The sequence below is a fragment of the Pedobacter insulae genome (assembly GCF_900113525.1).
In the GTDB taxonomy this organism is placed as follows: domain Bacteria; phylum Bacteroidota; class Bacteroidia; order Sphingobacteriales; family Sphingobacteriaceae; genus Pedobacter; species Pedobacter insulae.
In genome coordinates, this window is record NZ_FOPP01000005.1 from 288357 (window position 1) to 346027 (window position 57671).

The 57671-nt window shown below is 37.3% G+C and carries 55 protein-coding genes (1 of these 55 only partly in view); 29 read left to right on the top strand and 26 right to left on the bottom strand.

Going from position 1 to position 57671, the window contains the following annotated elements:
• Positions 1 to 1947, top strand: the 3' portion of a protein-coding gene (locus tag BM207_RS10715) for an outer membrane beta-barrel family protein (protein WP_090993794.1). 498 nt of this gene lie to the left of the window's left edge; only the last 1947 of its 2445 coding nucleotides appear in the window; its start codon lies beyond the left edge, outside the window; the stop codon is at positions 1945 to 1947.
• On the opposite strand, the gene BM207_RS10720 is transcribed toward BM207_RS10715, so the two are convergent.
• The 8 genes from BM207_RS10720 to gltX form a co-directional block, all read right to left on the bottom strand.
• On the bottom strand, positions 1944 to 2312 hold the full coding sequence (locus BM207_RS10720) for a response regulator (protein ID WP_090993796.1): 369 nt from the start codon (positions 2310 to 2312) through the stop codon (positions 1944 to 1946). The two genes, BM207_RS10715 and BM207_RS10720, sit on opposite strands and share 4 nt — an antisense overlap.
• Positions 2309 to 2890, bottom strand: a complete 582-nt coding sequence (locus BM207_RS10725) for a chemotaxis protein CheB (RefSeq protein ID WP_090993798.1) — start codon at positions 2888 to 2890, stop codon at positions 2309 to 2311. The genes BM207_RS10720 and BM207_RS10725 overlap by 4 nt, the downstream gene beginning before the upstream one ends.
• Positions 2877 to 3710 (bottom strand): CheR family methyltransferase, encoded by an 834-nt coding sequence (locus BM207_RS10730; RefSeq protein ID WP_090993800.1) that lies wholly within the window; start codon positions 3708 to 3710, stop codon positions 2877 to 2879. The genes BM207_RS10725 and BM207_RS10730 overlap by 14 nt, the downstream gene beginning before the upstream one ends.
• Position 3711: 1 nt before the next feature.
• A complete protein-coding gene (locus BM207_RS10735) occupies positions 3712 to 4086 on the bottom strand; it encodes a response regulator (RefSeq protein WP_090993802.1) in 375 nt (124 codons plus the stop codon).
• 17 nt (positions 4087 to 4103) lie between these two features.
• The gene (locus BM207_RS10740) at positions 4104 to 7688 is read right to left on the bottom strand and encodes a response regulator (protein ID WP_090993804.1); all 3585 of its coding nucleotides are present in this window, start codon (positions 7686 to 7688) and stop codon (positions 4104 to 4106) included.
• Between the two features lie 10 nt (positions 7689 to 7698).
• The gene (locus BM207_RS10745) at positions 7699 to 8829 is read right to left on the bottom strand and encodes an ATP-binding response regulator (protein ID WP_090993806.1); all 1131 of its coding nucleotides are present in this window, start codon (positions 8827 to 8829) and stop codon (positions 7699 to 7701) included.
• A gap of 93 nt (positions 8830 to 8922) precedes the next feature.
• Positions 8923 to 9753: a KPN_02809 family neutral zinc metallopeptidase gene (gene ypfJ, locus BM207_RS10750; RefSeq protein ID WP_090993807.1), complete on the bottom strand. Its 831-nt coding sequence runs from the start codon at positions 9751 to 9753 to the stop codon at positions 8923 to 8925.
• Between the two features lie 180 nt (positions 9754 to 9933).
• Positions 9934 to 11442 (bottom strand): glutamate--tRNA ligase, encoded by a 1509-nt coding sequence (gene gltX / locus BM207_RS10755; protein ID WP_090993810.1) that lies wholly within the window; start codon positions 11440 to 11442, stop codon positions 9934 to 9936.
• A gap of 118 nt (positions 11443 to 11560) precedes the next feature.
• On the opposite strand from gltX, the gene BM207_RS10760 reads away from it, so the two are divergent.
• From BM207_RS10760 to BM207_RS10770, 3 genes are read left to right on the top strand one after another with little or no spacing between them, the layout of a single operon-like run.
• Positions 11561 to 12766 carry a sensor histidine kinase gene (locus tag BM207_RS10760; protein WP_090993812.1) on the top strand — a complete coding sequence of 402 codons (1206 nt, stop codon included), beginning with the start codon at positions 11561 to 11563 and terminating at the stop codon, positions 12764 to 12766.
• On the top strand, positions 12747 to 13250 hold the full coding sequence (locus tag BM207_RS10765) for a DinB family protein (protein WP_090993815.1): 504 nt from the start codon (positions 12747 to 12749) through the stop codon (positions 13248 to 13250). Before BM207_RS10760 ends, BM207_RS10765 begins: the two co-directional genes overlap by 20 nt.
• Positions 13247 to 13672 (top strand): hotdog fold thioesterase, encoded by a 426-nt coding sequence (locus BM207_RS10770; protein WP_090993817.1) that lies wholly within the window; start codon positions 13247 to 13249, stop codon positions 13670 to 13672. Before BM207_RS10765 ends, BM207_RS10770 begins: the two co-directional genes overlap by 4 nt.
• Here the strand turns inward: BM207_RS10770 and BM207_RS10775 are convergent.
• Together BM207_RS10775 and BM207_RS10780 are read right to left on the bottom strand one after the other, a co-directional pair.
• Positions 13655 to 14743 carry a serine hydrolase domain-containing protein gene (locus tag BM207_RS10775; protein WP_090993819.1) on the bottom strand — a complete coding sequence of 363 codons (1089 nt, stop codon included), beginning with the start codon at positions 14741 to 14743 and terminating at the stop codon, positions 13655 to 13657. The genes BM207_RS10770 and BM207_RS10775 overlap by 18 nt on opposite strands.
• Positions 14744 to 14758: 15 nt before the next feature.
• Positions 14759 to 15118 carry a DUF6249 domain-containing protein gene (locus BM207_RS10780; RefSeq protein ID WP_090993821.1) on the bottom strand — a complete coding sequence of 120 codons (360 nt, stop codon included), beginning with the start codon at positions 15116 to 15118 and terminating at the stop codon, positions 14759 to 14761.
• Between the two features lie 218 nt (positions 15119 to 15336).
• Between BM207_RS10780 and BM207_RS10785 the strand changes: the two genes are divergently transcribed.
• Together BM207_RS10785 and BM207_RS10790 are read left to right on the top strand one after the other, a co-directional pair.
• Entirely contained in the window at positions 15337 to 15918 is a 582-nt protein-coding gene (locus tag BM207_RS10785) for an RNA polymerase sigma factor (protein WP_090993823.1), read from the top strand.
• The gene (locus BM207_RS10790; RefSeq protein WP_090993825.1) at positions 15915 to 16406 is read left to right on the top strand and encodes an anti-sigma factor; all 492 of its coding nucleotides are present in this window, start codon (positions 15915 to 15917) and stop codon (positions 16404 to 16406) included. Before BM207_RS10785 ends, BM207_RS10790 begins: the two co-directional genes overlap by 4 nt.
• An 11-nt stretch (positions 16407 to 16417) precedes the next feature.
• Here the strand turns inward: BM207_RS10790 and BM207_RS10795 are convergent, their stop codons facing one another.
• Genes BM207_RS10795 through BM207_RS10805 form a run of 3 tightly spaced genes read right to left on the bottom strand, consistent with a single transcriptional unit; the run spans position 16418 to position 19748 of the window.
• Positions 16418 to 16987: a DUF2911 domain-containing protein gene (locus BM207_RS10795; protein ID WP_090993827.1), complete on the bottom strand. Its 570-nt coding sequence runs from the start codon at positions 16985 to 16987 to the stop codon at positions 16418 to 16420.
• Positions 16988 to 16998: 11 nt separating this feature from the next.
• On the bottom strand, positions 16999 to 17178 hold the full coding sequence (locus BM207_RS10800; RefSeq protein WP_090993829.1) for a hypothetical protein: 180 nt from the start codon (positions 17176 to 17178) through the stop codon (positions 16999 to 17001).
• Between the two features lie 35 nt (positions 17179 to 17213).
• The gene (locus tag BM207_RS10805) at positions 17214 to 19748 is read right to left on the bottom strand and encodes a bifunctional glycoside hydrolase family 9 protein/polysaccharide deacetylase (protein ID WP_090993969.1); all 2535 of its coding nucleotides are present in this window, start codon (positions 19746 to 19748) and stop codon (positions 17214 to 17216) included.
• A gap of 121 nt (positions 19749 to 19869) precedes the next feature.
• Between BM207_RS10805 and BM207_RS10810 the strand changes: the two genes are divergently transcribed.
• The 6 genes from BM207_RS10810 (at position 19870) to BM207_RS10835 (ending at position 27680) form a co-directional block, all read left to right on the top strand.
• Positions 19870 to 20511 carry a TetR/AcrR family transcriptional regulator gene (locus BM207_RS10810; protein WP_090993831.1) on the top strand — a complete coding sequence of 214 codons (642 nt, stop codon included), beginning with the start codon at positions 19870 to 19872 and terminating at the stop codon, positions 20509 to 20511.
• Positions 20490 to 21803, top strand: coding sequence for a TolC family protein (locus tag BM207_RS10815; protein ID WP_090993833.1), 1314 nt, complete (start codon positions 20490 to 20492; stop codon positions 21801 to 21803). The genes BM207_RS10810 and BM207_RS10815 overlap by 22 nt, the downstream gene beginning before the upstream one ends.
• An 8-nt stretch (positions 21804 to 21811) precedes the next feature.
• Positions 21812 to 22849 carry an HlyD family secretion protein gene (locus BM207_RS10820; protein WP_090993835.1) on the top strand — a complete coding sequence of 346 codons (1038 nt, stop codon included), beginning with the start codon at positions 21812 to 21814 and terminating at the stop codon, positions 22847 to 22849.
• 11 nt (positions 22850 to 22860) lie between these two features.
• On the top strand, positions 22861 to 24408 hold the full coding sequence (locus BM207_RS10825) for a DHA2 family efflux MFS transporter permease subunit (protein WP_090993836.1): 1548 nt from the start codon (positions 22861 to 22863) through the stop codon (positions 24406 to 24408).
• Between the two features lie 229 nt (positions 24409 to 24637).
• Complete coding sequence (locus BM207_RS10830; protein WP_090993837.1) at positions 24638 to 27223, top strand: phosphoenolpyruvate carboxylase; 2586 nt, start codon at positions 24638 to 24640, stop codon at positions 27221 to 27223.
• Positions 27224 to 27230: 7 nt separating this feature from the next.
• The gene (locus BM207_RS10835) at positions 27231 to 27680 is read left to right on the top strand and encodes a GNAT family N-acetyltransferase (protein WP_090993840.1); all 450 of its coding nucleotides are present in this window, start codon (positions 27231 to 27233) and stop codon (positions 27678 to 27680) included.
• Between the two features lie 11 nt (positions 27681 to 27691).
• Here the strand turns inward: BM207_RS10835 and BM207_RS10840 are convergent, their stop codons facing one another.
• The gene (locus tag BM207_RS10840) at positions 27692 to 28777 is read right to left on the bottom strand and encodes a DUF4407 domain-containing protein (RefSeq protein ID WP_090993843.1); all 1086 of its coding nucleotides are present in this window, start codon (positions 28775 to 28777) and stop codon (positions 27692 to 27694) included.
• A gap of 240 nt (positions 28778 to 29017) precedes the next feature.
• Between BM207_RS10840 and BM207_RS10845 the strand changes: the two genes are divergently transcribed.
• The 5 genes from BM207_RS10845 to BM207_RS19265 all read left to right on the top strand — a co-directional run bounded on the left by BM207_RS10845 (position 29018) and on the right by BM207_RS19265 (position 33234).
• Positions 29018 to 29344, top strand: a complete 327-nt coding sequence (locus BM207_RS10845; RefSeq protein WP_090993845.1) for a hypothetical protein — start codon at positions 29018 to 29020, stop codon at positions 29342 to 29344.
• A 15-nt stretch (positions 29345 to 29359) separates the two neighbouring features.
• Complete coding sequence (locus BM207_RS10850) at positions 29360 to 31090, top strand: outer membrane protein assembly factor BamB family protein (RefSeq protein WP_090993847.1); 1731 nt, start codon at positions 29360 to 29362, stop codon at positions 31088 to 31090.
• A 148-nt stretch (positions 31091 to 31238) separates the two neighbouring features.
• Positions 31239 to 32675 (top strand): TolB-like translocation protein, encoded by a 1437-nt coding sequence (locus BM207_RS10855; RefSeq protein WP_090993849.1) that lies wholly within the window; start codon positions 31239 to 31241, stop codon positions 32673 to 32675.
• A 59-nt stretch (positions 32676 to 32734) separates the two neighbouring features.
• Entirely contained in the window at positions 32735 to 33052 is a 318-nt protein-coding gene (locus BM207_RS10860) for a rhodanese-like domain-containing protein (protein WP_090993851.1), read from the top strand.
• Positions 33053 to 33054: 2 nt separating this feature from the next.
• Positions 33055 to 33234 (top strand): DUF6358 family protein, encoded by a 180-nt coding sequence (locus BM207_RS19265; RefSeq protein WP_090993853.1) that lies wholly within the window; start codon positions 33055 to 33057, stop codon positions 33232 to 33234.
• A gap of 22 nt (positions 33235 to 33256) precedes the next feature.
• Here the strand turns inward: BM207_RS19265 and BM207_RS10870 are convergent, their stop codons facing one another.
• A complete protein-coding gene (locus BM207_RS10870) occupies positions 33257 to 34285 on the bottom strand; it encodes a dipeptide epimerase (protein ID WP_090993855.1) in 1029 nt (342 codons plus the stop codon).
• 54 nt (positions 34286 to 34339) lie between these two features.
• Here BM207_RS10870 and BM207_RS10875 point away from each other — a divergent pair, with 54 nt between their 5' ends.
• Together BM207_RS10875 and BM207_RS10880 are read left to right on the top strand one after the other, a co-directional pair.
• Positions 34340 to 35473, top strand: coding sequence for a hypothetical protein (locus BM207_RS10875; protein WP_090993857.1), 1134 nt, complete (start codon positions 34340 to 34342; stop codon positions 35471 to 35473).
• Between the two features lie 207 nt (positions 35474 to 35680).
• On the top strand, positions 35681 to 36661 hold the full coding sequence (locus BM207_RS10880; protein WP_090993859.1) for a hypothetical protein: 981 nt from the start codon (positions 35681 to 35683) through the stop codon (positions 36659 to 36661).
• Here the strand turns inward: BM207_RS10880 and BM207_RS10885 are convergent.
• From BM207_RS10885 to BM207_RS10895, 3 genes are read right to left on the bottom strand one after another with little or no spacing between them, the layout of a single operon-like run.
• Positions 36609 to 37235, bottom strand: coding sequence for a rhomboid family intramembrane serine protease (locus tag BM207_RS10885; RefSeq protein WP_090993971.1), 627 nt, complete (start codon positions 37233 to 37235; stop codon positions 36609 to 36611). The genes BM207_RS10880 and BM207_RS10885 overlap by 53 nt on opposite strands.
• 4 nt (positions 37236 to 37239) lie before the next feature.
• On the bottom strand, positions 37240 to 38982 hold the full coding sequence (locus tag BM207_RS10890; protein ID WP_090993861.1) for a M14 family metallopeptidase: 1743 nt from the start codon (positions 38980 to 38982) through the stop codon (positions 37240 to 37242).
• A gap of 60 nt (positions 38983 to 39042) precedes the next feature.
• The gene (locus tag BM207_RS10895; RefSeq protein WP_090993863.1) at positions 39043 to 39711 is read right to left on the bottom strand and encodes an outer membrane beta-barrel protein; all 669 of its coding nucleotides are present in this window, start codon (positions 39709 to 39711) and stop codon (positions 39043 to 39045) included.
• Between the two features lie 77 nt (positions 39712 to 39788).
• Between BM207_RS10895 and pepT the strand changes: the two genes are divergently transcribed.
• Positions 39789 to 41045 (top strand): peptidase T, encoded by a 1257-nt coding sequence (gene pepT / locus BM207_RS10900; RefSeq protein WP_090993864.1) that lies wholly within the window; start codon positions 39789 to 39791, stop codon positions 41043 to 41045.
• Here pepT and BM207_RS10905 read toward each other — a convergent pair.
• Genes BM207_RS10905 through BM207_RS10915 form a run of 3 tightly spaced genes read right to left on the bottom strand, consistent with a single transcriptional unit; the run spans position 41042 to position 43062 of the window.
• The gene (locus BM207_RS10905; RefSeq protein WP_090993866.1) at positions 41042 to 41722 is read right to left on the bottom strand and encodes a class I SAM-dependent methyltransferase; all 681 of its coding nucleotides are present in this window, start codon (positions 41720 to 41722) and stop codon (positions 41042 to 41044) included. The genes pepT and BM207_RS10905 overlap by 4 nt on opposite strands.
• A gap of 12 nt (positions 41723 to 41734) precedes the next feature.
• Positions 41735 to 42832 (bottom strand): mechanosensitive ion channel family protein, encoded by a 1098-nt coding sequence (locus BM207_RS10910; RefSeq protein WP_090993868.1) that lies wholly within the window; start codon positions 42830 to 42832, stop codon positions 41735 to 41737.
• A 23-nt stretch (positions 42833 to 42855) separates the two neighbouring features.
• Positions 42856 to 43062, bottom strand: coding sequence for a hypothetical protein (locus tag BM207_RS10915; protein ID WP_090993870.1), 207 nt, complete (start codon positions 43060 to 43062; stop codon positions 42856 to 42858).
• Positions 43063 to 43521: 459 nt separating this feature from the next.
• Between BM207_RS10915 and BM207_RS10925 the strand changes: the two genes are divergently transcribed.
• The 9 genes from BM207_RS10925 to BM207_RS10965 all read left to right on the top strand — a co-directional run bounded on the left by BM207_RS10925 (position 43522) and on the right by BM207_RS10965 (position 51314).
• Positions 43522 to 44145 carry a DUF1579 domain-containing protein gene (locus tag BM207_RS10925; RefSeq protein ID WP_090993874.1) on the top strand — a complete coding sequence of 208 codons (624 nt, stop codon included), beginning with the start codon at positions 43522 to 43524 and terminating at the stop codon, positions 44143 to 44145.
• Positions 44146 to 44278: 133 nt separating this feature from the next.
• A complete protein-coding gene (gene rplM, locus BM207_RS10930; RefSeq protein WP_090993876.1) occupies positions 44279 to 44722 on the top strand; it encodes a 50S ribosomal protein L13 in 444 nt (147 codons plus the stop codon).
• 16 nt (positions 44723 to 44738) lie between these two features.
• Complete coding sequence (gene rpsI / locus BM207_RS10935; RefSeq protein ID WP_090993878.1) at positions 44739 to 45125, top strand: 30S ribosomal protein S9; 387 nt, start codon at positions 44739 to 44741, stop codon at positions 45123 to 45125.
• Between the two features lie 20 nt (positions 45126 to 45145).
• A complete protein-coding gene (gene rpsB / locus BM207_RS10940) occupies positions 45146 to 45994 on the top strand; it encodes a 30S ribosomal protein S2 (protein WP_090993880.1) in 849 nt (282 codons plus the stop codon).
• Positions 45995 to 46020: 26 nt separating this feature from the next.
• On the top strand, positions 46021 to 46866 hold the full coding sequence (gene tsf, locus BM207_RS10945) for a translation elongation factor Ts (RefSeq protein WP_090993882.1): 846 nt from the start codon (positions 46021 to 46023) through the stop codon (positions 46864 to 46866).
• Between the two features lie 117 nt (positions 46867 to 46983).
• Positions 46984 to 48081 (top strand): N-acetylglucosamine-6-phosphate deacetylase, encoded by a 1098-nt coding sequence (gene nagA / locus BM207_RS10950; protein ID WP_090993884.1) that lies wholly within the window; start codon positions 46984 to 46986, stop codon positions 48079 to 48081.
• Positions 48082 to 48145: 64 nt separating this feature from the next.
• Complete coding sequence (gene pyrH / locus BM207_RS10955; protein WP_090993885.1) at positions 48146 to 48853, top strand: UMP kinase; 708 nt, start codon at positions 48146 to 48148, stop codon at positions 48851 to 48853.
• 42 nt (positions 48854 to 48895) lie between these two features.
• Positions 48896 to 49459, top strand: coding sequence for a ribosome recycling factor (gene frr / locus BM207_RS10960; RefSeq protein WP_090993887.1), 564 nt, complete (start codon positions 48896 to 48898; stop codon positions 49457 to 49459).
• Positions 49460 to 49562: 103 nt separating this feature from the next.
• Entirely contained in the window at positions 49563 to 51314 is a 1752-nt protein-coding gene (locus BM207_RS10965) for an ABC transporter ATP-binding protein (protein ID WP_090993889.1), read from the top strand.
• Here the strand turns inward: BM207_RS10965 and BM207_RS10970 are convergent.
• The 5 genes from BM207_RS10970 to BM207_RS10990 all read right to left on the bottom strand — a co-directional run bounded on the left by BM207_RS10970 (position 51311) and on the right by BM207_RS10990 (position 57519).
• On the bottom strand, positions 51311 to 52603 hold the full coding sequence (locus BM207_RS10970; protein ID WP_090993891.1) for an MFS transporter: 1293 nt from the start codon (positions 52601 to 52603) through the stop codon (positions 51311 to 51313). The two genes, BM207_RS10965 and BM207_RS10970, sit on opposite strands and share 4 nt — an antisense overlap.
• Positions 52604 to 52667: 64 nt before the next feature.
• Entirely contained in the window at positions 52668 to 53060 is a 393-nt protein-coding gene (locus BM207_RS10975; protein WP_090993893.1) for a group III truncated hemoglobin, read from the bottom strand.
• Between the two features lie 35 nt (positions 53061 to 53095).
• Positions 53096 to 54373, bottom strand: a complete 1278-nt coding sequence (locus tag BM207_RS10980; protein ID WP_090993895.1) for a hypothetical protein — start codon at positions 54371 to 54373, stop codon at positions 53096 to 53098.
• 46 nt (positions 54374 to 54419) lie between these two features.
• Complete coding sequence (locus BM207_RS10985) at positions 54420 to 55052, bottom strand: thiamine phosphate synthase (RefSeq protein ID WP_090993897.1); 633 nt, start codon at positions 55050 to 55052, stop codon at positions 54420 to 54422.
• A 19-nt stretch (positions 55053 to 55071) separates the two neighbouring features.
• Entirely contained in the window at positions 55072 to 57519 is a 2448-nt protein-coding gene (locus tag BM207_RS10990; protein WP_317040305.1) for a TonB-dependent receptor, read from the bottom strand.
• Positions 57520 to 57671: the final 152 nt, after the last annotated feature.

A 57671-nucleotide genomic window follows, 5' to 3' on the forward strand; every position in this document is an offset into this window, starting at 1 on the left:
GATCAGGATGATAAAATTTCAATGCAGGGAAAACAAGGCGTATTGATTATGTTAGACGGTAAGCAAACGTACATGAGCAGTGCTGATGTGGCCAACTTGTTAAGAAACATGCAAAGCGAACAAATTGAAAGCATTGAGTTAATAACTAATCCATCTGCTAAATATGACGCTGCTGGTAACTCTGGAATTATCAATATCAAGACTAAAAAGAATAAAAATGGCGGAACCAATGGCAGCGTAAATGCAGGAATGGGTTATGGAAAAAATTTAAAGGCCAATGGTGGAATTAACTTAAACAATAGGACGGAGTACGTTAATATTTTTGGTAATTATAACTATGGTAATAATAGAAGGGGCAATCATATGACCATCGATCGGATAGCCAATGGGAATAAGGACACCTATTTTATGCAATTAACGGACAATATTCGCCACGGTAAGAATAATAATTTTAAAGCAGGCATCGACGTTTCTTTGAATAAAAATAATACCATTGGGTTTTTGGTGAATGGATATTTGAACCGCTCTATTGAAGATGCGGATAATTCAACATTGATAGGTTCGTCGTTTACCAAAGTAGATTCTTCACTTGTTGCTAAGAATATCATCTCCAACCGCTACAATAACATAGCCTATAATCTTAATTATAAATCGGTTTTGGATACAGCGGGACAGGAAATATCGGCAGATTTAGACTATTCACGATTTAGTGGTAATGATGGAGGAAACTATATCAATAATTATTTAAATGCGAGTGGAGGTTCAGCAAGACCAACAAGCCACATCAGGAATACAACACCCAGTATTATCAATATTAAAGCTTTCAAGGTAGACTATAGTCTTTCAATTAACAAAACAATGAAGTTTGAGGCTGGCTTGAAAAGTAGCTGGGTTAGAACGGATAACAACCTGATTGCAGAAGAAAATATAAATAATGTTTGGCAAAATGACGTGCGAAGGAGCAACCAATTTGTATACGATGAAAATGTAAACGCTGCCTATACCAATTTGAATAAGCAGTTTAAGCATACAAGTATTCAATTGGGACTACGAATGGAGCAAACACACTCTAAAGGAAATTTAATCACAACCAACGATGTTGTTGATCGAACCTATTTTGATTTCTTTCCAAGCATTTTTATCAATCAAAAGCTTAATAAAAATAATCAATTAGGAATTTCTTATAGTCGCAGGATCGACCGACCTAGTTATGATGATTTAAACCCTTTTATTTATTATCTTGATCAATATACCTATGGTAAGGGAAATCCGTTTTTGAATCCACAATACACCCATAATTTCGAATTGTCTTATACCTTATTGCAAAAGTATTTACTGAGCTTCAATTATAGTAGGGTTAACGATGTAATTACCCAAGTTATATTGCCTGATAATTCCCAAAAAGCATTGTACCAAACAAATGCTAATATTGCGAAAAACATAAGCTATGGTGCGAACTTAAATATTCCTATTAAGTTTGCCAAATGGTGGGAGATGAATAATAACTTAAATGTATTTTATCTAAGTTTCGAAGCACCTGATTTAGCAGGAAGTGCATTAAAGACAGGGAAAACTTCATTTCAGTACAAGGTCCAGAATACTTTTACCATTGTTAAAGGTTTTACTGCAGAGCTGATGGGTAGTTATGAATCGCCATTAGAATACGGAACACTAAGTATTGGCGCTAGGTATGGGATTGATATGGGCCTTACCAAATCTCTGCTTAATAAAAAGGCAAGTTTAAAGCTAGCCTTAAATGATGTGTTCAATACACAAGCTTCAAACTTATCAAGCACTTATCCTGGCTTAAAGTACACGCTTTACCAAAAAAATGAAACACAAGTTGGTAGAATCAGTTTCACCTACCGATTTGGTAAAAATGAGATTAAACCCGCTCGTCGCCGTGCTACCGGAACTGAAGCAGAGCAAGGAAGGATGAAAAATTAGGCATCCTGTATTAAACTTGATTTTACAATTTCTTCGAAGGCTTGAATATCAAAAGGTTTGGCCAAATAGTTATCAGCGCCCGCTTTTTCAGCGAGCGCTTTTACGTCATTATTAGCCGAAAAATAAATTACTGGAATATGTTTTAATAAAGGGTCGCTTTTAAGTTCCTGAGTTGCTTCAACGCCACCAACATCAGGCAACCAATTATCCATAAAGATCAAGTCGGGCATATAGGCCGAAACCTGGTTGGTGATATCGTTAGAGGTAGCAGAAGTTTTGATTTCGTAACCAGCATCCTCTAGAATTAAGGTGCATAATTCCAGGATGTCTGTGTTGTCGTCAAAAATGAATACTTTCTTGTTCATTGTACAGTAAGCGGTTGGTTTAATGAATTAATATAACTTGCCATATCTTCGGGTTTAAGAATATGCGCTATCTTTACTTTTAAAATCGCCTGTTCGGGCATATAGCTTACGGAGGCAGTGCTTGGATCTTGCGCTAGAGCTACGCCTTTATAATGTGTTACAGTTTCTAATCCATTCACACCATCAGCGTTTGAACCCGACAACAATAGGCAAGCTAGTTTGTTTGTGTATACTTCGGCGGCAGACTGAAAAGTTACATCGATAGAAGGCCTGCTGTAATTTACTTTTTCTGAGTAGTCTAAAGAAAATGTATGCTCTTTTTCGATAAGTAGATGATAATCTGAAGGAGCTATGTAAATTGTTTTAGGCATAATTTCTTCCTTTTCTTCAACTTCTTTAACTTTTAATTTGGTCCTGGCCGATAATAAGTCAGCCAAAAGAAAGTCAGCGCCCTGTTTTCTATGTACAACAATGATAATCGGAAAGCTCATATCTGTTCTTAAGTCGGGAAGAACCTTTAAAAGAACTTCTAAACTTCCGGCAGAGCCCGCAATAATCAATGCTTTACACTCTTTCACCCTGTTTCCTCCAAATTTTTTCTGTATTTAACCGTTTATATTTTTTTGTAATGGGTGAAAAATCAATAGTTTCTTTAGTACCTAGTGCTAGGTAACCCAAATTTTCCAAGCTTTGATCAAAAAGCTGTAATACATTAAATTGCAGGCTTCTATCAAAATAGATTAAAACATTTCTACATAGAATTAATTGAAACTCATTAAAAGAGTGATCGGATACTAAATTGTGCGTCGAGAAAATGATTTTAGACTTTAATTCGTCGCCAAACTTAGCTAACGAATAATTAGCGCTGTAATATGACGAGAAATCTTTAATTCCCCCTGAAGAAATGTAGTTTTCGGAATACTGTTTCATCTGACTCATTGGAAACATAGCTTGTGATGCTTTTTCTAAAACTATTGGATTAATGTCTGTAGCGTAAATTAGTGATTTATTTAATAAATTTAGTTCTTTTAATACAATTGCAATAGAATAGGCTTCTTCTCCGGTAGAACATCCGGCAAGCCAAATTCGAATAAAAGGATAAGTTCCAAAATGTGGGAGTACCAGATTTCTCAATGTTTTATAGAAGGCAGGATCACGGAACATTTCGGTCACATTTACGGTAATCTGTTCTACAAAGCGCTTAAAATAACTTTTATCGTTAATAATTTTATACCGAAATTCTGCAAAGCTTACTTGCTTATCAAGGCCAAATACCCGATGTATTCTACGCCTTAACGAGGCTCTGGAATAACCCGTAAAATCATAACCATACCAGGCTAACACATCTGCAAGCAAAAATTCAATTTGTTCGTCGCTTATAGTGATTTGATTAGACACGTTACAGATGCTTATTGATTTGATTTACTAGTTCCTCGATATTAATTGGTTTCGAAATATACCCAACGGCGCCCGCTTCCAAACACCTTTCTTTATCGCCTACCATAGCCTGTGCGGTAACTGCAATTACGGGTATATGTTTTAATTTCGGTAATTCTTTCATTTTGGACATTGCTTGATAACCATCCATATCGGGCATCATCATATCCATTAGCACAACGGCAATGTCTTCATCATTTTCGATCAAGCTAAAACCTTTTTTGGCGCTGCTAGCTGATAGGCAAGCATATTTTTTTGCTTTAAGGACAGCTGTTAATGCGAATATATTTCTGCTGTCGTCGTCTATTATTAGGATTTTTTTTGTTTTAACTTCCATAAATTTTTAAAACAATTTTAAACTTTATCATATAACCAAACTCGTAACAATGAAATCAGCTGGTCTATATCTACTGGTTTAGAGATATAGTCTGATGCTCCAGCTGCGATGCATTTTTCGCGATCTCCCATCATTGCCTTTGCAGTAACAGCTAAGATGGGTAATTGTTTATACTTTGGCATTTCTCTTATTGTACTGGTGGTTTGGTAACCATCTAATTCTGGCATCATCATATCCATTAGCACAACGTCAACTTTTGGATTTTCCTCTAGTACACGTAATGCTTCTTTGCCATCCGTGGCCGATAGTACACGCATATTATGTTGCTCAAGCGCCTTGGTAAGTGAAAATATATTGCGTACATCATCATCAGCTACTAAGACCGTTTTATTTTTTAGCACCTGGTGGAGACCGCCTAGATGCTCTGGAATCTCTTTGCTTTGTTTGCCTTTCTCTTCAATTAAATGCAGGAATAAGCCAGCTTCGTCCAAAATTCGCTGATAAGAGTGAGCAGTTTTTATTACAATGGAATCTGCATATTGTTTAATTCTACTTTCCTCCCCCTTAGATAAGCTTTTTCCTGTAAAAACAATGATGGGCAAATTCTCCAAGCCGTTGCTTTTCTTGATAGTTTCGAGGGTTTGATAAGCGGTTTTATCAGGAACACCCATATCGAGAATTACACAATCTACTTCTTTTTGTTGTAGTGCGTCAATACTTTCATTTACATTTCGCACTACTAAAGTTTGAATATTGGAGTTGCTTAAGAAATAGCTCAAAGCTTTGGCATGTTGCTCATTTTCTTCAACAATCAATACTTTTTTTGGATGTCTACTCAATGCTTCTTCTAATTTTTCAAAAATCTGCTTCATATGTTCCAATGCAACAGGTTTATTGATAAAGTCTACCGCGCCTTTTAGTAAACTTTCTTTTTTTACGGCAAGCGACGACATGATATGAACAGGTATTGGTCTCGTGTTAGGGTTTGCTTTTAACTCTTCCATTACTTCCCAGCCGTCTTTTATTGGGAGCTGTATGTCTAACAAGATAGCAAGTGGGTTAAATGCATTGGCCATTTCTATGCCTGCATCGCCACGAACGGCGACTATTCCTTTATAATTTCTTTTACGGGTAAAGTCTAATAATGTTTTAGCAAAGGCTGTATCATCCTCTATAATTAAGATGACTTTATCGTCAGGTAAGATGTTGTTCCGATCATCTTCAATATCATTTGGAATATGGTTTACAGTGAAACGCTCATTGAGTTCTTTTGCTTTTTCTGCTAGCACGGCTTGTTCCAACTCAAATTGATTTTGTTGTTCTAGGTATTCAGCATTATCACCATAATTGATTGGAATTGATAAGGTAAACTCACTTCCAAGTCCTTCAGTGCTTTTTAATTTTATCTCACCCCCAAGTAATTTGGCTAGTTCCTTGCTAATTGACAGACCCAAGCCCGTGCCGCCAAATTTACGGCGTGTGGTACCATCTGCTTGTTGAAATGCTTGGAATACCAACGACAATTTGTCTTCTGCAATTCCAATTCCGGTATCCTTAACTTTAAATATGATTGTTTTATAACTGCGATCGGTAGCTAAGCTTAAACTCACCTTTCCTTTTGCCGTAAACTTAAAGGCGTTAGATAATAAGTTCTTTAAGATCTGATCCAGTCGCATTTTATCGGTGACCATAGTCTTCGGTAAATTATCCGCTATATTAATTTCGAAATTTAGGTTTTTGTCTTTAGCGATGGGGTTAAACAGTGCACGTAAATTTCTGGCTATGGCATCAATATTAACCTCTTCGATTTCTAGTTTCATTTTTCCAGCTTCGATTTTTGAAAGATCTAGGATCTCATCAATTAAGGTTAATAGTCCTTGTCCCGAACTTTGTATCACCTCAGCGTATTCCGTATATTCTTTAGCCAGCTCTTCATTGTCGGCCATTAACTTAGAAAGTAACAATATAGAATTTAAAGGTGTACGCAGTTCGTGCGACATGTTAGCTAGAAATTCAGACTTGTATTTGGTACTAAGTTCAAGCTGCTCCGCTTTTTGCTGTATTTCTATATTGCGTTCTTGAATAGTCTGATTTTTTTCTTCCAATAAGCTGCTTCGCTCTTCTAATTCTTGATTAGTATGAAGCAATTCTTCTTGTTGAACCCGGAGTTCTTCTTCTGAAGCCTGAATTTTCTGTGTCTGTGCCTCAAGCTCTGCGTTTAATCCCTCAAGTTCAGTGTGTTGTGCTTGCAGTTCCTCGGCTTGAGCCTGCGTTTCTTCTAAAAATTCTTGTAATTTTTTCCGATTTTGAGCCACATGAATTGCTACTCCTATATTGTTGGAAACGCTTCTTAAAAACTCTAGTTTTCGTGGTGGATAAGTATTTAACGTGCCTAATTCTATAACTCCAACCATTAATCCATCCCGTAAAATAGGAAATGCCACTATCGTTTTTGGCTTTGTTTGGCCACTTGCATAACTAATAGTAAGATCTGTCGCTTCAATTCCCTCCAAAACCATTAGTTCTCTCGATTCTAAACATTGTCCGATCAGTCCTTCTCCCAAAGCAACTACAGGCTCTTTTAAGTGCCTTTCTAACGCATAAGAGCCAGTTAAATGAAGATATTTGTCTTCGTCAAGTACATAAAGTGCAGCAACATGGCTCTTGGTATGCTCTACCAGTAAATCCAACATGTCGTTTGCTAAAGTTGGTAAATCTTTTTCTCCAACCATTTTATCGTTTAGTTTCGCAACGCCTGTTTGCAACCATTCTTTGTCTTCTAACAAATTAAAGGAATAATGTAATGATTCGGCCATTGCATTGAGTGATCCAGCTAAACTTCCTAGGCTATCTTTAGATTCATCATCCATTCTTATCGAATAATCGCCCTTTGAAATCTGTGCGGCGATAGTTTGGATAATTTGAATTCTATTGGCAGTTTCTTCATTAGCATCCTGCAATTCTTTTTGTAACTTAATGCGTTGATTAAAATCCTTTGAAACTTTTCGGTAAAAAAACAGCGTAATCAATAAGGATAAAAGCGCAGCGAAAACAATAAGAACTGGTGTATAACCTGCAAACGCATTTAATTCAGTAGTGCGGGCTGCCAAAAGTCTTCTTTCTTCTGTTTGCATGTCGTTGATAATCTGCCTTACCTTATCCATGTAAACTTTGCCGTCCAATAAATAGCCTTCGGACACCGTGGCGCCATTTTCTTTAACTTTAATAGTTTTCTCGATAATGTTTAATCTGCTGTCTAAGATTTCTTTTAGTTCATCTATTTTTTTTTGATGAAATACATTTTCTAGAGTTTTTTCCTTGATGGTATTATATAAGGCATTTACTCTCTCGCTGGCTCCGATATAAGGTTCTAGAAATACCTTATTCCCTGTCAGCAAATAACCTCTTTGACCCGTTTCAGCATCTTTTAAGGTAGATATCGCGTTGTCGAGTCCGTTCATTATCTCGTTGCTTTGGGAGACCAACTCAGCATTCTTTATTAAATTATTTATACTGACATAAGAAGCAAGGGAACTGAGGATTAATAAAATTAATGATAAGCCAAGGCCTAAACGAAGATTAGTTTTTAAGGATAACTGCATCGAGATATTTTTAATTAGTTGTAGCTTCTGTTTTTAAATTAATCGGCATAATAAAGTAGAATTCTGAACCTTGTCCATATTCGCTATTGACCCCAATTTCACCTCCGTGCCTTCTAATAATTTCCGAAGAGATATAAAGACCAATGCCAAGTCCCTGAAACCGCTGAGAAGTTTCTTCAACCCGGTAGAATTTATCAAATACGTGTTCAAGCTGTTCCGGTAACATGCCGATTCCGCTGTCTTTTACGGCGACATACACTTGTTCATCTTTCACGTTAACAGTGATCAATATTTCTTCCGTACCCGGTGAATATTTAATCGCATTGGTTAAAAAATTAACAATTACCTGTTCTATTCTCATTTCATCCGCAAAAATATTACAGTTTGCCTTGCCTCTTTTTATGATTTTAAAGGTAGGATTAGATTGATGCATGATTTCTAATACATTATCCAATAGGTAATCTATGGAAAATTCTTGTTTATTAAGCTTTAACTTTCCACTTTCAATTTTTGAAATGTCAAGTAGATCGGCTATGAGGCTATTGAGCTTTTCAAGTTGTATTTGTGCTTTCTCTAAGTGTTTTTTCACCGTTGCAGTATCTCCTTTTATAACACTTCTTTCTAGTAGCTGTACATAACCCTTTACGCTGGTTAATGGTGTTTTAAGTTCGTGACTGGCAATGCTAATAAATTCGTCCTTTTTACGCTCTGCTTCCTTTCTGAATTCGATTTCTGCCAATAGCGTTTCTTGCATCTCTTTTAACTTACGGCTTTGCTCGTAAATGCGGTAGAAAGTTTTAACTTTTAAAAGAAGGATATTCATGTCGAGCGGTTTGGTAATATAATCCAAACCACCGGAGGAATACCCTTTCGCAATGAATTTAAGTTCAGTATTTGCTGCAGAAAGAAAGATAATGGCCGTTTCTTTTGCCTTACTGTAGCCAGAAATCGCTTCAGCAACTTCAAAGCCATCCATATCTGGCATCTGTACGTCGAGTATAATTAAAACGTAAGAGTTTTTTAATACTTTTTTAAGTGCTTCCTCGCCTGAAGATGCTGTGTCTACTTCGAAATTATTTTTTTCGAGAACTTTCTTGAGTGAGATTAAATTTTCAGGGGTGTCGTCAACAATAAGGATCATTCGCGAAAATAGTTAGAGCAAAAAGAGTAGATTTTTTTAAAGAGTTTTTACCTATAAGAATAGGTAACAAATTAAATTGACAAAATGTTTTAATTAATTAGAGTTAAAGGTATCGCCTTGTCGTATATCACCAGTTTCAAATCCTTTTTTAAACCAGTACATTCTTTGAGCAGAACTTCCATGGGTGAAAGAGTCGGGAACCACTTCTCCTCCCGATTGTTTTTGTAGTTGATCATCACCAATTGAATTGGCGGCATTTAGGGCCTCTTCTATATCACCAGCCTCTAACCTAAAGTTTTTTAAATACTGCGCTCTGTTGGCCCATAAACCGGCGAAAAAATCGGCTTGTAATTCTAATTTTACAGAGAGCCTATTATACTCGGTCTGGGTTAGTCCACGTCGAGCTTTCTCCATTTTGGCTGCGGTACCCAATAGGTTCTGAACATGATGTCCAACTTCATGTGCAATTACATAAGCTTGGGCAAAATCGCCAGCGGCGTTAAAACGGGTCTTAAGCTCGTCGTAAAAAGAAAGATCAATATAGATTTTTTGATCTCCAGGGCAATAAAAAGGACCAACTGCAGCATTTGCGTTTCCGCAGGCAGATTGTACAGCGGTTGTAAATAATCGAAGTTTAGGCTGTTCATAAGTTAAACCCATTTTCGAGAATTCAGCCGCCCACACCTGTTCTGTTGATTCAAGGACGCCTGATACGAATTGCGCCTGTTCATCGCCCGCTGGAACACCATTCTTAACTTCACTTTGCTCCACTGCCGGCATTTGGCTAACCAAGCCAGTTAGATCTTGACCAAAAATAAGGCCTAAAATCACGATAATAATACCTACTCCACCGCCTAATGCCACACGGCCTCCGCCTCCTCTGCCATCTTCAACATTGTTACTGCCTTTTCCAAACCACTGCATAATTTAAATTAAGTTAAAAAATGATGAACAAATTTTAAACTAATTTAGTTTTTTTTGTGAGGGATTAGAAGAATTATTTGCGAATTGGCGGGATGTAGGCTTCCGTTGCGAGGCTCCCGTCATTGCGAGGCACGAAGCAATCTAATCATAAGATTGCTTCGTGCCTCGCAATGACGAGTACTAGTTAAAAAAGCTTATTGCTTTTTCAATCCTTTTTTGAGTTTCGGCAACACCTAACATTACTGCAATATCAAAAACTCCAGGGCCAAACTTACCGCCAACTAACATCACCCTAAAAGGCAACATCAATTCACCCGGTTTAAAGCCACTAGTCTCTGCCAGTGATTTAAAAAGCTCTTCCATTTTGATCGCATTCAAATCTGAATGAATTTTTTTACCAAAATTTTCAAAAAAATCAGCTTTCTCTGTATTCCATTTTGGTTTTACTGCAGCTTCGTCATAACTGGTCGGAGTATTAAAGAAATATCCGGTTTGAGTCACGAAATCACCCAAAAGTGTACAACGGTCTTTGACTAATTCAATTACTTTCGCTAGAAATTCTTTGTCCTTAACCTCAATCCCACCTTCGGTTAATAAATTATGTACTGGAGCCATCAAGACTCCAACTTCCGAACGTTTTATCCATTCATGGTTATACCATTTCGCTTTTTCAAAATCGAATTTGGCACCAGCCTTACTAATGCGAGCAATGGAAAATAAATTAACTAATTCTGTTAGTGAGAATATTTCTTGATCTGTTCCGTCATTCCAGCCCAGCATTGCTAAAAGATTAACAAATGCTTCAGACATAAAGCCTAATTCTTTAAAACCTTTAGTAACATCACCCGTTTTAGGATCGGTCCAGTTTTGGGCATAAACCGGGAAGCCTAACCGATCTCCATCTCGCTTACTTAACTTCCCATGCCCATCGGGCTTTAAAATCAGGGGTAAATGCGCCCATTGCGGCATGGCGTCCGCCCAACCTAAATATTTCCATAATAAAATATGAATCGGTGCTGAAGGCAACCATTCTTCTCCTCTAAAAGCGTGACTAATTTCCATCGCCCGATCATCCACTACGACGGCTAAATGGTAAGTGGGCATTCCGTCTGCTTTCAACAATACTTTATCATCAACCAGATTGGTTTCGAAACTTACATCACCCCTAATCATGTCGTTAAACGTTACGGTTTCATTTTCTGGGATGTAAATGCGAACAACATAGGGTGTATTTTGTGCCAAAAGATCAGTTACTTCATTTGGACTTAATGTCAATGAGTTTCGCATTTGCATGCGGGTTGCTTGTCCGTATAAGAAATTAGGAACCTCTTTACGTTTTGCATCTAGCTCTTCTGCCGTATCAAAAGCATAATAGGCATAACCATTTACAATTAATTGTGCCGCATATTGCTTGTAACTTGCTTTTCTTTCACTTTGACGATATGGTCCGAAAGCACCAGGTTTTTCAGGGCTTTCATCGGGAGTAATACCACACCAATTTAAACAATCTACGATGTATTCTTCCGCTCCAGGTACAAATCTGTTCTGATCTGTATCTTCCACACGTAGTATGAATGTTCCACCGTGCTGTTTAGCAAATAAATAATTAAATAAAGCAGTTCTAACGCCACCTAAATGTAAACCACCTGTTGGACTAGGGGCAAATCTAACTCTAACTTTCTGTTCCATATCTTATTCGAAAAACTAAAAGATTGTATTTCCGCGCAAAGATATATATTTTACTATTCGATACTTGCTACTCGATACTTAATCTTTGTTGGTTATTTTGTAATTTGCCTCTCGTACTATGAATCCATATCAGAAAAAGCGTCGCTGGAAATTTTTCTTGCTCATATTTGCCGTTGTAATTGGAGGAGCATCTGTTGCGTATTCTGATTTCTTTGTAAAGAAAATGGAGCGTGAGGAAGCTGCGCAGTTTCAGTTAAAGGTAAAAGTGTTGGAGCAACAAATGACAATGTACGACAATCCTCAGCTCACGGGGGTTTTTGAAACCATTAAAAAAAACACCAATGTTGCCGTTATCATTACGAAAGAAGACGGGTCGATATATACTTATGACGGCCTAGATACAACAAAGACCTTTTATGATATCAATACAGCCAAGGTTTACGACTCACTATATTTTGTACGGCAGCTCGATAAAATGAAATCGCAACACAAACCTGCGCCCATCGCCTTTGGTGATGAGAAGCTACTTGTCTATTACAAAGATTCATTCATTTTAACGCAATTACGCTTTTTCCCCTATATTCAATTAGGGGTTATTGCCCTATTTGTTTTAGCGGCATATGTTGCTTTTAGCCAGGCTCGCAAAGCTGAGCAAGATTCAGTTTGGGTAGGGTTAGCGAAAGAAACTGCCCATCAGTTAGGCACTCCAATTTCTTCATTAATGGCGTGGGTAGAGCTCATTAAAGGTCGTTTTAATGCCGAAGAAGATCCTCTTGTTGCCGAAATGGAAAATGATATCCATCGCTTAGAGATTATTACAGATCGTTTTTCAAAAATTGGATCGAAGCCTATGCTTGAAGATCATATCGTATATGTTGTTATCCAGAACTTCGTTGACTATTTTAAGATCCGAACTTCCGATAAGATCAATTTCGTCATTGCAGGCGATAATCAGGTTAGAGCATTGCTAAGTGTACCGCTTTTTGATTGGGTAATTGAAAATCTGTTAAAAAACGCCGCAAATGCTATTGAAAATGTGGGAACTATCACGATAAACATTACCGAACATCTAGCTAAAGAAGAGGTGTTTATCGACGTGATCGATACAGGAAAGGGCATTCCAAGCTCTAAGTTTGATACAGTATTTCAACCTGGATACACCACACGCAAGAGAGGGTGGGGATTGGGCCTGTCGCTCACTAAGCGGATAGTTGAAAACTATCATAGTGGAAAAATATTTGTAAAGGATTCCGAAATTGGAAAAGGAACAACATTTAGAATAATATTAAAAAGTAGTATTACATATGAACCGACCACAAATTAACGAGTACCCAGAATGGGGTCAAAATTACATAAGCCAGGTAGAAGGAAATGTAATGGATATTTTAGAAAAGCAAGCTGACGATTTTCCAAGCTTTATTAATAGTTTGGCCAACAAAGGTGATTATGCATACGCTCCTGGAAAGTGGACAATTAAGGAGTTGGTTGGGCACATGATTGATACTGAACGCATTTTGGTTTACCGGTTATTGTGCTTTGTTAGGGGAGAAGCAGCAGGTTTGCCAGGCTTCGAAGAAGATGATTATGTTGCCAACGCACATTTTAAAGATGGTAATTTATCTAGCATGGCTGAAGAGTTTTCTTTGTTGAGAAAAGCCAACCTTTACTTGATAAAATCACTTAATGAAGATGAACTGGATAGGATGGGAACGTCAAATGGAAAACGGATGAGTGCACGTGCAATAGTGTACGTTTTGGCTGGACATGTTATTCACCATACTAAGATTGTTAAAGAAAGGTATTTATGATCTGGTTTAAATCTTTTACGCCAACTTTACTAAATGAGAGGCCGAAAAATCATATTGGAGCTTTACTAGGGATAGAATTCACAGAAATTGGGAATGATTTTTTATGTGCTACCATGCCAGTTGATGAACGGACACATCAGCCAGCTGGTATTTTACATGGAGGAGCCTCGGTAGTGCTGGCCGAAACGCTCGGTAGCATCGCTTCTTATATGTGTGTTGATCCCGATAAATATATTGCTGTTGGCCTTGAGGTAAATGCAAATCATATTAGGCCAGTACGGAGCGGATTTGTAACAGGGGTTTGTAAGCCTATTCATATAGGCGGAAAGACCCACGTTTGGGAAATTAAAATGTATACTGATAAAGGTAAATTAAATTGTGTGAGTAGATTAACGGTAGCGATCTTATCTAAGCCGTTGTAAGGCTAACGCGGCGATTTCCCTAGTCACTTGCGTTGGCGAATTGCAACTGCAATTGCTTAAACCAACTACATAAATGTCTCGACTAGGAATATACACTGCCATGCTTTTAAAACCAAATATGCTGCCGCCGTGTTCTCTCGTTGAAATACCGTTTATATTCTTTAAATGCCAGCCGTATCCATAGGTGAGTAGAGTTCCATTATTCAATTTATATTGACTGGTTACCTTTTTCATTGTACCCGCTTTGACAAATAGATTTTGGTTCAATGCGTTTTGCCATTTTAGCAGATCAGCAGTGGTAGACATTAAGGAACCGGCTGAAAAAGGGATGGCAAAACTAATGGACGTTTTATTTACATAGCCAGTTTCTTTTTTGTCGTAGCCAGAAGCTCTGTTCATCACTATCTTTCTATCGCTAGCATAACGGGAATCATACATTTTAGCTTTGTTGAAGATGTTCCTTTGGACAAAAGATTCATAAGTTTCTCCTGAAATTTGCTCAATAAGGTAACCTAAAATAACATAGCCAGAATTATTATACTCAAATTTATCTCCAGGTGCAAAGTCAACCGGTTCATTTTTAAAGAAATTTATTAATTCTTTGGGCGATAAATCACTTCGAGCAATGCGATCAATTGACTTCATGGTTGTGAAGTCCTTTATCCCAGCTGTATGCGTTAATAGATGGTGGATGGTAATTTTATTCCCTACCGGATAATCTGGAAGATAGCGGGAAATAGGGTCATTTACGTTCAAGCGGCCCTGCTCTTCGAGCATCATAATTGCTATAGCCGTAAATTGCTTGGTCATTGACCCGATTTGGAATACCGAATTTATCCCTATATCTGCATCTACTTCAATGTTTGTCTTTCCAAACGCCTTTTGATAAATGGGGATTCCGTTTTTCGCAACCAGCAATGCCATCCCAGGCCCGGTTTTGTCATGAACTACGGTTGACAATAAGCTATCAACCGTAGTTTCAAAATTTTGGGCTATTGCTACATTAAAGGGACTTATCGAAATAATTGTGCATAACAATATTGCGTAGCCTGATTTTAAATATTTAAGCATAGAAAGTGGTTTACACTAAGATTGTTGATCAAGCCATTTTTTCTCTACAAAGTAAGAAACGATTAAGCCTAGGCCACCGAAGATGCCAATGCACCCAAAATAAACTGCTGCTGCCTGTCCTTCTTCTCCATCAGTCATTTCACCTTGAAATACTGCTCTAACAGTAAATAGGGCTACTAGCAGGCCAATGCCTAGCCCGACTAACAACAATCCAAATTTTAAACTTAAAAATGGTTGTGGGGTAGATTTACGAATGCCGGGGTCTATACCTCGCTCAATCATTGCCATCTTTTCTTTGTTGTTAAAATATCTGATTCCGAATATCATTGCGAATGTGCAAATGAAAAATGTGATTGGTACTAATATTCCTTCCATGATTTTATTTTTTAAATGTTAATATTTCTGGTTGCTTAAGAACGTGTTCTGGATACTATGACTACATGAAAAAAAATTAGGTTACACTCTTGAGTGATTTTTTCGATTAATCGTTTTGTTTTAAGCTATCTTTATTTATGAACTGGTTAAACTGATTTAAATAATTAACCAGCTCTGGCTGTAACCTGATTTAAATATCATGCGTCTTAGTTATATATATGCAGGACAAGGAAACAGATTTAGCTTTAATTAGAGCGGTATTAGCTGGTCAAACTGCTGAATACGCCGTGTTAGTGAAGCGTCATCAACGTTTTGTTTTTACATTGGCTATGCGTTTTGCTAAAAATAGGGAAGATGCGGAAGAAATTGCACAAGATTGTTTTGTAAAAGCATATAGGGCATTGGGAACTTTTAAGCAGACCTCGAAATTTTCGACCTGGATGTACACGATAGCTTATACTACATCCATGAGTTTTTTGCGAAAGAAACGTTTAGACACTACATCAATTAATGACGACGACTACGTATTGCAAATCGCAAATAATGGTACTGATTTTGATGCAAATGTGATAGAACGTAAATCAACATACGCCTACCTAAATCAAGCCATTGATATGTTATTACCAGATGACGCTGCGATAATTACGCTATTTTACAAAGGAGAACAAAGCCTAGAGGAAATTGCTTCTGTGCTTAATATGGAAGCAAATACCGTTAAGGTAAAATTACATCGCGCTCGTTTGCGATTAAAAGATAAATTACAATTTTTATTAAAGGATGAAGTTAAAGAATTAATATGAACACAATAGACGAACAACTTTGGAGTTATATTGACGGCAATTGTACACCGGATGAGCAATCAAAAATCGAAGCCCGGTTAGCTATTGATGTAGAATATTATACCGTTTATAAGGGACTAATTAAGGTTAATGAACAATTAAACAATTTGGATTTTGAAGAACCATCTATGTCATTTGCCCGAAATGTAATGGATAAGGTAAATTTAGAATTGAAACCCGTTGCATTAAAAACGAGCATCGATAATCGGATCATTTATAGCATTGGAGCTTTCTTTGTATTATCAATATTAGGCCTGTATATATATGCCATTGCTACAAATACGGCTAGCTTTGATTTTAAAATGCCAACGATGAACCTTGATACTGGGAAATATATTAATGCTGGAACTATTCAGGTTTTCTTACTAGTTGATGTAGCTTTAGGCTTATTATATTTAGATAGTTTTTTAAGAAAGAGAACTTTCAACACACAAAAAAAGGGAAGCTAAACTTCCCTTTTTTATTTTTTAAATGCCATGGGCAATATTACCTGAGTAGTGTCCCAAGCCATTACCAAATTAGCACCCAGAGATGAATCAGCAAAAGTAATTGAAAACACTTCAATAGCCTTTTCGAGCTTAGATACCGGCATATCTACACGAACCACGTCTTTTGTTTGATCATAAGTAAAGGCACCCCATCTATCAGTTTGTTTATTTATAATGATGGTCCATTTGTCTTTATTTGGAATAGCAAAAAGACTATATTTTCCAGGTTTTAACTTCTTATTTCCTACGGTTACAGCCTTGTTGAAAGAAATTTCAGTGCTTTCGTTAGCGCCTAAACGCCACACTTTATCAAATTGTTCCAACACGCCGAAAATTTCTCTGCCTTTTTTAGCAGGGCGAGAATACAACACTTTAATAATAGGCATAGAAGTATCATCTTTCTTAGCTTTTGCAACATTTACAGGATAATAAGCTATATCTAGCGGACTAGCATCAATTGGAGCGAATTTTACAGCTGTGTTTTGAGCATTTACATCGATGCCAAATGTGCTTAAGACTAGCGCTAAGATCAATTTCTTCATCTTTTACTAAATTAATATTCGCGGCCTTTTACAATACTATTTAAAAATATCCCAGCAAAGATTAAACCGGCAATTGCACCTAAAAAGATATACCCTATGTGAAATGTTACGGCAGCAACGGCCAACATTCCAGTTAGTAAACCAATTACATACCAAACCCACTCGAAGCTATTTTTGTTTTCTGTATTCATTTTTTTGAAATTTGGTTCAAAGGTAAAAATTTATTTTAAAATGTTGATGCATTTGTATTTTTCAACAACTCATTAATTTTTACCAATTCATACCCTTCTTTTTTAAGGTATTCAATTAATTCTGGTAATTTATGGTAGAATTTATCGGTTCTTTTCGGGTCCGTTCCGATATGTAGCAAGAGTATAAATCCATTTAACCCTTCAGCACTTTTTTTAGCGTAGTCTATGATCGATCGATAGATTTCGTCGCTACTTCGATAAGATGTGCCCATTTCCGGAAAAGTATAGTCGGCAGTGGATCGGGTTCCGGGGGTAAAATTTACTAGTTGCAAGCCCATTTCAGCTGTCCAGTTTGCGATAGTCTGATTATACCACTCGTAAGGAGGTAAAAAATAAGGGGAATGTTCTTTTTTAATCCCAAATTTTTGCATAGCCTTATAGTTGGCGTTTAAATCGTCAGTGAATTTTTTTTTGCTTATCAATAAACTATCTCGTTTTTTCCAATCGTTGTAAAGCAAATGCTGATCTGAATGGGCTCCTAAATAATTTCCATAGTCTTTTAATGATTTGATCAATGGAGAAAATTCAGGGTTTCGGTAGAAATTACCGGTAAGGAAAAACGAAGCTTTTGTATTGGTTTTTTGCAAAGTTTTGTGAATGCTTTTTCCACCGTCTGCAAATTCATCTCCTGTAAAAACCAATGCTATTTTTTTAGCGTCTGCTTTACCTCTAATGATTGCACCCTCCTGCTTTTGATAGGATTTCGACTGACTATCAAAAGCGGCTAAAAGATAAATCAAGGATGCAGTTCCATCCATTGTGGGCTCATTTGTGCTATAATCCCCATAGTCATCATGATAAACTGCTAAATCACTTTGGAAATCTGCGTACTCATCAGCCTCTGCTAACTGGATGCCGATTAAACCTTTATAAATATTGGTATAAACGGGCCCATCAACCAAGCCGCCATCAATCGGATACTGCTTTAAGTGGGTAAAGGCCGAATGCGGATCTACGGGTGTATCTCCCCAATTGGGCAAGCCATAAACCATGCTTGTACCCCAGGGATTACAACCAAAGAGCCAGTCGAAATTGGCCTGTTCTAATTCAGTAAAAGCATAGTCTCCTGACAGCTCTCTATACCAATAACATTGCATGGCAAAAGAAACCGTTAAGTTATTGCTACACCAAATAAAAGGTACGCCACGATAAAAGGCATTTTGTTTAGCTCTTTGCCAAACATGGTTTATGCCGTCCTTATAATTTTCAATTAAAGCAGCTTTAGTGTTTGCATTGGTTTGTTTGGCCAATTCGTAATGACCGAGATTAATAAAGGGATACCACTGATAGTGCTTTGCCGTGTCGGCAATAAGCCAAGGCGTAATTTTTTCTTTTTCTGAGAACGCAAAGGCGGAATCAAGATATTTTGATTTCTTACCAGTTTTGGTGAGTTGGGGAAGACTCGCATACGCTAATTCCATATCATCTGCCCAATTATCTTCCGCATAAATATAGGGCGATTTAACAGATGCCGTTTGTGTTACTCCTCTTTTTTGATTTGCATATTTTAGGGCACTTTCTGCTTTCCGACTTAAAAGTGTAGCATAAGTAGGATTCTGCGCCTTAAATAAACTGTATCCTAAACTGAAGGCGCTGGTAAATTTTGCAGCAGTAGAGCTTGTTCCGGTAGTGTTATTCATGAATTTGCCCCTTTGTTGCGGTTCGCCACTTATGAAGTAAAGCGGACGCTCAAAGCCTTTACCATATTGACTATCCTCTTTTGGGATGCGCATAGAGATATGATCCCTGTCATCCGCTAATTGATTAAACATGATTTTTTTGCTAGGATGCATCTTTAATAGCCAATCCAACCCCCACTTTGCCTCGTCCAGAACATCGGCAATACCGTTGCTGCCTGTTAAACCATTAGCCTGGTTTTCATCCATAAAAGCTTGCGGGAAATCTCTATACGCCATTAATAAATGATAAGTTGCATTGGCTGAGGTAGTAGCATACTGTAAGTAATCGCTGGCGTCGTGCCAGCCCCCAGAAGCATCGAAATGAGTGCTGTCTTTGATGCCTGCCTTTTTGCCATCAAGTACAAAGCCATCATGCGTGTGGCAGCTATCTTTTAAATACGGATTAAAACCACTCCGTTGTTGACGCATATAACGAAGGGCAAAGTCTGCCGTATGTCGATATACGTCTTCCCCAATAATTATTTCAGGGGAACTAATGTTGTTTGCCCGAATGATATACCTTCCAGGGGTTTTAAATGCTGAAAAATTTAAGCGAGCAGTAGTGGTGAAGGGCCCATACTTTCCGAATGCTTGAATTTGAGTAGAGGAAAAAACTACTTTTCCAGTTTGTTTACTAATTAAATCGAACTTACTAGGGGTCGTGTTGTTTTTACTTGTCCAAATGGCTACTTTGATTGATGAAGGTTGATAACCTAATTGATTTATTCTAACCCAGCTTGTGGTTAAAGCGGTATTATCTACAGTTGTAAAAGAGCAAAAGGAAAGTGCCAGGATTAATAAGAAGATTCTTGAGGGAGAAGATTTCGTCATAGGTTTTTGAGTTAAAATGGTCAGTAAGTTAAAGATAAAAATTATCATCAAAATGTAAATTACAAATAGGAAGGTAAAATTAATCAATCGATTGATTAATTTTGTCTCGTTAATTAGAGCAATGGAAAAAACAGATAAAAGAACAGATATTTTGAACGCAGCGGAATTGTTGTTTTCTGAATTTGGGTTTGAAGGAACTTCTACGCGTCTGATTGCCAGAGAGTCCGGTGCCAATATAGCCATGATTAACTATTACTTTGGAAGTAAAGAGGGTGTGTTCCTGGAAATCATGGAAGGTCGTATCTCTGGATTTAAATCGCAACTTGATTTAATTAATGATGAGCAAATTCCCGCTAGGGAGAAGTTATTGAAAGTGATTGATCAGTATACAAGCCGGATTTTTGCCAATATTAATTTTCATAAAATGATGCATAGGGAGCTCTCCTTAAATCAGCGACCTGAGATATTCGGCAAAATTAAAGAGGCGATGGCCAGCAATAGATTGGTGATTGAAAAAATAATTGAAAGTGGAATAACTGAAGGCACTTTTAGACAGGTAGACGTAAGAATGACTATCGCAAGTATTATGGGCACCATTAGCATAATAGCTAATTCGCCCAGCAAGGTTATCGACGACCAAAATTTTGACGTCAATAACGAAAAACAAAGAGCACAGCTAAAAAAACGATTAGTTGCTCATTTACAGGATTTTATAACAACGCATTTAGCACTTCAAAAATCATGCAACATACCTTTAAGTTAGTTTTTGCCACACTCCTGCTTCCAACACTCTTACAAGCTCAATCAATTAAAGAAATAAGTCTCAGTGAAGCTGTCGAACTGGGAATAGCAAATAGCAAGAACTTAAAATTAGCACAAAGCAAAATAGATGAGGTCATTGCTAAGCTTAATATTGTAAATGATAATGCGCTTCCTAGTGCATCGGCTAGCTTTTTATATAACCATGCGGAAATCCCTACCCGTACTTTAGGTATTGGCGGAGGTGGACCCATCCATTTGCCAACCCGGGCAGATGCTTTTGTAGGTACAGCAAGCATACAAGAGTTGATATATGGAGGTAATAAGTTAAAATATGCCAGGGAATCTACTAAACTCCTCGCGGATATTGTCCGTTTAGATCTTGAAAGAAATAAAGAAGAAGTTCGTTATGCGGTGATCAATACTTATTTCGCTTTGTATAAATTAAGGCAGAGCAAAAAGATAGTTAACCAGAATTTAGGATCCATAGCAAGCCAGCTTAAGCAAGCCCAAAAATTCTTTGCTCAAGGCGTTGTGACAAAAAATGATGTATTAAGATTTCAATTACAGCAAGCTAATATTTCCTTAACAAATCTTGAAATAGAAAATAATCTCAAAATTGTAAACTACAATTTAGCTATATTATTGGGATTGGCAGAGGATACTGAAATTATAGTTGAAGAAAACGATCTGGGAGTTGGAAAGATAGAAAACTTCGGTAGTTATTTAAATGCCGCTTTGACAAGTCGCCAAGAATTACAGCAGCTCGAACTTCAAAATAAGGTTGCCGATTATAACATAAAAACTATTAAAGCAGACAAACTACCAACCGTAGGATTAGGCGCTAACTTATATTATATCAATCCCAGCGGCAGCTTTATTCCACCAACAAACCAATTTGTGGTGCCAGTTACCTTTGGAGCCACAGTTAGTTGGAACGTAGCAAATCTTTGGAAAAACAAACATAGAGTTGCTGAGGCTGCCATTCAACAAAGGGAACTTGAAATTCAAAAAACGATACTCAGCGACCAGTTAAAAACAGAGGTTAACAAGAACTATCAAACTTATCTTTTATCGGTACAAAAAATAGACGTGCTTCAAACATCGATCGTGCAAGCGACAGAGAATGACCATTTATTGGATTCTAAATACAGAAATAATATCGCTTCAGTTACCGACCGGATTGACGCAGAAACCTTGCTATATCAAGCAAAAATCAATCTTGAGATTGCGAAAGCCGAGGCTGGGCTAGCTTACTATACTTTATTAAAATCAACAGGAAAAATTTCAAAATAATAACCAAAATGACAACAGTAGCAAAAAAGAAAAATAAAGTTCTCCCAATTATACTAGGCGTGTTACTTGTATTGGGAGCGGCATTCGGAATTAAAGAATATCGATATTTTAGTAAGCATGTAGATACTGATGATGCGCAGATAGATGGAGATATTAGTCCAGTTGTTGCGCGCGTGGGTGGTTACGTCAAGGAAATAATGTTTGAAGAAAATACGGCAGTAAAGGAAGGTCAGGTCTTGGTTACGCTAGATGATCAGGATTATAAGATCAAACTAGCGCAAGCAGAAGCAGGTAAAGTGGGTGCAAACGCAAGTGTTGGCGTTTCGCAGGCTCAGATTGCCGCCACGGTAGCAAATACCAATACTGCAAAAGCAAATATCGAAGCTGCAAAGGTGAAGTTAAATTTAGCTCAAAAAGAATATCAGCGTTATGCGAATTTGATTAAAGATGGAGCCATCACGCAGCAGGCTTTCGACCAAGCTAAGGCGCAACAAGAAACTGCTCAGGCAAATTATAAAGCCGCGGTCGACCAATATAATGCTACGGTAAAACAAGTTGGAACCACCCAGTCACAATTAAATGTGAGTAGCTCTGGGGTAACGCTACGTCAGGCGGAAATAGATTTTGCTAAGTTACAGCTGTCTTACACGCAAATCAAAGCCCCCTCTAGTGGGATTGTTTCAAAAAAGAACGTTCAAAAAGGTCAGCTTATTCAGCCTGGGCAGTCGCTGTTTGCGATCGTTGATAATCATAGCCTTTTTGTAACAGCCAATTTCAAAGAAACACAACTGCAAAAGTTAAAAGCTGGATTAAAGGTTAAAATTTTGGTTGATGCCTATCCAGATGACGAAATTGACGGTGAAGTTTACAATTTCGCGCCAATTACCGGTGCTAAGGGCTCATTATTGCCTCCAGATAATGCAACAGGAAACTTCGTGAAAGTAGTACAACGAGTACCTGTAAAGATTAAAATTCAGACTAAAAACAAGATGCTATTGGAAAAGTTACGCCCCGGAATGAGCGTTAAAGTTTCAGTTGCTATTTAATATTACTGCTGATGGCTGAAGTAGGTTTTAAAAAATGGATAATTACTTTTACGGTAATTACAGCTTCGCTTTTGGAGCTAATCGATACCACTATTGTAAATGTAGCGATTCCTCAAATTCAAGGTAACCTAGGGGCTACGTTAGAAGATGTTGCGTGGTTATCTACAGGTTATGCGGTTGCTAATGTAATCATATTGCCCATGTCGGGTTGGTTGGGGAGCAGGTTTGGCCGTAAAAACTATTTCTTAACCTCGATTATCGTGTTTACACTGGTTTCTTTTTTATGTGGCAACGCAACCTCACTAGAAGAGTTAATTCTTTTTAGGATTCTGCAAGGCTTGGCTGGTGGCGGATTAATTTCAACTGCCCAAGCTATTTTGATTGAGACATGGCCGCGCGAGGATGTTGGTATTGCCACTGCCTTATTTGGTTTAGGTGCGGTTGTAGGCCCTACCATTGGACCAACTATTGGTGGATATATTTTGGAGATCGCAGACTGGCCATGGATTTTTTACGTAAATATCCCCGTTGGCATTTTAGCAGCCTACTGTACGATTACTTTTATCAGAGAAACCCCCAAAGACGGAAAAGGTAAGCCGGTTGACTGGTATGGCATTGGCTTATTAGCGGTTGCTGTTGGGAGCCTGCAGACGTTACTGGAGAAAGGAGAAAGTGAAGATTGGTTTGCGGCCCCGTATATTGTTATGTTAGCGGTTACATCCGTTGTTGGCTTGCTATTATTTATATGGCGGGAGTTAAGCACCGACCACCCAATTGTAAATTTTAAGATTATGCGACATCGAAGTTTTTCAATTGGAATGTTTACTTCTTTTATTTTGGGTTTTGGTTTGTACGGTTCGGTATTTGTCTTTCCCATTTTTGCCCAAAATTTATTGGGTTTTACACCGCTACAAACCGGAAAACTGTTTATAGCTGGAGGAATTTGTACGATTGCGATGATGCCGTTTATTGGAATAATGCTTAAAAAAGGTGTTCCCGCTCAATTTATGGCAACAGGAGGAATGTTCCTCTTTTTCCTGTTTTGTTATATGTTAAGTAAGTCGACGTTATCATCGGGGACAGGTGATTTTTTCTGGCCGCTGGTAATTCGTGGCTTCGGAATGGCTTTACTTTTTGTTCCACTTACCACATTAGCAGTGCAAGATTTAAAGGGAGCCGAAATTGGTCAGGGATCTGGCTTAAATAATATGAGCCGTCAATTAGGGGGTTCATTTGGAATTGCGGCATTAACGACGCTAATCCACGTTCGCCAGGGATTTCACAGAAGTAATTTGGTAACTAATGTAAGCGAATACAACCCAGCTTTTATGGAAAAAGTTAATGTATTGATCAATAGTTTTATGGCAAAAGGGGCATCCTATCTAGATGCCAAATTGATGGCAATGAAAGCAATTGAAGGGTCGGTAATCAAACAAACAATGTTACTTACTTATAGTGATGCTTATTGGGTGGCCGGTTTAATAATGCTATGTTCTATACCACTGCTATACTTACAAAAGTTTAAGAAAAACACCAATATTCCTGTAGACGCGCATTAAATAAAACAGTCCCGACATTACGCCGGGACTGTTTTTCCCAAAAAATTAACAATTTTATAAATCTCCTTAAGAAAACTTATAGATGCTTTTAAAAAGTTGTTTTACAACGCCTTTTATAAGATCCAAGGTAGTAACTTTATTCTAAAATTGCAAAAATTATGGAAGCAGTCACTTAGGTGCTTTTTGTATTATTCTTGTTATTAAATGTATAAATTACTATCTTATCCGCATGCAATCACAACAGCCCACTAACCAGCGAGAATCTATTTTTAACAACGAAGTTATATCCCGCTTCGAACTTTACAACAGTCTTTTTTTGACGCTTCCCTTCTATAAAATTAAAGATACGGGTACGTTATTGCCATTATTTATTAAGAGTTGTGAAGATGGAGTTAAGAATCAGGAAACTCCAGCTAAGATAATTGAAAGGTTTATTGCTAAATATACTTCGAATACAACCAACAAAGAAATTACAGATTTATTATTTAGGTTTATACAATACATAGAGCGACAGGTTGTGCTTTTTGATGCAGTAGAAGATGCATCATTTAATAAACTTAATGTGAAGGATGAGCAAAGTTCATTAAGGGCGTTGTTTCATAAAACGGTTGACAGCAAAGAACTCCATGAGAAGGTAGATAAGCTGATTGAGGATTTTTCCTTAAGGCTGGTATTAACAGCTCACCCTACACAGTTCTATCCTGGGAGTGTGCTAGCGATTATCAACGATTTAACTGCGGCTATTAAAATTAATGATATCAGCGTTATTAATCAATTATTACAACAATTAGGAAAAACGCCCTTTTTTAATAAAAAATCTCCCACACCAGTGGATGAGGCTTTAAATTTAGCGTGGTATTTAGAAAATGTTTTTTACTTCGCTGCCGCTAATATCCAAACGGGCATTAATCAGTTATTGAGCGAGTTTCATGTTGATTCGAAGAACATCATTGAGCTGGGATTTTGGCCAGGTGGCGATAGGGATGGCAATCCAAATGTAGATCCAGAAACTACCTTACAGGTTTCTAAAATGCTGCGACAAATTCTTTTTAGGTGTTACTATCGTGATTTCAGAAATATTAAGCGACGTATTACTTTTAGAGGGGTTGAGAGTACTATTGGAGTTCTACAGGATATCTTATATAAAAATGCATTCGATAGCAATCTTGAGCCAGAGGATATTTCGCAAGACTTAATTACCCAGCTTAATCAGATCAGGGATATTTTAGTTGAGGATCATGATAGTCTTTTTGCACCCCTAGTTGATGATTTATTAAGAAAAGTTGAATTATACGGCTGCCATTTCGCTTCACTTGATATCCGTCAAGATAGCAGGATTTTACGCGAAGTACATGCGTTCTGCCGTAAACACAAACCAATTAGTTCGTTGTTCAGTTCAAATTATGATGAACTTTCTGAGGACGAGAAAATTAGTGCGTTAAGTTTTAAAAGTGCGAAAGTTATTTACACCACAGAACCCGAGGGACTCGTTAATGATGCATTGCAAACTATTGCTGAAATTAAGGAAATGCAAAAAAGCAATGGAGAAATGGCATGTCACCGGTTCATTATCAGCAACTGCCAACAAGCAAGTGATATATTGCAATTAATTGAATTGTTTTTATGGAATGGTTGGGAAGCAGAAGAGCTGAACATAGATTTTGTGCCATTATTTGAAACGGTAAACGATTTATCCGGCGCAGCCGAAATAATGGAGACCCTATATACTAATTCTTTCTATAAGGCTCATCTGGCACGAAGGGGAGGAAAACAAGATATTATGCTAGGATATTCAGATAGCACGAAGGATGGAGGCTATTTAATGGCCAATTGGTCCATTTTTAAAGCGAAAGTAGGCTTGACACAAACTGCAGAGAAACAGAATATTCAACTTGCCTTTTTTGATGGCCGAGGCGGTCCGCCATCACGTGGTGGAGGAAAAACACATCGTTTCTACGCTTCAATGGGTAAGGAAATTGCTAATAAAAATATCCAATTAACAATTCAGGGACAAACGATCAGCTCTCAATACGGGTCAATTGACAGTGCTGAATTTAATATTGAGCAGCTTATTAATGCAGGTATAGCAACGGGCATGAAAGAGAAGCATAATGTGCTGTTAGACGACGCCAATTTTTCAATTTTAGAGAAAATGGCTAATGATAGTTATGATGCTTTTTTAAACCTTCGAAAACACGATTTATTTTTACCCTATCTGGAAACATGGTCGCCTTTAAGTTTACTCTCTAAAATAACAATTAGTAGCAGGCCGGTGAAAAGGAATTCTGGAGAGGCACTAAAATTAGATGATTTAAGAGCAATCAGCTTTGTAACCGCATGGAGCCAGCTTAAACAAAATATTCCTGGCTATTTCGGTATTGGTACAGCCCTTAAGAATCAAGAAAACGAAGGGAACTGGGAACAGGTTAATAAAACATATCAGCAATCGGGTTATTTTAAAACGATTATCGACAATTGTATGATGTCAATGAGTAAGTCTGATTTTACAATAACTGCTTACATGGCCAATGATAAAAAGTTTGGTGCATTTTGGCAAACACTGCATGATGAATTCGAACTTTCTAAAACCATGCTTTTAAAATTAGCAGGACATCAGGTATTGATGGAGAACTATCCCGTTGAGAAACTTTCTATTGCTATAAGAGAGAAAATTGTTCTGCCACTAGTTTTAATTCAACATTTTGCTTTAGAGAGATTGCAACATCAAGTTACCGAACAAGAAAAACAAGCCTATGAGAAATTAGCTATTCGCACGGTATATGGCGTTGTTAATGCAGGTAGAAATCTAGCTTAATAAACAAATGAACCTTATTTGGATCTATAAAGCCTTTGATGAGCTGACAACTAGAGAGCTTTACGCAATTTTGCAACTACGGAATGAGGTTTTTGTCGTAGAGCAAAATTGCGTTTATGAAGATATTGACAATAAAGACTTAGAATCTTTTCATCTAATGGCCTTTGAGGACGATAGATTAGCCGCTTACTGTAGAGTTCTCCCTCCAGGTATATCATATGAAGAGACCAGTATTGGGCGGGTAATCACATCGCCAAGTTACCGGGGTAAAGGAATAGGCGTAACTTTGTTGGAGAGAGCCATCGAGAAAGCAGTAATTGCGTTTGCCGCAAAATGTATTAAAATTGGCGCCCAACTCTACTTAAAGAAGTTTTATGAAGGATTTGGTTTTGTACAAACTAGTGAAGTTTACTTGGAAGACGGGATCGAACATATCGAAATGTTAAGAATCCAATGACCGTTCGTTCCCTAACCCCCTCTTAGTTGCTCTTTACGGCGTTCTATTTCAGTACTGGTTCGCGTTTCATGAATTCCGTCGGCAACTTCAATTCCAAAATCTTTGTCTTTCCCCGCATCATACATTTGAACGGTTTCCATACTTTCAATGGATTTGTCATACGGACCAGGACTGCTCATTAATTTCACAAAAACTGGTAAGCATTCAAAAAAGATAAATAAAAGACCTATAAAAGTTACCGCAATCGCAGTGTTGGTGTCTTTGGTTCCGTCGGCATTGAAGCTTAATTGTCCAAGCGCCCAATTGCGATCGGCAAAGCCTGCAATATTGCTTAAACTGTCCAATTGTTTACTGGTGTACAATTTTTCTGTCATTAAACCATCAAACTGTTTTCTGCCATCTATAAATTTCTCCAAGCTCCTAACATCATTGGTTAAGGTATCTAGATTTTGCTCTCTTTGCTTAAGTTCTTGTTCTTTTCTTTTTGCATAAGGTCCATAACCCATTACACCTGACGTTTCTGTTGTTTTATTTCCAAAAATCTCGAAATTTAACTTTTGCTGGTCCGATTTTATCGCTGCTGCTAAAGAATCTCTTTGTGTTTTAAGGTCATTTAACTTGTCGAGTTCAATGGTATATTTTTTACTAAAGGCATTATTCAATGTGTCTATTTTTGCTCGTTGACCATTCAAATAACTAACTTTTAGACGCTCCTTAATCTCTTTGTCAAATATCTTTAACTCTAAGGGCCTTGATATAACCATTCCAATCATAATGGCTAATAAAATTCTAGGAGTTGCTTGTAAGAGCTGCCTATTAGTTGAGACATTTTTATTGATGCTCGATACAATATATCGATCCATATTAAAAATGGCTAAGCCCCAGATTATTCCAAATAAAACAGCAAACAACCAGGCAAAATCCCCTCCTTTAAAAACAAAGTACATGGCATATCCGCCAGACAAAGCAGCGAACAAGCCAGTAAAAAATATGGTGGCACCAATACCTACATATTTGTTTTCTTCTGTAGGATGTTTTTCTAATGTTTCTTGATGTGTTCCAGAGCAGAACCAAAAGAAGCGAGAGATGCTATTCATATGAGCGCAAAGTAAAAGAATTTATTATTAAACGTTTTAACAAGCAAGTTGTTACATTCTTTTGAAAAAAATAATGATGAACTACGTGCTATTGGGTATGTCAAAATACCAGTTGATGGGTATTTATCTAGCTAATTTTTTAACTCAATTTTGGCTAAGAATAAAAACGTACCCATTATGCAAAAGCTATCATTCTTAAAATTTGTTCTGCTAACATTTGGTTTTTGCTTCTTAGTCAGCATGACATCATTTGCACAAAAGAGAGTTACTTTAACAGAAGAAGAACAAGTACAGGAAGCTGTAACAAAAGAAATTGAGGCCTTGGTCAAGGATAAAAATTTTGTAAAAAAGATGCGTAAAAAGTTCTCGACAGTTAGAGGCTATATCATTGTAGATATCGCAGTAGTGCAAAATGGAAAGCTATCATCTTTCTTTAAAGTAGACAGCGATATCAAGGACATCGATTTTATCGAATATCTATCAGACACCGTCTTATCCCACAAGTTTGAATTTAAATTGCCAAAGCAACAGCGATATAAAATTAGACAAACTATAAACATTGAATAATAAAAACTAAAAACCATGAACAGAAAACTAATTATTTTATCCCTGCTTTTCGTCACTTGTAGCGTAATAGCAAAAGCCCAGAGTAAAAAAACGGGCAATTTTAAAACTGTATGGGAATCAGAATTTTCCAATAAAGCAAATGTGATCTCAATGATTAACCAAGAGGGTACCTTTATTTTAGGAACAGACGGAAATTCGGCAACTGTTCTTAACGGAGATGGGAAACAGATTTGGGAAGGTGATTACAAGAAAATTACTACCAATAAGACTAACTCATCAGAATTCCAATACTATATTAGGAATAAAGATGGAGGTTATCTTTTTTTATTCGATAGCAGAAAATTGGGTACTGATAGAATCGCGGTAATAGATGTGAAAAGCGGTAAGGAGATGTGGAATTCTGAAAACTATCAAAACTTGCTAGCAAAAGGCGGAGGGCCAGTAGAAACCGTAAATTATATCAATGAGCTGGATGCGTTTATGATTGCGCAAAAGGATGGATTGAATATGGTAAATGCAAAAACAGGTGAGAAGATATGGGAAACGAAATTATTTAAAGGTAGCATTGGCAAGTATGTTTATAATAAAAGCAAGAATGAAATTGTAATGATCAATTACAAGCCAACTGCATTGGCTGCGCTATTTTCAGGGTTTAAAAACCAGCTGGTTAAAATCAATGCGGCCAATGGTGAAATTTTATGGGATGCGACATTTAGGGGGACTATTGAGAAAAAATTAATTACTAGAGAAGCATTGGTAAACCTTGATGTTCGAGGAGACAAGGTGTTTTTATGGTTAGACGGGTTGCAATGCTTCAACGCTGACAACGGGCAAAAAATCTGGGAAGTCGACTATGAAAATGATATGTCTAAGTCCTCGAGCCTTTTGGGAAATAAAAACCAAAAAGGAATCTATGGAACGTTAGCAGATCCGATATTTACAAACGATGCGGTTTACATTGTAATTTTTGCGAACAGGAGTCGAACTAAATATGTAGAAAAACATGATTTGGCCACTGGAAAGCTTTTATGGGCTTCAGAGAAGATTGCGGGTGCATTTTCGATGCCCAATGTTTACCGAACAAACGATCGTGTAATGGTACAAGTTGGGGGTAAAGTGGAAGTTCAGGAGATTGTAACGAGACGGACAACTAGTGGAACGGAAACCCAATACAAGATTTATACCGACCATATGGCCCAGAAGAACGGCATTCTTTCTTTGGATGATAAAACGGGACAAACAGTATGGCGCTCCGAGAAATTCGATAAAAGAATTACTGATATGATTATCCACGAGGGGAAAACGGTTTTTGTCGGCGATGGAGATCAATTCTATTCGTACGATATTTCCTCAGGTAAACAATTGTTTGATGTGAAGCATAATGATGCGAGAGTTGGCAAAGCAACTGATGTAATAGATTTTAACGAGAATGTGGTGGTATTATCCGAAAAGGGATTGGCAAGCTATAAAAAAGCGGATGGGAAAAGAGTTTATGCCACTGATAAGTTGCCAGATGTAGATTTTTTCTATGAAATTGGTGGAAACTATTTCCTGCGCAATCAGAAGAACTCGAAAAATGTAATTTATGGAGTTGATATGACCAATGGTGACATTAAAGGTAAGGTTGAATCAAAAGGTAAAGGGGGAAGTGATCGATACGGTGATGGAATTGATATTACCGAGAATGGTGAGTTCATTTTTGCTTTTAAAGGCAAAAAAGTAGAAAAAATTAAGGTTAACAACTAGTTGTGCAAGGCAACATTGTTTATGGTTCGGTTGCAGGTTTTCCTGCAGCCGTTTTTTGCTAGGATTCGCTAGGATTTTAGATAATGCAACTTACGAAATTGGTCCGGGATAGAGAAAGGAAAATTTCGCAAGTCCTAAATTGAATTTTATGAAAAAAATTTACCTCTGCTTCTTAGCATTTCCGTTGCTTGTACATGCTCAGCAAATTCAATATGCCGCCAAAGTTCTTAAGTATTCCTCAGATTTAGGCGGTAAATTAAATAGTGTCAAACGAATTGTTGGTAAACCTGATGCTTTTCCTCAAGGGGGGGCTAGCGCTAATGCATGGGTTGCTAAAGATGCTTTGGGCAGCGCCTTCGTTGAAGTGGAATTTGAAAATGCACAAACAGTTCAACAAATCGCCATATTCGAAAACTTAAACGCTGGCTGTGTAACCCGGGTCCAGGTGGGCGATGGTTCGGGGAAATTACATACTGTGCGAAAAAAAATGGGAGGTTTTATGCGATGGATGACTTCTTTGCAAACACAGGGGAACACAGATAGAGCATACTATTTTAATAAAAAGAGAAGAAAAATAGAGATTGCTCAAAATGTGGAAAACAACGCCGATATTGAATACATTCATTTACAAACATCTGAAAATAATGTAAAGGTTGTACGGGTGGATTTTAATTTTGGATTAAAACCAGGTCAAAAACAGATAGATGCAATCGCAATTTCTGATAGCGATGATCCTATACAGCCCCAGATAAATATAATGGAGGGTGCCGAAGACCTAAGCCCGGCAGTCAATCTAATTTATTCACCCAGGCTCGATTACGATTTAAGTTCCATTATCGTTTTCGACAACCAGCTATATTATACTATTAGCAGGTACGAAAAAGCGGGAGAAATTCACGCTGTTGATCTCGAAAAGCCTACCGAAATATTAGATATCACAAAGAAGATTAGAAATGATAAAAAGCTGAATTACATTTTAGGCTATGCACCTGAGTCTAAAATCATACTCATGGGAAGTGAAAATAAATTTAGACGGGGTGGAGATGAATTGGGTTTCGACTTTTTCAAGTTGAATGAAGGTTTGTATGCCTATTACAAGCCCTTGAAAATTACTGCTTATAGCAATTATGGAGATTACGCAGACGCATTTTTAACCAAAGATGGTAAACGAATACTTTTTGGAGTAGAATCTGACTTAACAATAGGAGGGTTTGATCTTTATTATACCCAACCTAAAGATGAAACAGTTTTTGGAATTCTTCAAAACATGGGTAAAGGTTTGAACACAGCGGGAGATGAAACCAATCCTTTTTTATTAAGTGATAATAAAACCTTAATTTTTACTAGCAACGGTTATAGTGGCTATGGTGGTTTTGATCTTTATGTAAGCACGCGTTTAGATGATACTTGGAAAAATTGGTCGGAGCCTAAGAATCTAGGGCCCAAAGTTAATGGATCCAGTTTCGATACCAACCCCTTTTATGATGAAAAAACCGAATATCTGTATTATGTCTCCTTTAGGGATGGTAATTCGGTCATTCAAAAGATAAAGATCCCTATTACACAATTAACTGGATCTAAATAATGGTTTTTTCTATATTGCATATAGCAGTAATTTATCTAAGTTTGTAAAAAACAAAGAACATGAAAGAGATTTCAGTACAAGAATTGAAACAAAAAATCGATAACAAAGAAGATTTTCAACTGATTGATGTTAGAGAGACTTTCGAGTATGAAACATCAAATCTAGATGGATTAAATATTCCGCTGGGTGGTATTTTAATCGAAACGGATAAAATTGCAACAGATAAACCTGTTATAATACAATGTCGTAGCGGAAAAAGAAGTGCTGCTGCTGTCATGCAATTGGAGCAATTACACGGATTCGACAACCTTTATAATCTTAAAGGTGGGATTTTGGCCTGGCAAGAGGCATTTGATCCTAACATGCCAGTGTACTAACCATGGCTAAGAAACTTGCCTTAAATGTGTTTTACAATCTCGTTCTTATCTTGTCAATTATAGGAATGGGCTGGGCCTTCAAAAATGACAGCTTATTGATAGTTGCTTTTTTTGTTGGCACATTTTGTGCAATTCTTTACTTTAAAATCCAGTTGGTTAAAAGCTTTAAGAATAGAGAATAGATTTCCATCTCTATTCTCTACTTCAGAATAACCCTTCTTTAACCCCTGTTAGCCCTAAGCCTGGTAAGTCATTTAAAACATATCTTCCATCTTTGAGCATAGGGGTGTCAAAAGGATTATTGGTCGTTAGCCAAGGCCCATCTAAGTCTGCCCAATCGCAAAGCGGTGCCAAGGCAATCCCTGCAAGTGTAGCAATAGAGGTTTCACTCATGCAACCAATCAAAACCTTCATTCCAAAACTTCTGGCCTTCAATATCATTTGATGACCCTCATACATCCCGCAGCTTTTCATTAACTTCACATTAATTCCATGGTAGGCTCCTTTGAGCTTGTCCATATCCGCTAAGCGTTGTACTGCCTCGTCAGCTAAAATAGGGATCGGACTGCGTTCAGTCAGCCAGGCATTCCCGTCTAAGTTGTCTTTATCCATCGGTTGCTCAATCAGCAAAACGCCTTGGTCATGCAACCAATATACCATGTCTATCGCTTGTTTCCTGTCCGTCCAGCCCTGGTTTGCATCTACATAAAGTGGTAAGTTGGTTACACTTCGTATTGTGTGAATTAGTTCCTTATCATTGTCTCGCCCTAACTTTACCTTAATTACTCTAAATGCGGCAGCATCTTTCAATTTTTCTCTAATTACCTCAGGTGTATCTATACCCACAGTATAGGAAGTAAGAGGCATATTTTTCGGCTCGGCTCCATAAATTGAATAACAGGGTTGATGGCTAATCTTCCCATGAATGTCGTTCAAAGCAATATCAATAGCAGCTTTTATGGCAGGCTGACCAGGTGTTAAACTATCTAAATAAGCAATGATTTCTTGAAAGTTAAAAGGATATCGGATTTGCGTCCAATCGATCAAGCTTAAAAAATGAGTGGCGCTCTCATAACTCTCACCCATATACGGGACCATGCTTGCTTCGCCATAACCTGTAACTCCCTCATGTTCAATCTTTAGCAACATTAATGGCGTGCTTGTTCTAGTAAATTTAGCGATCGAAAAGGGATGTTTTAATGTTAATTCAAACTGCTTGCAACTTATTCTCATTTTTATCGTCTAATTGTTATACGCAAATTAATTGTTCATGTTAACGTAAAGGCCATGAAAACTATTTCAAGATTACGGTATTTTATTTATTTATCCATACTAATTGTTGGATGTACCACCGGAAAAAACGCATTACAAAAAGGCAACTATAACACATCAGTTGTTAAGGCCGTAAATCGCTTACAAAACTCACCTCAAAATAAAGAAGCGCGAGAAGTTCTGGCATCAGCGTACGAGCTTTCATTAGCACAACATTTAAGAAACATCGATGAAGCAAAAATGTCCTCAGATGTGTTGCGCTGGGAATCCGTAATCAGCGCTTACGAGCAAATAAACCAGTTAAGCAACCAGATAAATAGCTGTCCAGCATGTCTTACTGTGGTCCCCAATCCACAAAGATTTATTGCCGAACTAGCCGATAGCAAGTTTAAAGCAGCTGCAGTACGCTATGCTTTAGGGGTTCAATTATTAAATGCTGGTGATAAGTTAAGCGCTAGAAAAGCTTATCAAAACTTTGAAAGAACCCAACAGCTATATGCCAATTACAAAGATACCCAGCAAAAAATAAATGAAGCTTATAACGCTGCGGTATTGAAAGTAGTGGTACAACCTGCCAGGGTTAACAGTGAGTATTACCAGGAGGGGAATGAATATTTCCAACAAAGGGTAAGTGAGTGGATGAATAATTATCAATACAATAAGTTTGTCATCTTTTATGATGAGCGACAAGCAAGCAAACAAAGAATTGTTCCAGACCAAATTATGCGCTTAAGATTTGATGATTTTGTAGTTGGACAAACTTATGTGAAGGAACGTGTGGAGAAATTAGCAAAAGATAGCGTTAAGATAGGAGAAAGTAGAGCTAGTGGACCAATTTACGGAACTGTAAAGGCCACCTTAAGTATTTTTGATAAAAAAGTAGCTTCATCGGGTCTGTTAGATATGACCGTGATAGATTACAATAGCAATAAAGTTGTTCGTCAGCGAAAATTGACTGGTACCTATGTTTGGGAAGACCAATGGGCAAGTTATAAAGGAGACGAAAGGGCATTAACCAAACATCAATTAGCAATTAGCAAAAGGAAAGAAGTAATGCCTCCTTCGCCAGGTGCATTGTTTGTAGAATTCACTAAGCCTATTTATAGCCAATTGATAAGCGAAATCAGTAGTTTTTACAACAATTATTAATATTTAAAGTCTAAATAATTCCCTGTTGGCTTAAGTATATTGGCTATAAGAGTTTAGTATGTTGTTAGACTATTGTTAGAGTTTACTCAGACTTTGTTAGACCCTAGCCTGATAAAACTCAGGTGGTTATCATTAAATTTACGAATAAGTTATAAGAATAGGTCGAATTTGTAGAAAATGAACTATAATGCCTAGTTTTGCATCATCATGAATACTGCAATCTATCAACCGTTCAAAAGCTTCGATTTTAAAAACCAACTGTGTTTCCTAAGTGGCGAGAGCCCTGTTGAACCGAGTCGTGTTTTGCCAGAATGGTTAATCAAAATGGCTAATTTAACTGGCGACGAACAGATAAAGCTTTTGGATGAAAGTATTCGGACCTATCAAAGTTTAACCGTTCCAACAAGCCCCCAGGTGTATGCTAATTTTATATCTCCTTTGGAAAATAAAATAGCTGCGGCCTTTGAAAAGGGATATGCAGGATTAGCGAACTTGGAAGACGTAGACTTATTTAATTGGATAGGTAAGCTGATGTATAGCTTTCTGTATATCGAAATGCAAGGCGCGATCCGTTTAAATCAACTTAGCGGCGACGGCATGAATATGTCGCAAGGGTTAATGCATAAATTTGGCAATCTGCACACTATGCTGCAGGGTATTTACAAGCCAGTTGTTTTCGAAGAATTCACTCCCTGGTCTATCATAATTGTTCCTTTAGCAGAAACAAATACAGCATTTAGTTTCAGAGACGAAATTAATACGCTAACCTTTTCATTAAAGTTTAAAGATTTTGGTATAATCGCTTGTTTACAAGATAATGGAACAAATAAAAGATATCATCACGAAATTCTTGAATCTATAAATGATACAAAGCTGTCAGAACAACAGTTTGAGGAAATAGCTGCACGTTTCTTTTACTCCGCCTATCTTTTTAATCGCTTGCCGGAGTATAATATTATGCCCGCACACGGCACCATTTATATAGATGCAATGCCGCTTAAAGGCACACAAAATAAAGCGCTTTTTGATGTTTGGGCGCACAAAACATATGCGCAGGTGCTAGAGAATTTTTGGAAACCCTGGGGGCATACCTTGTTCGAGATTATCAAAGACCCGAGTGCCCCATTGAGTTATTTTAACGACCCGCATTTACCCACACACTTAAGATTTTTAGAAAATGAGGGATAACCCCTGGTACAAAAATCACCGTAAAAATTAGCCCGCTGATTGCACCAAAAAAGTGTGCATCATGGTTAATATTGTCCCTCGACTGTTTGGACATATAATAACAATATATTAAATACAATGCCCCAAAGATGATTGCGTGAATTCCGAAAGGAATAGGGAAAATCATAATCTTGCTCAACGGGTCGAATAAAATAAAACTAAATAAGACCGCACTGATGGCGCCTGATGCACCTAAGCTATTGTACCAAAAATGGTCTTTGTGCTTCATTACTGATGGAATATCGGCCAACACCATACTTAAAAAATAAAGTACGCCGAACTGCCAATGGCCGATCAGTATTTCTAGTTGAAAGGCAAACGCAAGGAAGGTAAACATATTGAAAAAAAGGTGCATCCAATCGGCATGAATGAACCCGCTCGAAATAAAAGTAAACAGCTTTCTACCCTTAGACACCGAATAGGGGTGGAGCATAAATTTGCCATATAATTGCTTATCGTTGAAGGCGTAAATGCTGGTAATTATGGTGAAAATAAAAATTATCGAAGCTACAGGAGTTTCATTTAGATATTGCATCATCTTATTTTAAATTTAACTTAATGTCATGTTGCATTCTTCCGATAGGATAACGCATAAAGGTTTTTTCAAAGTAATCAGAATTTTTGTAAATAAAATCTAATTGTCCTCTGCCGCTTTTTGCTAGGTCTGGATTTTTTTGTATTTCCGCCGCTAACTTAAGCTTCAGCTCAGGGTCTTTTTTTAATAGTTCGGCTGCGGTATCTTCAAAAACATAAGATGAATAACCTTCTTTTTGACCTAAAATGGAGTCGAAAAAGTTCCAGTTAAAGAATGAATCGACCGCTTGTGGCTCTAAGGTTTCCACAATATATCTATTGCTTGCTTGGTTAACGTAAATAACATAGTCGCCTTGGTAAAATTGTACGTTTTGCATCACAGGATTTAAATTAACAGCTGAATGTTGGTAATGACCTTCGTAAGGCCTCGTGCTCGTTTTCATTTCTCCAATATAATACATTTGCAGACTGAGTTTTACATCTGTTGCAAGCTGATGCATTTTTACATTGTTTAATTTAAGTAACGCAATTACTTTATCCCAAGCTTTTGGTATAACATAAGCAATGGGTTTTGTAACGGATATACTTGGCTCAAATTTGTCCCAATACTTTATGTACTTCGTAAACGGAGCATCTCTATCATAATATAATCTATTTATGCCACTTACTTCACTAGGTTTTTGTTTAGCAGCAAAACCCTTAAACGCAATGGTGTCATAAACTGAGCGGTTTAATTTCCAATCTAATGGAAAATCGTTCTGTTGTGCGGTATAAGCATCAGCTTTGCGTTTATTTTCCCCAATAATTTTAGCATCACGCTTAATTATATCAATATAAGTTTGTAGTAATTTTTGGGTCGATTCCACACGTTTATCATATGATTTTAACATGTGTGTTTCGGGCATAAAGCCGATGGTGTTATGCAAAGCTACATAGCCAGTAGAATAGCGAGGGGCTTCTATAAAACCTGTAATTCCACTTTCTGGAGTTTCACTTATAGAATTTACATAGGGGATGAGTTCAAAACCTTTGCCTTTCATGTGACTATACAGATCTGGTACTAATGTTTGGGTAAGGTAGCTAGATAAAATAGAATTTAGCTTGTCCTTTTGAGTCGGAATAAGCGTCATTGTATATTGATAGTCGGCCCCATTACTGGTATGCGTATCTACAAATATTTCTGGTTTCCAAGTGTTGAAAATTTGCTGAAAAGCCTGTGAGTTTTTAGAATCCGTTTTAATGAAGTCTCTATTTAAATCGTAATTCTTACTGTTACCTCTAAAGCCATAAGCAATTGGACCATTTTGGTTAGCTCTAGAAGTCCCGCTGCGGTTGTGACTGCCATCAATGTTATAGATAGGAATAATACAGATGACCACATTTTCGGGAATTGCATTGTTTTTTAGCAGGTCTCGGGCAAGCATCATACTTGCATCTATTCCTTCTGGTTCACCAGGATGGATTCCATTGTTTATGAGAAGAATTCTTTTATCGCTTTTTCTCACCAAAACCGGATCGAATACCTTTTGCTTCGATAAAACCATTAGATGCAGGGGTTTGCCAAAATCGGTATTGCCATAAGTGAGTAATTTTGCCTGCTGCGGAAAGGCTTTTGCTAATTGCTCATAATAAGCGATAGCCTCGCTATAATGAGCAGTTTCTTTTTTATTGCTCCGTTCAAAAGGAGTTAATTGTCCGAAGGATTTTAAGGATAAAAACAGAAGAAACAAAAAGGCTATTCTTTTCATAATATAAAAAATAAAATATTAGCCCCTAAATTAGTTTTTTATGCGGAATAAATAACAAAACTATCTTTTTCTATCTAATCCTAATGGACCGAAATTATATTTTATGCCGACCGAAAAAAAATTATAAATGTCGTTAAAATTGCTGTATGGATTTAAATCGTCATCAATTCCATCTTCTAAAGAGATGGTAGCCTGGATATTCAAATTAAGAATAAAACGGCTATAACCCCAATGGTTGAGGAAATAAAAATTTATCCCTGCATTGAAAGGAAAAATAACCTCTTTACTTTTACTTTTATAAATATTTCTTTCAGCAACATCTACATTGTTCTTGATAATTCCAACACCAGCACCAGTATATAAGCCTCTAATACTTTTAAAAAAAGGGTGATTAAGATCTCTAGCACTCATAAATTCTCCAGCATACACCTTGGTGTTAAAGGTCATAGTATTATACCTGTTTAAATATCTTGTATTGTTTTCGCCGCCTTCTAATTTTCCTTTTTGTACCTCAGCACCTAAAGTCGTAAAGGGTGTTAAATAGTAATCAAGCGATGCATTGGCGGCATAACTGATGAGTGTTTTTTTGGTGTCAGCATAAGTATTGGTTAAACCAAAACCAGTTCCAATGCTAAATTTATAGAAATTAGATTGGGCGAATAATCCGTTGTTAACGCAAAAAAAGAGTAAGAAAAGAGTTATTTTTAAGCGTAGGGTTAAATGCGGCATCTGCGGGGCTTGATATTTATGTGGTCGCCAAAATTAAAAATCTTTGTTGTATTATTTTTATACTAATTTTGAAATCTATGTTATTCTATCAAAATAAAGGGCAAAATCTTCAGAGTAGATTTATCAAATATGCTAAAATTGATACCCAATCCGACCCTTCCTCAAGCACTCACCCTTCTACCTCAAAACAAAAGAATTTGGCTAAAGTTTTGGTTCAAGAGTTAATAGAATTAGGAATTGATGATGCAGCTTATGATGAATTCGGTTATGTATATGCAACACTTCCCTCAAACGCTATAAAAAACGTTCCAGTACTTTGTTTTTGTTCCCATATGGATACCTCTCCAGATTGCAGCGGAGAAAATGTAAAACCAATTATTCATCACAATTACCAAGGGGAAGATCTGGTGTTGCCAGACGACCACAATGTAGTTATACGACTTAGCGAACATAAAGATTTAAACGCTCAAATAGGGAACGATATTGTTACGGCAAGTGGCACAACCCTTTTAGGTGCCGATAATAAGGCTGGCCTGGCTGAAATAATGGAAGCCATTGCTTTTTTCAAAGCTAATCCCCAGGTTAAACACGGGACAATAAAAATTCTCTTTACACCAGATGAAGAAATCGGAAGAGGAGTGGATAAAGTTGATCTTCAAAAATTGGCTGCCGACTTTGCGTACACAATTGATGGCGAAACATTGGGCTCAGTAGAGGATGAAACTTTTTCTGCAGATGGAGTGAAGCTGGTTATTAACGGGGTGAGTGCACATCCCGGTTTCGCAAAGGGTAAAATGGAAAGCGCAATTAAAATTTTGACAGCAGTTGTGTCTGCTTTGCCAAAAGATAGTTTAACGCCAGAAATGACAAGCGGTAAAGAGGGTTTTATTCACCCGGTAAGCATTAACGGTAATGCCGAGCGGGCGGAGGCAGAATTTATCATAAGAGATTTTGATGACTTGTTGCTGCAATCACATGAGCTTACATTAGAAAATGTGGTTAAAGAGGTGTTAAGTAGCTATCCAAGTTCGAACTATGAGTTAGTGGTTACAGCGCAGTATCGAAACATGAAAAAAGTATTAGATCAATATCCGCAGTTAATTGCTTATGGTATTGAAGCGATTGAAAGAGCCGGACTAATACCTATAAAAAGAAGCATAAGAGGCGGAACCGATGGATCGAGATTGTCATTTATGGGACTGCCTTGTCCTAATATATTTGCAGGTGAACACGCTTTTCACAGTAAGCAAGAGTGGATTTCTGTACAGGACATGGAGAAAGCTGTTCAAACCATTATCAATATCGCTTGTATCTGGGAGGAGAGAGCGAATTAACTAATCGTTAAACGCGCTAAGTATTGATCTTCCCCATCTTCGAAGATTATCTCGCACTTCCAACCATTTTGGCTAGCTGTTAATTGTAAGGTTTCCTGATCAAGGTATAACCAATTGAACCAATCTCCTTTTTGGCCTTGATATTCATAACAATAGCTTATTTCTCCAAAGTATCCCTCAGGTTTAGGTAGCTCTTCGTATAAATAAGAAATATCTGAACTATCGAATAAGAGCTGTCCATTTGGATGAATAAGCTCTTTGGCTTGAGAAAGAAAGGTCACAAAGCAGGCCAATGTTTCCGTTAAGCCAATACCGTTCATTAGAAATAATAGTGTATCGTATTTATCTTTAGTTGAAAAAATGCTTTGTGTGAGAGCTTTTTTTACACCCCGGTGCTTCATTATGTCTACAGCATCAGCAGAAATATCGATGGCAGTTATATCAAAGCCAGCTTTCTGTAGTGATAAAGCGTGACTTCCCGCACCGGCACCAACATCTAAAACTTTACCGTAACATAAATTAATTGCTTGAAGCTCTAAAGGAGGCATTTCTTCTTCGGATCGAAAAAAAATTTCCACAGGCATTTCCTCCACATCTGCATAAGAATTGTGTAGCCATAATATGTCTGCATCTCCTTTTTTGAAAAATTCAGTAAGTGCCTTTCCAAAAACATCCATCAATCAAAAGTACTAAATATTTTTTGTAGGAGTATCGTTCGTGTTCTTCTTTTCTGATATATCTATACGGGTTTTAACTAAACTTTCAGGATAATTTCTTTGTACAAAAGCGAGCATTGCTTCTCGAATGTCGCAACGAAGATCAAAGGCTTTACCAGAGTTTTTAGCACTCATTAAGAAACGCACTTCAATAACGTTATCCTTGCAGTCTGTAACCTGAACAGCACTTGCACGTTTGTCCCAGAGCGGATGAGCCTTTATCAATCTCGTAAACTCATCCCTTAATGGAGAAATTGGCGTAGCGTAATCCAAATACAAGAATACAGTCCCCAGCAACTCGGCCGACACCCGGGTCCAATTCTGAAAAGGTTTTTCGATGAAGTAGGTAATCGGTAAGATCAGGCGTCGTTGATCCCAAATGTTTACAGCAACGTAAGTCAAAGTAATTTCTTCTACTTTACCCCATTCTCCTTCTACCACTAACACATCATCTATGCGAATAGGTTGAGTGAACGCAATCTGAAAGCCTGCTAACAGATTACCAAGAGATTTTTGTGCGGCAAACCCGATAATGATGCCTCCTATTCCGACACCCGTAAGTAGACCCGCGCCTATTTTACGCATGCTTTCAAAGCTTAATAATATAAATGCGGCAGTAACAAGAACAATGATAACAGCAAAAAATTTCCTAATAAACTGTAGTTGTGTTCTTATTTTTCTTTCTCTTAAATTGTCTTCTTTATTTAAGTCATATGCATGGTAGGCAAAATCTTGTAGTACTTTAGTAAATCTTAATAAAAGTATAGCAAAATTGATGGTTAGCAGAACTGCTAGAACCCGGCTTATTTTAAATGCAAGTTCGTCAGAAATATACATGAAATTCAGGGAGAGATTGAGCAAGAATAGGGGGAGAAAGAACCCCATTGGAGCACTTAAATGCTTAAGTATTGACTGAATTTGAAAGTTTGCCCATAACCTTGCTACAAACTTGAAAGACGCACGAAGTACATATTTCAGAACAATGCCAAAGATTATCGCAGCAATTGCTATAATTAAATTATGAAAATTGTTTGATGGTTGAAAACTAAATAAATTTTCACTGACGTCCATATAGTCTAAAAGGTTACTTTAACTTAAGTCGCCGAGCTGGTTTTTGCTAAGGCATCTTTCAGCAACCCGCTAACTTTTCCTAAACTGCCTTTTGATTGTGATAACACATCGCAGAGCCAATCGCTCATTTTTTCTTTCATATCATTTTTATCTGATAAAACTAAAGCAATTCCAGCACCTAGTGCTGCTCCCGCTAGTAAACCTGTTAGTATTTTCGTTTGCTTTGTCATAATCAATGTTTTTAATAATTTAGTAACAAATAGGCTTTTAAATTGTTTATTTTTTTTATGCTACACAAACTCTCTTACCTTAATTTATTCTTAGCCATAGTTTACGGCTTAATTTATTTAAAGAGTGGCACGTTTAATTCTGTTTCAGGAATTCTGATGATTATCATTTTTAATTGGCTCGCTCTTAGAAGCTATCAACTTGATAATTATAAATGGAAGCTTTGGCACTATTCAATCGGACTTTGGATTTTGTATTACCTATCTACTTTATTTTATGGATTTATAAACATTTTAGGTGCGGTATTCGAATTTGATTTTATGAGCAATGACACTGCTTCGTATTTAACGATAAGTTTTACTTTTTGTCTCCTAGTCATTACACAGCTGTTTATGTATATGTATAAGAATTATAAACAATTGAAATATAATTAATTAACTTTATTTCCTAATTTTAAAAACATGAAAATTATAAATTTAGCTTTCGGCGCGGTTTGGCTACTTGCAGTAGCCTGTAACAGCGAAAAAAAAGGTAACACCACTGATAGCAATACTTCGGATTCAGATACGACTAGCATGCCGGTTGACACCGCTGCCATGAACAAGGCTTGGGTAAATTATATGACACCAGGAGAAGTGCATAAAATGTTGGCAAAATCTGATGGTAAATGGGAAGCAGAAATATCATTCTATTATTCCCCCGATTCTCCAAGTGTGAATAAAGCAACCTGTGAGAATAAGATGATTTTGGGGGGAAGATACCAACAAGGAACTTATAAGGGTATGATAGACGGAATGCAATTTGAAGGTGTAAGCACTTTAGCTTATGATAATGCGAGAAAAATTTATTTGAGCACTTGGATTGATAACATGGGAACCGGTATCATGCAATTAGAAGGAACTTATGACGAGGCATCGAAAACAATGAATTTAAAAGGCAGTGCTACTGATGTTGTTACAGGGAAGGATATTGCTGTTCGTGAAACTTTTAAAATGGTAGATGATAATACTCAAGTGATGGAAATGTTTGAAACTAAAGAAGGAAAAGAAATGAAAACTATGTCGATTTTGTTAAAAAGAAAGTAGTAAAATAAACCGATAGTCTCCCGCTAACAACTTTTTTCTCTCAAGCCTTTGCTTATTAAACTATTCTGTCTATCTTTGCAGTCCCTAAAAAAGAGGGATATTAAATATTTTTTAACAAATTAAATAAAAGCAAGTGAATACGTTAAGTTACAAAACTGTCTCTGCCAATGCAAAAACTGTTAATAAACAGTGGGTTGTTGTTGACGCACAAGGAGAGATTTTGGGGCGCTTGTCTTCTAAGATCGCAATGATCATTAGAGGAAAACACAAGCCAGAGTTTACCCCAAACGTAGACTGCGGTGATAACGTTATCGTTATTAATGCAGACAAGGTAAAATTGACCGGGAATAAATTTACTGAGAAAGAATACATTTCTTACACAGGATATCCAGGTGGTCAAAGATTCATTTCTCCAAAAGAGTTAATGGCAAAACACCCTACTCGTGTTATTGAGAAGGCTGTTCGTGGAATGCTACCTAAAAGTCGTTTGGGCAAAAAATTGTACACCAATCTTTTTGTTTACGCAGGTTCGGAGCACCCGCATGCAGCACAATCACCAAAAACCATTACACTTTAATTAAAAGAGAAAAGAAATGTCAGTTACAAACACTTCAGGAAGAAGAAAAACTGCAGTTGCCCGTATCTATTTAAAAGAAGGCAACGGCACAATTACCGTTAACGGTAAAGACCACAAAGTATATTTCCCTACCTTACCGCTACAATACATTGTTAACCAATCATTCGAAGTTTCGGAGTTAATTGGTAAATATGATGTTACTGTAAATGTAAATGGCGGAGGAGTAAAAGGACAAGCAGAAGCAGTTCGTTTAGCTATCGCTAAAGCTATTGTTGAATTAGATGCTGAGAAAAAACCAGCATTACGCGCTAAAGGGTTAATGACCCGTGATATGCGTATGGTTGAACGTAAGAAACCAGGACGTAAAAAAGCACGTAAGAAATTCCAATTCAGTAAACGTTAATCTTAAAGGAGACAAACACAATGGCAAGAACTACATATCAAGACTTATTGGATGCAGGTGTACACTTTGGTCACCTTACCCGCAAATGGAATCCGAAAATGGCACCATATATTTTTATGGAACGCAATGGAATTCACATTATAGATTTAAATAAAACTTTAACTAAAACTGAAGAAGCTGCAGCAGCGATTAAACAAATCGTGAAGTCAGGTCGTAAGATCTTATTTGTAGCAACTAAGAAACAAGCTAAAGAAATCGTTGCTGAACAAGCAAAAAAAGTAAATATGCCTTTCGTAACTGAACGTTGGTTAGGTGGCATGTTAACCAACTTTGCAACGGTTCGCAAGTCAATTAAAAAGATGGTTACCATCGATAAAATGACTAAAGATGGTACATACTCTATTCTTTCTAAGAAAGAACGCTTAATGATCCAACGTGAGCGTATTAAATTAGAAAGTTTATTAGGGGGTATTGCAGATTTAAACCGTTTACCGGCTGCAATTTTCTTAATTGACGTTAAAAAGGAGCATATTGCTGTAGCAGAAGCGATGAAATTAAACATCCCTACTTTTGCAATGGTTGATACTAACTCTGATCCATCAAGCATCGATTTCCCGATCCCTGCAAATGATGATGCTACTAAATCAATCTTATTGATTACTGACGTAATTATCAAAGCAATTGAAGAAGGTTTAGATGAGCGTAAACGTGAAAAAGATGAAGAAGCTGAGAAAGAAGCTGTAGCAGTGAAAGTTGCTGCTGATGCTCCTGAAGCAGCTGCTACACCTAGAGAAGCGGGTGCTAAAAGACCAACTAAAAAAGAAACTGCTGAAGCAGAGGCTTCATCAGAAGAGTCTACAGAAGGATAATAATATATCATATAAATAAAGAAAAAATGTCTACAGTACAAATTACTGCCGCAGATGTAAACAAGTTACGCCAACAAACCGGAGCCGGGATGATGGATTGCAAAAAAGCTTTGGTAGAAGCCAATGGCGATTTCGAAGCTGCGGTTGATTTATTGCGCAAAAAAGGCCAAAAAGTATCTGCCGCTCGTTCTGGTAATGCTACCTCTGAAGGTCTTGTATCAATCAGTGTTTCAGCAGATGGTACTAATGGTAAATTAGTTGCTCTAGCTTGTGAAACTGAGCCAGTTTCTAAAGTTGAGGATTTCCGTAATTTAGCTCAGGCTGTTTTAGCTGCAGCAGTTGCCAACAACCCTTCTTCTATGGAAGAATTATCATCAATTACTTTGGAAGATGGACGTACAGTTGCTGAAACCATAACTGAATTAACCGGAAAAATCGGGGAAAAAATCGTTATTCAAGAGTACGCAAATGTAACTGGTGAAAAAATCGTTTCTTATATCCATTCTAATGGTAAAATGGGTGTTTTAGTAGTATTTGAAGGCGCTAATGGTATAGATATTACTGAAGCAGGTAAAGACGTTGCTATGCAAATTGCAGCAATGAATCCTGTTGCAGTTGATAAAGATGGTGTCGATCCAGCTACTATCGAGCGTGAAATTGAAATTGCTAAAGACGTAATTCGTGCAGAAGGTAAACCAGAAGAGATGGTTGAGAAAATTGCTGCAGGTAAATTGAATAAATTCTATAAAGATAGTACCTTGTTAAACCAGGAGTTTGTTAAAGATTCATCAAAAGATGTGCGTAAATTCTTAAACGAAACAGCTAAAGGATTAACAGTTACAGCGTTCAAACGTGTACAATTAGGAGCGTAATTAGCCTCTAATTATGATAAAAAGTCGGTTCAAATTTGAACCGACTTTTTTTATGTTAAAAGTTCCGCGATCAAAATATTACCTTCGTAAAGAGTATTAGAAATTTAACCGCTTAATATGATCCACACGTTTGATAATTGTAACTATTTTAATGGAGATGTCATAAAACCATTGCAAGCGTTGGAAATTGTAGACGGTCAACTTAAATCAGTTACTGAACAATCAGATTTTTCAAAAAGCGAGAACCTATTAGTTCCAGGCTTCATCGACCTCCAAATTTATGGAGCTGCAGGTAAATTATTTTCTTCCGAACCTACTGTTGAATCATTAACAATTATAGAAGATGATCTTCTAAAAAAGGGTACAACTAGTTTTTTGGCTTGTATTGCCACTAATACCCCATCGGTTTTTAATGCCTGCATTAAAGCCGCCAAAGCTCACAGGGAAGTTGCTAAAAATTGTTTTGGACTTCATTTAGAAGGACCTTTCCTGAACCCTAAACGTAAGGGTGCTCATGTAAATGAATTTATCCGAAAAGCTACACTCGATGAAATTAAGGCATTGCTCGATTTTGGAGACGGCGTCATTAAAATGATGACCATAGCCACGGAGCTACAGGACGAAAAAGTTATTCAATATTTATTGGATCATCACATCGTAGTTTCTTTAGGGCATAGCGATGCTACTTTTGAGCAAGCAACACAAGCCTACAATATGGGCGTGCAAACCACAACCCATTTATTTAATGCAATGTCGCCCCTGCATCATCGAGACCCCGGTATTCCAACGGCGATATTTAATCATCATAAAGCAATGGCAAGCCTCATTGTGGATGGTAACCACGTAGATTTTGAAGTTGTAAAGATTAGCCAAAAACTATTAAGAGAAAGAATGTTCTTAATTACAGACGCAGTAACATCCTGCTCCTCTGGACCCTATCAACACCGTTTGCTTGGGGATAAATTTGTAATGCCCGATGGAACGTTATCAGGGTCATCTTTAACAATGCTGCAAGCAGTTAAAAATTGTATAAATTATTGTGATATTGATTTAACGGATGCCTTAAAAATGAGTTCGTTCTACCCAGCCAAATTAATAGGAGAAGATAAAGTAAAAGGAAAAATCCAATCTGGTTATCAGGCTGATCTATTAGTTTTGGATAAAGAACTAAGCTTAAAGCAGGTGATATTTAGAGGTGAAAAGATCAACAGCTAAATAATTACATCAATTGTTTAAAAGCATAGCAGCTAAGTAAAAAATTGTTAATATTTTTGAGGTCATGAAGTATAAACGGATTTTATTAAAATTGAGTGGCGAATCGTTGATGGGCGAGATGCAGTATGGTATTGATAACGAACGTGTTAAGCAATATGCAGAAGATATTAAAGCAGTTCACGATAAAGGTCTGGAAATAGCCATCGTTATAGGTGGAGGTAATATTTTTAGAGGGTTAAGTGCTGAAAAATCTGGAATGGATAGGGCACAGGCTGATTATATGGGCATGCTAGCCACCGTTATTAATAGTATGGCTTTACAAGACGCCCTGGAAAAAGTAGGTTTGAAAACCCGTTTGTTGTCAGCCATTAAAATGGAGCAAATTTGTGAGCCATTTGTACGTCGAAGAGCCATACGCCACTTGGAGAAAGGTAGAGTCGTGATTTTTGGTGCAGGAACGGGAAATCCATATTTTACTACAGATTCTGCAGCAGCATTAAGAGCGATTGAAATTAGTGCAGATGCAGTTTTAAAAGGTACCCGAGTTGACGGGATTTACACTGCAGATCCTGAAAAAGATCCTGCGGCAGTAAAATACAGCGAAATTTCTTTTAAAGAAGTTTATGCTAAAGGCTTAAATGTAATGGATATGACTGCCTTTACACTTTGCGAAGAGAATAAAGTTCCTATCATTGTATTTGATATGAATAAAAACGGCAATTTTATGAAAATCGCCAACGGAGAAGAAATCGGCACCCTGGTTCAAGGTTAAAATCTAACCAATTTTTATATTTTTGTATAAATACTACACATTATGAATGACCTCATAAAGAAACAATTAGAAGATGCTCAAGCTACAATGGAAAAAGCAATTGCCCACTGTGAAGCTGAATTAACTAAAATAAGAGCTGGAAAGGCATCTGCAGGCATGCTTGATGGTATCATGGTTGACTATTATGGTAATCCAACTCCGTTAGCACAGGTTGGAAGTATCAATACACCAGATGCCCGGACACTTATCATTCAGCCCTGGGAAAAACAATTATTAGTTCCTATAGAACGTGCTATTATGGAAGCTAATATTGGCATTAATCCCCAGAATGATGGTGTAATTATTCGCTTAGTAGTACCTCCTTTAACAGAAGAGAGACGTAAGGAGTTGGTGAAAAAAGTTAAGGAAGAAGCTGAGCGTGGAAGAATTACCGTAAGAAATATCCGTAAAGATGCCAATACAAAAATCCAGAAATTGAAAGGCGAGGGCATTTCAGATGATGAGATCAAGACTGGAGAAGGTGAAGTGCAAAAAATAACAGATGCTTATATCATAAAAGTTGATAAACACGCAGAAGTGAAAGAAAAAGACATAATGACAATTTAAACTTTGACAATCTTTAAAAGATTGTCAAAGTAATACAATATAAAAGGGAATGTTGCTAAGCTTCATTCCCTTTGTTTATTTTTGAGCCCCAAACAAAAAGAAGATGAAATTATTACTCCAATACTTAAAGGCACACAAGTGGATTGTAGCATTAGCATTATTTCTAGCGGCTATGAACATCGGATTTTCATTAATGGACCCGGCAATTACGGGTAAATTAATGGATAGATATATCACTAAGGCTCATCTTTACCAGTCAGATAAGAGTGCTTATATCAAGGGAGTACTCGAATTAATTGGTTATGCAATTGGAGTTGCAATGGTATCCCGAATCGCTAAGAACTTTCAGGACTATTTTACGAGTATTATTATCCAAAAGGTTGGTGCTAAAATGTATGCAGATGGCCTTAAACACTCGCTTGAACTTCCTTATCAGGTGTTCGAGGATCAAAGAAGTGGAGAAACCTTGTCTATTTTACAGAAAGTTAGAACTGATAGTGAAAAGTTCATTACATCTTTTATTAGTATTCTCTTTATCAGCTTTATCGGATTATTGTTCGTCATAGTTTATTCGCTTTCTATTAGCTACAAAGTAACGCTCGTTTATGCCGCCTCTATTCCAATCATTAGTTTTATCAGTTGGTTTTTGAGTAGAAAAATTAAGGTCATACAACGCTCTATTATCTCAGAAACTACGGCGTTGGCAGGTTCAACAACAGAGTCGCTCCGCAATATTGAATTGGTTAAAAGTTTAGGCTTAGCGGACCAAGAAATCGGCCGTTTAAATACCACCACGTATAAAATTTTAGGGCTGGAACTGAAAAAGGTTAAATATGTTCGAAGCATGAGCTTTGTGCAGGGAACAACTGTAAACTTAGTGCGAAGTACCATGATTGTCGTATTGCTCATGCTAATTTTTGAAAACAACATCACACCGGGTCAGTATCTGTCGTTTTTATTTTATTCTTTCTTTTTATTCGGGCCCCTGCAAGAAATTGGAACCGTAATTTTGGCCTGGAGAGAGGCTGAGGTGTCATTAGGTAATTTCAAAAAGATTTTAAACACACCCATTGAACACAAGCCTTTGAATCCAGTCATCGTGCAGAAAATTAATGCATTGTCTTTCGAAAATGTAAGTTTCAGACACTTGTCTGGCAAAAATAACGCGCTAAATAATATCTATTTTAATACAAAAGAGGGCGAAACAATTGCCTTTGTAGGCCCTTCTGGCTCTGGTAAAACGACCTTGGTTAAGCTGTTAGTCGGCTTATATCAACCCGTAGAAGGAAAAGTGTTGTACAACCAAGTTTCGGGAAAGGATATTGATTTAAATCTATTAAGAGAAAAAATTGGCTTTGTAACCCAAGACACCCAGTTGTTTTCGGGAACAATTAGAGAGAACCTTCAGTTCGTTAAGCCAGGAGCAAGTGATGAAGATTGTATGCGGGTTTTGCATCAGGCAGCCTGCCAAAACCTTTTAGCACGTGCTGATAATGGATTGGATACCATAATTGGCGAGGGCGGCGTGAAAGTGTCTGGAGGTGAAAAGCAGCGCCTTTCTATAGCAAGAGCATTGTTACGTAAACCGGATATTTTAGTTTTTGATGAAGCAACTTCCTCCTTGGATTCGCTAACAGAGGAAGAAATTACAGCTACAATACGGGATGTTTCAGAACTTACTAGTCAGATTACTATTTTAATCGCCCATAGATTATCAACCATTCGCCATGCGGATCGGATTTATGTATTAGAGAAAGGTAATATCATTGAGCAAGGGAAGCACGCGGAGTTATTGGCAGAAAAGGGCTTGTACTTCGCCATGTGGAGGCAACAAGTTGGAGAAAGGGTCGATTAAACCTGATCCTCAATTTTTTCTGCAGGTTTTATGTCAGCTAAAGTTAAGGGTAATAAATTTTTGGTTTTGAAATAAGTAATTGCGGCAATCCCCAAGGTCATACTGCCTCCAAACACCACTGCCGGAACAGTACGCATTAACTTTGCGGTTAAACCCGATTCGAACGCTCCAATCTCATTAGATGAGCCAATAAACATGCTATTTACGGCCGATACCCTGCCTCGCATTTGATCTGGTGTAAGCAACTGCATAATTGTTGAACGAATCACTACACTCACACTATCAAATGCACCTTCGCAAAATAAGAAGAATAAAGTGAGGTAGAAACTAGTGGATAAACCATAGCATATTATGCTTAAACCAAAACCCGTAACGGCAATTAACAAATTGCGCCAAGGTTTATTCATCGGCGAGAATCGCGTCATGATTAACATGGTAATCACTGCGCCGATTGAGGCTGCAGCTCTCATATAGCCCAAACCTTCGGAGCCAACTTTTAAAATATCCTCAGCAAAAACAGGCAGCAATGCTACTGCTCCTCCAAAAAATACGGAGAATAAATCAAGGCTTATCGCGGCTAACATCATTTTGCTTTTAAAAACAAAATTAATTCCTTCTTTTAAACTCTTCACAATACTTTCTTTGGGAATGAATGTGGGCGGGTGCGTTTTTAAAAAGAAAATGCAGATGAGCGAGAATATAATAAAGCTAATGATTACCATATAGGTAGGCGTTATTCCATAAAACGCATAAATCAATCCTCCTGTTAATGGACCTAAAATTGAGGCCATTTGCCAGAAAGAGCTACTCCATGTACTCCCATTGGCATACAAATCTTTGGGAATAATCTGTGCCATTAATGAAAATGTTGCCGGACCGAAAAAGCCTCTCGCTAAGCCCACCCCAAATATCATCGCATACATGATGGGCACGATGTAGCTTGTTGGTACGTAAGCATGCATTCTATTGGAAGTAACCACTAACATGATGATGGAACACAACAATACTCCGGCAAATATTTTTAATAATAATCCTCTTTTTTCAGTCTTATCAGCTATATATCCTCCGTAAAGCGCTATGCCAATGGCGGGAATTGCTTCGCAGAGACCAATTAGACCCAATGCCAAAGGATCTTTTGTGAGGTAATAGATATGGAAACCAATGATTACTGCCTGCATTTGATAAGCAAAAGTGAAGAAGAAGCGCATTCCGATATAGGAGCGAAATTCTCGATAACGCAATGCCGCGAATGGATCTTTTTTTTCTACAATGACAGATTGTTCTTCCAAAGTGATTTATTTTTAAAGTTCGAATAGCACAAACGGACAGTCAAACCGTATGTCTGAGTCCTCGCTAAATTAAGGGTTGAGCCGGGTTATTTTTATAATAATCCAATTTATATTGAAACATTTCGCTCATCTTGGATGCCCTCCATTTTGCTTCATCAGCCTTTGCACCTACAAAATTTTCATCTATAGTTTCGTTAAATAACTTGATCCATGTATCGAAGTGCTGTTTTTCAATAGGCAATTTAGCATGCTTTAAAAAGGGACTACCGGCGTACGCTTGGGTATCCAACAAAAGCGTTTGCCAAAAACCATACATTTTTTCTAAATGAATAGGCCATTTATCGCCAATCACCTCATTAAAAATAGGAGCTAAAAGCGAATTATCGCGAACTTTGCCATAAAAATTATCGACCAATAATTTTACGTCATCTAAATTGAGAATATCAGCGTTTTTCATTGTTGCAGACAAAGATAAGACGTTCTATTTAAAGTCTATCTATTATAGGGATATTCGTTTACCCAATTAAACTTCCTGTTGATTAACTTGTACTTTTTAAGGTCTACCTTTTTTAAAATAATAGTGGTAGAGTCACGGTGCAATATTCCATTTAAAATGATCCTGTCTCCACCAGAGAAACGATATTTAAAGAGACTTTTCTGCGTTTCATCATTTGGATTGTCGTTAAACTTAATTTGTTTAGTAAGCGTGTCGACTTTAACTGAAACATATTCTGTTGAGTCATTCATAAACTTTATTCTTACCCAATCCTTAGTTTGGATAATCAGTTCCCTCCATCTCCCGTAATCGGTTGTAAGTGGGGGCAGGTCCACTTTGTTAATCGTGAACTGTTCAACCTCATAGATGCCGTAAAGTGGAGGTTTTACCGCCAATTCACCATATTGTTTCGAAGCTTTTAGAGACCCGTTAATAAGAGTTAATGTAAAGTAAATAATTACTAAATATTTGAAAGCATATAGCGCATAGAACATCCATTTTTTCCTATAAACAGGAGCTTCTATAATTTGTAGACTTACCGAATTTCCTGTGAGGAAAAACTGTATGATTTTTTTTAGATACGGAGCTAAAATGAAAAGGCACATCACTACGAGGGTAGTTGAAAGTATTTTCACCGGGACATCATAAAAATAATTCATACTCATCACATGTACAGAGGCGGCTAGGCTCAAAAATGCCCCCACAACCATTGTCCGGCGGAATAGCAACAAGACAGATGAAACCTCAATAATGCCCATGAAAATATTATAACCTTTGGAATAGCCAAGAAAAGTCCAAGCTAAACCCATGGGAGACGAATCACCGTAAGCCTGGGTTAGACGGGATAAATAAGGAGATGGAAACTGCAGTTTAATGATCTTAACCATCCCGTAATTAATGAGCGTAAATGCTACATAACAACGAACTAATACCAATAACCAATAGTATAACTTATTGTAGTTTTTTCTTTTGTAATCAATGGCCGACCACAGGCCTGCAGCAATAACCGAAACGATTGTGCTGAAAAGAAGTAAGACATAGTCATAACTGGTATCGCCACTGCCATTGGTAAAGATGGTATAATCATACTCATAGCCAACCACATTCGCGGAGAACCAAGGGATGAATTGATGCATCCATTGTATTGGGTATTGAGCTAAAACATTGAAAAAGGGGAAAGCGCCGTTATTATTAAACGTAATATAAAGCACAAATAAAATAAAGAACGCCCTAAAGCTATATTTTTTAAAAAAACTCCATTGAGCGTCATTCATAATCAAAACTACTTTATTTAGCCGAACATCGCAAGCGCCTATTTGTCTAAATTACAGCATTATAAAAATCTTGATAGGCTAATCTTAAGTCGTCAGCTTGGTTTATGGCTGAAGATACTGCAATTCCATAAATACCCGTGGAAAGTAATGAATCTGTATCCTGTAAAGTAACCCCTCCAACTGCTAAAATTGGTAGTTCAAGAGCCATCGACTTTAATGTTTGGGAAGCCTCAAGATACCCCTTAACGCCAAGTAATGGGGCGTTATTTGGTTTCGTTGTGGTAACCTTAAAAGGACCAAAACCGGCATAATCTGCGCCCTCTTTCGCCAAGCGGATTAAATTTTCAATAGTGTTTGATGATCCGCCCAGAGTAAACGCTTCTCCAATATGTTTCCGCAGTGCGATAAAATCTGCATCCATATCTTCTATATGAAATCCCTGAATATCTGCCTTCCCTTTCAAATGGATATGATCTGTTACAATCAACGTAGCACCCCAATCGTCACAAATTTCAGCAATGATGTGAATGTCTGCCAGAAGATCTTTATCATTTTTGCTTAGGCAGCGATATTGAATCCATTTTGCTCCAGCCTCACAAGCTAATTGCGCCTGATTAATATGCGTATGCTGTGGAATGTCATGGGTAATAAAATGTAATTTCTCAATAAACTTTTTCATGCCAAAATTGCCTTTCTCTTTAAAATTTCAAATTTAAACTCAACATTAAGTTCGTGCCCGATTGCGCAAAATAAAAGTTCTCGGTAGTTAATGAGCCTCCACTAAAATAGCCGAAAGTGTATCCGTTGCTTTCATATTTTTCATTCAGCACATTATTGACTAACAATGCGAGATTGATATTCTTAAAACCTTTTAAATTAAGCGTATAGCCAAACCGTGCATTGTTAACCCAATAGGCTGCTAATTTGCGAGTATTATTTTGAGTGTTGTCTAAATATTGCCCGCCAACATGCTTAGATTGCCAACTTAAAGCTAGTGACTTCGTGGGGTTGTAAACTAACTCCCCAGAAAGGATTGAACTCGGAGAAAAAGAAATGGTCGTATTGGTGTAAGTGTTTTCTTGCTGACCGCCGTTGTCATAGTCATCTATAAACTCGGTAAAATGCTTAATTTTATTGCGGCTCAAGGAAGCGTTGGCCAATACAGAAAACTGATCGTTAAGTCTGCAGGTCGCATCAAATTCAACGCCTATGCGGTAGCTATCTGCCACATTCTGTCTGAAATATTCTCCTACATCATTGATTTTCCCAGTAGTTACTAGCTGATCTTTATACCACATGCCATACAAATTTAAACCACCAGCTAATTTGTCTCCGTTGAAACGATAACCAGCTTCCAGATTATTTAGTTTCTCTGGTTTAGGGATTGTGCCAGCATTCACATTTATATAGTCATCTCTTCCAGGTTCTTTGTTAGCGACACTTAATGATGCGTAAACGTTTGAATTTGTCGAAATAAAATAGCTTGCTCCAATTTTTGGATTAAAAAAGTTTAGCTCATCTTTAACGTTTAGTTGATATATATTCTTGTCAGTTCCCAGTACATCATAATAAATGCGACGATATTGTAAGTCAGCAAAAAGATTTAATTTTTCTGTAGGATTATATCCAACCTTTAAGAAGGTGTTAAAGTCGGTTTTAAATCCGTCATTGTCATAGTAATGCCTATCATTTGTACCATTGCTGGCATATTGCGCATAAATAACCTGCCCAAAATGAGCACCTTTGTATTCGTTATATCCACCGCCTAGTGTTAACTGCCAGCCAGCGCTAGGTTTATAATTGAAAGCATAAGTAAAACCATAAAAATCATTATCCAACCATCTTCTTCGAATTAAGTCCGTTCTACTGATTGTAGTTCCATCAATTACTACTGGCTGAAGACCATAATTGGTTAATTTTTGAGATTCCTTAAATTCTTCATAATAACCTTTACCGGCGGTGTAGTGTAATGCTCCGTTGAAAGAAAATTTCTCATTAAACTGTTTCGCATAGAGCAATTGATAATGATCCTGCCAATAATTGTCGGTCTGATCCTGATAAGTAAAACTGTTATAGGTTCTACTATTTGAGTTCAATAAGTTTGCAGCATCGGCAGAGTTTAACTCATTTCTAGCAATGTAGGCATTCATCCTAGCCACATCTCCGTTTAAGCGAGATTCGGGAATTCCATTCCATGCCTGGTAAGTTTTTTCACTTCCTGAAAATACATTAACTCTAAGTAAATCAGTTTTTCCGTGATAAGCTCCTGAAACAAAATAAGATTTTAAATTAGAAGCCGCTCTATCTATAAATCCATCAGATTTAATGCGAGATAAACGCCCATCAAAGCTCCATTGATCATTAATTAAACCTGTTCCAACTTTAACGGTATTTTTCCAGGTGTCAAATGAGCCGTAAGTGTTATTAATTTCCGCATAAGGATTGCTTTCCCCAGCCGTAGTTTGGATATTTAAGCTTCCTCCAAATGCACCTGCCCCATTGGTTGAGGTACCAACACCGCGCTGGATTTGAATATTGTCAACTGAAGACGCAAAATCAGGCATGTTAACCCAAAAAGTACCCTGACTTTCGCTATCGTTATATGGAATACCGTTAAGCGTAACATTTACTCTTGTAGCATCACTACCGCGGATGCGAATTCCTGTGTAACCTACTCCAGCTCCAGCATCGGAGGTTACCACTACACCAGGCGTATTATCGAGGATGAAGGGTAGATCCTGACCGAAATTGTGCTTAGCGATAGTTTCCTTATCAATATTCTTAAAGGTGGCAGCAGCATTCGATGATGCGCGGGTTGCGCTCACCACAATTTCGTTCGCCAAAAAGGTAAGCGGTGTTAGCTTGAAGTTTAAGGTGATATTTGCTTGCAAATTAATTATTTGTGTTTCACTTTGATATCCCAAAAAACTAGCGGTGATCGTATAATCGCCTGCGGGTAGGTTTTTTAATTCAAAATGACCATTTTCACTAGTTGAAGCAACTGTTTTTCCTTTCAACCGGATGGTTGCACCATTTAAAAAATTGTTAGCGTTTTTTTCGGAAACAGTTCCCGAAATGTTGAACTGCGCCATCATGAGTAGCGGGCACAATAAAGCAGCTAATACTGCCGTCGTAATTTTTTTCAATTTATTTTTCCTTTAGTTAAACCTGCCGATAGTAGGGGTACTCCCGACTCTAGTTAAACTCTATAAACCATTCCCTACGCCAGCATTATCTGGATCAGGTGCATTCAGAACTTTCGCTCTAAAATGGGTATTTTCTCAGCCCGTATTTGCGT

Coding starts and splice junctions, on each gene's coding strand:
- BM207_RS10820 (WP_090993835.1), top strand. CDS start 21,812: ATGACAACAGTAGCAAAAAAGAAAAATAAAGTTCTCCCAATTATACTA.
- BM207_RS10910 (WP_090993868.1), bottom strand. CDS start 42,832: ATGGACGTCAGTGAAAATTTATTTAGTTTTCAACCATCAAACAATTTT.
- BM207_RS10845 (WP_090993845.1), top strand. CDS start 29,018: ATGACATCATTTGCACAAAAGAGAGTTACTTTAACAGAAGAAGAACAA.
- BM207_RS10800 (WP_090993829.1), bottom strand. CDS start 17,178: ATGAATACAGAAAACAAAAATAGCTTCGAGTGGGTTTGGTATGTAATT.
- tsf (WP_090993882.1), top strand. CDS start 46,021: ATGTCTACAGTACAAATTACTGCCGCAGATGTAAACAAGTTACGCCAA.
- BM207_RS10775 (WP_090993819.1), bottom strand. CDS start 14,743: ATGCTTAAATATTTAAAATCAGGCTACGCAATATTGTTATGCACAATT.
- BM207_RS10735 (WP_090993802.1), bottom strand. CDS start 4,086: ATGGAAGTTAAAACAAAAAAAATCCTAATAATAGACGACGACAGCAGA.
- BM207_RS10830 (WP_090993837.1), top strand. CDS start 24,638: ATGCAATCACAACAGCCCACTAACCAGCGAGAATCTATTTTTAACAAC.
- BM207_RS10790 (WP_090993825.1), top strand. CDS start 15,915: ATGAACACAATAGACGAACAACTTTGGAGTTATATTGACGGCAATTGT.
- pyrH (WP_090993885.1), top strand. CDS start 48,146: ATGAAGTATAAACGGATTTTATTAAAATTGAGTGGCGAATCGTTGATG.
- BM207_RS10850 (WP_090993847.1), top strand. CDS start 29,360: ATGAACAGAAAACTAATTATTTTATCCCTGCTTTTCGTCACTTGTAGC.
- BM207_RS10785 (WP_090993823.1), top strand. CDS start 15,337: ATGCAGGACAAGGAAACAGATTTAGCTTTAATTAGAGCGGTATTAGCT.
- rpsB (WP_090993880.1), top strand. CDS start 45,146: ATGGCAAGAACTACATATCAAGACTTATTGGATGCAGGTGTACACTTT.
- BM207_RS10795 (WP_090993827.1), bottom strand. CDS start 16,987: ATGAAGAAATTGATCTTAGCGCTAGTCTTAAGCACATTTGGCATCGAT.
- BM207_RS10745 (WP_090993806.1), bottom strand. CDS start 8,829: ATGATCCTTATTGTTGACGACACCCCTGAAAATTTAATCTCACTCAAG.
- BM207_RS10980 (WP_090993895.1), bottom strand. CDS start 54,373: ATGAATGACGCTCAATGGAGTTTTTTTAAAAAATATAGCTTTAGGGCG.
- BM207_RS10805 (WP_090993969.1), bottom strand. CDS start 19,748: ATGACGAAATCTTCTCCCTCAAGAATCTTCTTATTAATCCTGGCACTT.
- BM207_RS10765 (WP_090993815.1), top strand. CDS start 12,747: ATGAACCGACCACAAATTAACGAGTACCCAGAATGGGGTCAAAATTAC.
- BM207_RS10975 (WP_090993893.1), bottom strand. CDS start 53,060: ATGAAAAACGCTGATATTCTCAATTTAGATGACGTAAAATTATTGGTC.
- BM207_RS10780 (WP_090993821.1), bottom strand. CDS start 15,118: ATGGAAGGAATATTAGTACCAATCACATTTTTCATTTGCACATTCGCA.
- BM207_RS10925 (WP_090993874.1), top strand. CDS start 43,522: ATGAAAATTATAAATTTAGCTTTCGGCGCGGTTTGGCTACTTGCAGTA.
- BM207_RS10880 (WP_090993859.1), top strand. CDS start 35,681: ATGAATACTGCAATCTATCAACCGTTCAAAAGCTTCGATTTTAAAAAC.
- BM207_RS10760 (WP_090993812.1), top strand. CDS start 11,561: ATGAATCCATATCAGAAAAAGCGTCGCTGGAAATTTTTCTTGCTCATA.
- BM207_RS10720 (WP_090993796.1), bottom strand. CDS start 2,312: ATGAACAAGAAAGTATTCATTTTTGACGACAACACAGACATCCTGGAA.
- BM207_RS19265 (WP_090993853.1), top strand. CDS start 33,055: ATGGCTAAGAAACTTGCCTTAAATGTGTTTTACAATCTCGTTCTTATC.
- BM207_RS10915 (WP_090993870.1), bottom strand. CDS start 43,062: ATGACAAAGCAAACGAAAATACTAACAGGTTTACTAGCGGGAGCAGCA.
- BM207_RS10965 (WP_090993889.1), top strand. CDS start 49,563: ATGAAATTATTACTCCAATACTTAAAGGCACACAAGTGGATTGTAGCA.
- pepT (WP_090993864.1), top strand. CDS start 39,789: ATGTTATTCTATCAAAATAAAGGGCAAAATCTTCAGAGTAGATTTATC.
- BM207_RS10855 (WP_090993849.1), top strand. CDS start 31,239: ATGAAAAAAATTTACCTCTGCTTCTTAGCATTTCCGTTGCTTGTACAT.
- BM207_RS10835 (WP_090993840.1), top strand. CDS start 27,231: ATGAACCTTATTTGGATCTATAAAGCCTTTGATGAGCTGACAACTAGA.
- BM207_RS10890 (WP_090993861.1), bottom strand. CDS start 38,982: ATGAAAAGAATAGCCTTTTTGTTTCTTCTGTTTTTATCCTTAAAATCC.
- BM207_RS10825 (WP_090993836.1), top strand. CDS start 22,861: ATGGCTGAAGTAGGTTTTAAAAAATGGATAATTACTTTTACGGTAATT.
- BM207_RS10895 (WP_090993863.1), bottom strand. CDS start 39,711: ATGCCGCATTTAACCCTACGCTTAAAAATAACTCTTTTCTTACTCTTT.
- BM207_RS10885 (WP_090993971.1), bottom strand. CDS start 37,235: ATGCAATATCTAAATGAAACTCCTGTAGCTTCGATAATTTTTATTTTC.
- BM207_RS10770 (WP_090993817.1), top strand. CDS start 13,247: ATGATCTGGTTTAAATCTTTTACGCCAACTTTACTAAATGAGAGGCCG.
- BM207_RS10840 (WP_090993843.1), bottom strand. CDS start 28,777: ATGAATAGCATCTCTCGCTTCTTTTGGTTCTGCTCTGGAACACATCAA.
- BM207_RS10875 (WP_090993857.1), top strand. CDS start 34,340: ATGAAAACTATTTCAAGATTACGGTATTTTATTTATTTATCCATACTA.
- BM207_RS10815 (WP_090993833.1), top strand. CDS start 20,490: ATGCAACATACCTTTAAGTTAGTTTTTGCCACACTCCTGCTTCCAACA.
- gltX (WP_090993810.1), bottom strand. CDS start 11,442: ATGGAACAGAAAGTTAGAGTTAGATTTGCCCCTAGTCCAACAGGTGGT.
- rpsI (WP_090993878.1), top strand. CDS start 44,739: ATGTCAGTTACAAACACTTCAGGAAGAAGAAAAACTGCAGTTGCCCGT.
- BM207_RS10860 (WP_090993851.1), top strand. CDS start 32,735: ATGAAAGAGATTTCAGTACAAGAATTGAAACAAAAAATCGATAACAAA.
- BM207_RS10905 (WP_090993866.1), bottom strand. CDS start 41,722: ATGGATGTTTTTGGAAAGGCACTTACTGAATTTTTCAAAAAAGGAGAT.
- frr (WP_090993887.1), top strand. CDS start 48,896: ATGAATGACCTCATAAAGAAACAATTAGAAGATGCTCAAGCTACAATG.
- BM207_RS10870 (WP_090993855.1), bottom strand. CDS start 34,285: ATGAGAATAAGTTGCAAGCAGTTTGAATTAACATTAAAACATCCCTTT.
- ypfJ (WP_090993807.1), bottom strand. CDS start 9,753: ATGCAGTGGTTTGGAAAAGGCAGTAACAATGTTGAAGATGGCAGAGGA.
- BM207_RS10810 (WP_090993831.1), top strand. CDS start 19,870: ATGGAAAAAACAGATAAAAGAACAGATATTTTGAACGCAGCGGAATTG.
- BM207_RS10740 (WP_090993804.1), bottom strand. CDS start 7,688: ATGCAGTTATCCTTAAAAACTAATCTTCGTTTAGGCCTTGGCTTATCA.
- BM207_RS10985 (WP_090993897.1), bottom strand. CDS start 55,052: ATGAAAAAGTTTATTGAGAAATTACATTTTATTACCCATGACATTCCA.
- nagA (WP_090993884.1), top strand. CDS start 46,984: ATGATCCACACGTTTGATAATTGTAACTATTTTAATGGAGATGTCATA.